A 56,710-nucleotide genomic window follows, 5' to 3' on the forward strand; every position below is an offset into this window, starting at 1 on the left:
CCGAGGACGTCAAAATCCTGAAAGGGGTGGTGAGCAAAGAGCATATCCATATGCATCTGGAATATCCGCCCAAGGTGTCGGTGAGCGAGCTGGTCAAACAGATGAAGGGGAGAACGTCACGAATGCTGCAACAGGAATTCCCGCATCTGAAGCAGCGATATTGGGGACGGCATTTCTGGGCGGTGGGCTATGGAGCGTGGAGTACGGGGAATGTGACCGAGGAGATGGTGCAGAAATATCTGGAACATCACCAGCACGGGTCAAATCAGGACTCGGAGACATTTATCCTCGAAGAATGACAGCGACTTTAGTCGCTTCCCAAACCCCTGCACTGAAAGTGCAGGGTCGTTGAGTTTGTGAAATTAGCTTATCTAATTCAATCATGGTACGCTCTAATTCATTAACTTTTATAATATATTTACCAGACATAAGCGTAAGAGCTAATGGCCTAACGTAAACTATGATGCCTTCTATTGACTCATTATTAAGGCCGAGCGCTTGCAGGCGAGACTGATTCATAATTTTATATATTTTTTGCTTATTTTTCGATAATTTCTGATCACTATATTGTTTTATTATACTTAGCAACAATGCATACGCTCTAAAGAAATCACCCAAATTACGTGCCACCTCTTCATAGGACATAACTAGGGAATTTTCACCCGGCATAGCATTTATCATCACTTCAGCTCGAGTTGGGTTTTCCGCTAACCAGTATTCTATAATTTGTTCGCCTACTAGATTAGACCGTCCCGTAAAACCTACTGTTCTAAGTAGTTTTCCCAAAGACTCGGGAGTATTCATTTCATCGATAGTCAGAATTTCAAATAAAAAATCCAGGTTCGAAATAACTGGAACTGCAAACTTATCTATTGCCCGATGGCGAACATGCTCTAAAACAAAGGAGGCTAGCTCATAAGAATTTGAAAATGGCCTTCTTTTCTGATTTAGTCTTTGATCTATTGTAAATTTCAAGTTATCTAGAGCCATTTCGCATGCAATTACCATGCCATTAATCTGATCTAAAATTCTTGCTTCCTGCTCAGTTACTTTTGCGTCTTGAGGCTTGTAAATAATATCATGCTCCACTTCAGACCAACCATGCATTAGGACAGAGGCTATTTGTATTTCGATTAACGTCTCGCAATATCGGGCAGCAGCACTACCGGTACTCTCAGGTAAGAGTTTTATTCTATAATGCTCCGCAACATAGCCTGGAAATCTACGGCTAGATTCGCTGCTACTTTGTTCAGAGGGAAAAGATTTTTTGTCAACAATCTGATAATCATTCTCTAAATAAGCGGTTACAAGATTTTCATCTTGAGGAAAATATATTGCTATTCTGATACCTGATAAATCAACTATATCAGAATAAACATCTTCCCTACTCTGATAATCTAATCTTTGATCACGATTAACCAGTTTTTTGGTCAGGCTGTCTATCGACTTAGCCCTATAGGTTACGATGGCGCGGACTCCTATACCTTTTAAATCAGCCTCTATTCTTTCTGCACAGTATTTAGCAGCAGCGTAATAGTAATCGTATTCGCGCTTATAACTCAAAACGAATGCGTTGACTATTTCAATCACAGGATTTTATCTCCAGTCTATTAGGCAGAGTAGCGAGTGGTTTGAATTTTAGGCTCACTCCAGTACATACCGCACCGCTTCTTCAAACCCAACCTTCCCAGCCTCGCCCCGTTTCAACACCTTGTTCAGCTTCCAGGGCATCCAGTCGGTCTGGCCCATCGTGCTTCTCAGGAAGCCCCGCACGCCGACTTCCACGTAGCGGGCGTCCTTGCCCAGCAGGGCGCTGAGGCCCGCGCGCACCGCCTCTGCGTCCCGCAGCGGCCCGGTCAGGCGGGCGGAGGGGATGTCAGGGGTAATTTGCGGCTCCTCGATGGGTTCACCAGCCGGGCGGGTGGGCGCGGGGTGCGGGCGGTACAGCTCCACGCGGAAGCCGTCCAGCACCAGCAGCGCGGCCAGGGCCTGCGCCTCGGGCAGCGGATGGGCAAAAGTGACGTGGATATCCAGCTCGTGCCCGCGCGTGCCCTTGTCGGTCTTGACGGGTTGGCCGTGACTCTGGCTATCGGTCATGCCGCCGCGCTCTCCTCAAGCAGCTTGCGGTGGGCGCGCAGATGCACGGTGACCATCCGCAGCCAGTCCAGCGCGTCGATCTCGCCAAAAAACTGGTGCCAGAAGGTGCGCCCCGGCGTCGCCTCCACCTGGGCGGCCATCTCCTCTAAGTTCTGGCGGTGTTCGGCCCAGATGGTGTCCAGCGCCTCGAAGGGCATGCCCGCGTCACTGGGCAGCAGGGCCTCGGGCGACTGCCGCTTGCCGCCCACGATCTCGCCAGGAACCTGGGGCATGGGCCGCAGCTCCTTGTCGGATAGCAGCAGCCGCATGATCGGCACGATGCTGGTGTCGATCTTCAGGACGTGTTCGGCCTCCTGCGCGGGGGACCAGGCGCGGTTCGGCTGGGTGGTATTCCAGTCGCCCTGACGGCCCCGCAACTGCGCTTCAAAGCGGTCCAGCTCCACGCTCAGGCGCGTGCGGACTTCTTCTGGCGTCTGGCCGACGAACTTCAGGACGGCGGGATCGTTCATGGGTTGTGTCATGCGGGCAGTCTAGCGGGTGGTCATTGCCTGATGGCCCTCCTCCCAACCGCCTGACCAGGCGACAAGACCTTGAACCCCCTGACGCTTTGATACTCAGAGCGCACTTCACCGCCCCAGCCCCTCCCCGAGGTCCACCGTCGCCGCCCACTCCGGGTGATCGACCAGCGGGTTGCGGTTGCCCTGACGGACGAAGATCAGGGCGTTGCGGTGCCGTTCCCAGTCGCCGGGCGGGCTGGCGCTGTGCCACGCCAGCAGCGTGTCCAGGTGCCGGGCGCTGTACTGGCGCACCACGCCGGGGTAGCGCAGCAGGAAGTAGAGGGTGGCCCGCGCCGCTGCGCCCTTGCCGTGGGCGGGTTCAAATTCGCCGGGATCGCGGCGGCCACAGCCGCTCCGCAACGCCTCGCCGTAATCGGGGAAGTCGGAATACGGCGTGTTGCCCCGGAAGGAGTTGCAATCGGGTTCGCAGGCAAACAGATGGTGCAGGTCCCCGCGCATCGGCTCGCGCTTGCTAAACCAGCTCTGCGGGACGACGTGCTCGCAGTTGTAGGGAAAGGCGTCTTCCAGCGTGTCCAGATTCAGCCCCTCGCGGGCGGCCAGTTCGCTGCGGCGGCTCTGCGCGGCCAGATCGGCGGCGATCAATTCTTCGGGCGTGTGTTCGCGGGCGCTGTACAGGCTGCGGAGTTTGCCGTCGGGCCACAGATCGACGGCTGGATACAGTTCGGTGGCGGGCGAGTAGCGCGGCGTTTGCACGTGCGTGCGCGTGACCAGTTGCGACAGGGCCAGAAAGCGGTCCTGGGGCGTGCCAGCAGTGTCCAGACCCGCGTAATAGGCTGCCGCGTCCGCCTCATCCTGGGGGTTGAGGTAGCCGCCCGGCTGCTCCGGTATGGGCTGTGGCGCGGGTTCAGCAGGTTCTGCCTCTCCCCCCTTGACCCTGATACGTAGCGTGACTGGCCAGCTTGCCACGCCATCTGGCCCCGCCGTGACCTGACCCAGATCCAGGGTGCTGACCGCTTCCAACACGCTCCCGCCAGGAACAACGGGCGCGGAACCAATCACGGGCGGACGGTTGGCGCTCAGCACCTCGGCCACCAGCCCGTTGCCCGCTGCATCGGCGCGGCTTCGCAGATCGCTCAGGATGCGGCTGACACGCACGCCCTCGTTGGCGATCCAGTCGATGGCGCTGTCGGGGTCGCCGGGCTGGAGGGGCTGGCCGTCGCGCCGGAGGGTGCGGCCCTGGTCATCGGTACGCGGGACGCCGCTGTGGTGCAGGGCCACCACCTCCCAGGCGTCGTTGAAGACCGGGCTGCCGCTGCTGCCGGGGGCGGTGTCGGTCTCATAGTGCAGGTAGTCGGGCAGCAGGTCCACCAGGCGGTTCTCGCGCAGGGCAACCTGCTTGGTCTCACCGCCGGGGTGCTGCACGATGCTCAGGGCCTCGCCCAGCACAGTCTTGTCGGCACTCGCGATCAGCGGCAGCCAGCCGAAGCGGGCCGTGTCGCCCCGCACCGCCACCAGCGAGTAATCCAGCGCCTCAGAGGTGAGAAACAGGGTGTCCGGGTCCAGCGCCAGTGTGACGGGCGTGGCAAGCGCGCCTTCGGGCAGCAACTCGTAATTGAACTCGATCACGGCCACCCGGGCGGCCTTGGCGTCCTCCAGCACATGATGGTTGGTCAGGATGGCGTGCGGACTGCACAGCCAGCCGGTGCCGAAGCCCACGGTGCGGCCCCGGGCGTCTTTCAGGACCACCCGGCCCACCGCCCGCGAGGCGCTGCGGGCCAGGTCCAGGTACGCCACGCCCACCAGATCGTTTGCGCCCAGAATGCGTTCGGCCTGGATGCGGGTCTTGCTGGGCCAGCGTTCGGCCACCGCCGCCACCTTCTCCCGCCCCTCGGCCAGCGCGCAGGCGTCGGCATACGGCACGCCCAGCCGGGTCAGGCGGGCCTCCAGGCGCTCGTGCGTGTTGGCCGCCAGCGGGCCGTCCACGTTCAGCCGCTCCAGCGTGCGCGAACGCTCGGCGTCGCGGCTGACATAGCGGGCATGCGTTTGTCGGAGCACCTCGGGCGGAATGTCCATACGGGTAGCGTACCGGACGGGGGCGAGGCGGACACGCCACCTTCACCGCGCATTCACCCAGGGCCAGGCATTGAACCCTCACCACCTGCGCTCCGTATTCCAAACGAGAGCTGCGACACAAAAACGTGTCGTTCCCACCTCAAGGAGACCTCCATGAAGATCCACAACGCGCTGGCCCTGACCCTGCTGACCACCCTGACCCTGGCATCCGCCCAGACCATGGACAACATGAACAAAGACAGCATGTCAAAGGGCGGCATGTCGATGTCCATGTCCGGGGTGCCAATGCTGCGCTTCACCGAGGAAAAGGGCATGAACATGATGATGGGTCATGGCAATGATCTGATGATCATGGCCGCCCCTGGCATGGGCCGGTACACCTACGACATGATGAAGGGCAACAGCGCCACGCTGACCTATGCCAGCAAAAACGCCAAGGCGCTGTTCAACTTCTATTCCAGGGCCATCAAGTCCGAGGGCTGGAAGGAAGACATGAGCATGGCGATGGGCATGATGAAGGACGGCAGCTACAGCGAGGCGTACACGATGGGCAAGTACAAACTGGACCTGATGACGGTGACCAGGGGCAACATGACCGTGGTGACCTTCAAGACCCACTAGATGTGACGTGGCGGAGATGAAGCCGGAAGCTGCGTGGTCAGTTTCTGGCTTTTTACTTTTCTGTGGCCAGCCATTCAGCGAATGTCCGTTTCCCGCGCGCCGCACCAGGATCGGTCAGCACGCCCCGGTGGAGCGCGCGCAGCATCGGCACGGGCAGCTTGAGCGAGACGACGCGTTTGTGCTGGCCCGCCGCAGCCAGCGTTTGTCCGGCCAGTTCGGCGATGCTCAGGACCTGCGGCCCGGCGAACGATTCAGTGTCGTGCTGGCCCCGCAGGACGTGTTCTGCCAGCGCGGCGGCCACCTCGTCCACGTCCACGGGTTGCAAAAGACCCTGTGGAACGGGAAGCAGCGGCAGGCGTCCCAGGTCGGAGAGCAGCGAATGCACGAACGGATGGAACTGCGTGGCCCGGAAGACAGAGGCGGGCAGTCCACTGCGGCGCAGCAGCTCCTCGGCCCGTGCCTTGGCAGCGTAGTACGCGAGGCCAGGCATCCGTTCCACGCCCACGATGCCGACCTGCGTGAAATGCCGGATGCCCGCCGCCAGACTGAAGCTGTGGAGCCGCGCCACCCCGGCCAGATCGCGCCCCGGCTGCTGCGGATCATGGGCGGTGTGCAGCACGGCGTCCACATCCTCGAAAGCTTGAGCCAGTCCTGCGCCGCGAACGTAATCGCCCTCGGCCCACTCGTAATGCGGGTCCGGCTGGGCTGGAAGGCTGCGGGTCAGCACCCGGACGGTGACGCCAGCCTGCGCCAGCTCCCGCGTTACCCGGCGGCCCAGCGTACCGGTGCCGCCTGTCACCAGAATTCGCCGCGCCATACTACTCACCGAACAGGCTTGCCGAGGCTGATCTTCCCAGCCAGATAAGGTTGCAACGCCTCCGGCACGCGAATGGTGCCGTCCGCCTGCTGGTGGTTTTCCAGAAACGGCACCAGGATGCGCGGCGTGGCAATGCCGGTGTTGTTCAGAGTGTGGGCGTAGGTCAGCTTGCCATCCTCGTCGCGGTAGCGCAGATTGGTGCGGCGGGCTTGCCAGTCGCCCAGATAGCTGCAACTGTGCGTCTCGCGGTACAGCCCCTCGCTGGGGACCCAGCTTTCCAGGTCGTACATCAGCACCTTGCCCGCGCCCATGTCGCCGGTGCAGTTCTGCACGACGCGGTAGGGGAGTTCCAGGGCGGTCAGCAAATCCTCGGCGTTCTGCAAAATCTTGCCGAACCACACCAAAGCCTCGGTCTCGTCGGCACGGCACAGCACATACTGCTCAACTTTACGGAATTCGTGGACGCGAATCAGCCCGCGCACGTCGCGCCCCGCCGAACCCGCCTCACTGCGAAAGGCGGCGCTGATGGCAGCAAAGGTCATGGGCAGGGCGGTCAGGGGCAACTGCTCCCCGGCGTACAGGCTGTTGACCGGCACCTCGGACGTTCCAGCCAGCATCAGCTCGTCTCCCTCGATCTTGTAGACTTGATCCTCACCGCCGGGGAAATGGCCGCTGCCCACAAAGGTTTCGGGGCGGACCAGGGCGCTGGTACTGAGGGGCGTGAAGCCGCGCACTGACAGAAAATCCAGCGCGAACATCTGCACCGCCAGCTCCAGCAGCACCGCCTCGCCCTTCAGCAGATAGCTGCGGCTGCCCGACACCTGCGCCACGCGTTCGGGATCGCTCCAGCCCTGGAGTTCCAGCAATTCCACATGATCCAGCGGCTTGAAGGCAAATTCCGGCAGCACACCCTCGCGGCGCAGTTCCACGTTCTCAGAGTCGTCCTTGCCCACCGGCACGCTGACGTGCGGGATGTTCGGCACGCGCAGCAGCAGTTGCCTGAGCTGCTCCTCGTGGGCGCGCAGGGCGGGTTCCAGCGCCCTCAACTCCTCGCCCAGCTCCTTGCCCTTCACAATCAGGGTGGGGCGCTCATCAGCGGTGGCCTTCGGAACCAGCTTGGCGTTGGCGTTGCGCTCGGCCTGCATGGCCTCCACGCGCTGCCTGAGGCCCAGCAGCTCGTGGTCCAGCGCCAGCAGCTCGTCCAGATCGAGGTCCATGCCCTTGACCTGGATGGCGTGCCTGACGGCCCCGGCGTTCTCACGAATGAATTTCAGGTCCAGCATTCAGTCGGCCTCGACGGTGCGCGGCACGCGGAGAAAGCCGCCCTGGGTCTCCGGGGCCAGCGCCTCGATGACCGATGGGGGGAACGCCTCGCCGGGCACGTCCTCCCGCAGCACGTTCACCAGATTCACCGGGCGCTGCATTTCTTCCACGCCGCTCGTGTCTACCTCCCGAAGTTGCTCGAAGTAGCCCAGCACCCGGCTGAGGTCCTGGGTCATGGCTGCCCGTTCGTCGGGGGTCAGTTCCAGCCGCGCGAGGCTGGCAAGGTGGTCCATCTGGGCCGCGTCAATCATGGGGCGCAGTATAGATTCCCCGCTTCCTGTTTGGCTCCTGCATGCTGGCGGACGGGCCGCCAGGCCAGTTGGCCTGCACCACCCCTGCAATCAAGTCGCCCCGCCGCCAGCGCCGCCCCGCCCATCAGCAGCAACATCAGCGGGGCCAGCCACAGCACACTGAACACGGTGCAGATGATCAACCTCGCCAGCTCACACGCGCAGGGGGAGCGACGCCGACAATCTTGCCTTCTGCTGAGAACATTCAGAGGGCAGCGGTGATGAGATTACCGACGGCCAATCGGACCGCGCAGGCCGTGAAGTCACCGAAGCAGCGCATTTGCCGCGCCCGCCCACCAGACTGACCAGGCTGCCGAAGACCGGGATATTCGCGTGCTGGACGTCTTCTGAACAAGCAGCATGCCGCGCCTGAAAGCCTGGATGCTTGCGGCCATAGCCCTGGAATTGAGAAAATTCACATTGACACCCCGGCATAGGCGGTGTAGCCTTTCACCATCACAACTACGTCATCGTGGAACCGCTTCCGAAGTCGGAAGGCGCAGTCGGGGTCCGCCCGGTCTGTCCACACAGGAGAAGATATGAAGAAAGCTATTGCACTTGTCAGCCTGACCGCCGCCATCGCCGCCTCCACTCAGGCCGGGGCCGTTCAGGTGACGCTGGCCTGCGGCACGGTGGGCCAGGAACTTCAGATGTGCAAGGACGGCACGGCGCGCTGGGCCAAGAAGACCGGCAACACCGTCAAAATCTTTGAAAGCCCCAACCTGACCAACGACCGCCTGGGCCTGTACCAGCAGCAACTAGCCGCCAAGAGCGACGCCATCGACGTGTATCAGCTCGACGTGATCTGGCCCGGCCTGCTGGCCCAGCACTTCGTGGACCTGAAGGGCAAGATTCCTGCGGCTGAAGTCAATGAACACTTCAAGGGCATCGTCGCCGCCAACACGGTGGACGGCAAACTGGTTTCCCTGCCGTGGTTCACCGACGCCGGACTGCTGTACTACCGCACGGACCTGATGAAGAAGTACGGCTACAGCGCCGCCCCCAAGACCTGGGCCGAGATGGCCACCATGGCCAAGAAGATCCAGGACGGCGAGAAGAAGGCCAACAGCACCTTCACCGGTTTTGTTTTCCAGGGCAAGAATTACGAGGGCCTGACCTGCGACGCACTGGAATGGCTGGTGTCCTTTGGCGGCGGCACCATCGTGGACGACAGCGGCAAGATCACCGTCAACAACGCCAACGCCGCCAAGGCGATGGACACCGCCGCGAGCTGGGTCAAGACCATCAGCCCCGCAGGCGTGACCACCTACGGCGAGGAAGAGGCGCGCGGCATCTTCCAGTCGGGCAACGCGGCGTTCATGCGCAACTGGCCCTACGCCTGGGCACTGGGTCAGAGCGACGACAGCAAGGTCAAGGGCAAGATCGGCGTGGCCCCGCTGCCCAGCGGCGGCAACGGTAACGCGGCAACCCTGGGTGGCTGGAACCTGGGCGTCAGCACGTACTCCAAGAACCAGGCCGCCGCCATTGACCTGGTGCGCTACCTGACCGGCGCGGAAGAGCAGAAGATTCGCGCGGTGGAAGCGGCCTACAACCCCACCCGCCCCGCGCTGTACAAGGATCAGGCCGTCCTGAAGGCCAACCCCTTCTTCGGCAGCCTGCTCGACGTGTTCACCAGTGCGGTGGCCCGGCCCTCCGGCCCCACCAAGTTGAAGTACAACCAGGTGTCCACGGCGTTTGCTGGCGCAGTCAGCGACGTGATGGCAGGCAAGACTAAGGGCGCTGCCGCCGTCAAGAAGCTGGAAGCGGACCTGGCGCGCATCAAGGGACGCGGCTGGTAAGCGCGGCCCACCCACCCCTCACCATTCGGTGAACTGGGGGGACGCCTGCAAGACGGGGCGTCCCCCTCTTCATTCCAGAAATCAGGGTTTCAGCAAAATCAGACCGGACCCACCCCCAAACAAAGACATCCATTAACCTTTAAGCTAGAAGCCCCACATCAGATCACTCCAGCCGCCGCCCACCGTCGAGCATTCTTATCAGGCACTGTTTCGGGCACCACCGGGCAGCGAACAACCCGTGGGACAAACACATTTCAGGGACCAGGAGGCCACACACCATGACCGCAAACGCTCCAACCCAGCCTCCAGCCGCCCCGCCCACGCCCCTGGGCCGCAAGAAGGTGCGCGGCATCGAGGGCGCTCGCGCGTGGCAGGCGTTCTGGCTGCTGCTGCCCACCCTGATCGCCATCATCCTGGTGGCCGGATTTCCGCTGTACCGCACCATCTTCTTCTCGGCGCAGGAAGCCAACCTGACCTCACCGGGGCAGGCCACCTTTATCGGCCTCCAGAACTTCTGGTTCACCACCGCCGAGGGCATTGGCCTGGGCTTCCTGCAAGACCCGCAGTGGTGGACCGCCGTGCGCAACACGCTGATCTTCACGGTGTTCTCGGTGGCGCTGGAAACGGTGTTCGGCATGATCATCGCGTTGGTGGTCAACAGCGCCTTTGCCGGGCGCTCGTTTTTGCGGACTGCCATGCTGGTGCCGTGGGCGATTCCCACGGTGGTCTCGGCGCAGATGTGGGCCTACATGTACAACGATTCCTTTGGGCTGATCGGTCAGGGCGTGCTGGGCGGACAGGCGCTGCTGGCCGATTCCAGCACGGCCATCTGGGCGATGATCGCGGTGGACGTATGGAAGACCACCTCCTTTATGGCGCTGCTGATCCTGGCCGGGCTGCAAAGCCTGCCAGGGGACATGTACGAGGCCGCTGACATGGACGGCGCAAGCAAGTGGACGCAGTTCTGGCGCATGACCCTGCCCCTGCTGCGGCCCGCGCTGCTGGTGGCCCTGGTCTTCCGCAGCCTGGACGCCCTGCGGGTGTTCGACATCATGTACGTGATGCTGGGCGCGAACGTGGCCGCCAGCACCAGCATGACCGGCTACGCCCGCCAGCAACTGATCGACAACCAGTTGTTGGGCGTGGGCAGCGCCGTGTCGGTGGCGATTTTTATCATCATCATGGCGATTGTGGTCATTTACGTGACCGCCTTCCGCGTGAAGTTCGACTAAAGGAGGACTGGACATGTACCTGAAACGCACCAATCCCGGCCTGTTCTACCTTCAGCGGACGCTGTTCTACCTGCTGGTGATCGTGATTACCCTGTACCTGCTGCTGCCCTTCGGCTGGGCCGTGTTGACCAGCTTCCGGCGGGCCACCGATCTATTCCTGCCGCCGCTGCAATTCGCCTTCGCACCCACCACCCTGGACAATTACACCCAGGTCTTTGCCAACGCCAGCTTCCGGCGCGGCCTCTTTTTCAGCACCATCGTCGCCATCGGCGCAGTGGCCGTAAGCCTGCTGTTCGGGTCTTTTGCGGCCTACGCACTGGGGCGCTTCCGCTTCCGGGGCAAGCAGTTCATCATGTACATCATTCTGGCCGTCAGCGTGTTTCCGCAGATCGCCGTGCTGGGCGGGTTATTCACGCTGATCACGCGCTTCAACCTGTTCGACAACCCGATTGGCCTGATGGTCTCATACCTGATCTTCACCATTCCCTTTACCGTGTGGGTGCTGACCTCGTTTGTGCGCGACATTCCCGGCGAGCTGGAGGAAGCCGCGCTGGTGGACGGCGCAAGCCCGCTGCAAACGCTGTTCAAGGTGCTGTTTCCGGTGATGATGCCCGCGCTGGTGACCACTGGCCTGCTGGCCTTTATCAACGCCTGGAACGAGTACCTGTTCGCGCTGACCTTCATGAGCACCAACCGCACCGTGCCGGTGGTGATCGCCAACTACTCCGGCGCGTCGCAGTTTGATCAGCCGTGGGGGCCGATCATGGCCGCCAGCATCGTGGTCACCATTCCGCTAATCACCCTGGTGCTGATCTTCCAGCGCAACATCGTGTCCGGCCTGACGGCGGGAGCGGTCAAGGGCTGAGCTTTACTCTGATAAGGCTGCCTCTCCGGTGATTGGGGAGGCGGTTTTTTTGCTGCGGGGTCATGGGTCGCTCCAGCGTGATCTGACGCGATGTGACAGGTGGCCTCCCCGGTGGCCCCCTTGTACGGAACCCGTTTTTCTCCTGCTCGCTGTCTTGTCCAGAGCAGCGCCCATGAGGACGCCTGGACGCCCGCTCGGATGTACAGGTGTTTCCAACACCTTTCACTCGGAGTCCGTATTACCCCAGCCGCCTTCGCGGCCCCCTCTCTCATTCGGATAGAGGGGTGCTTTTGCGTGCCACCCCATCAGTTCAGCGGCCTGACCGGCTCCCGCACCGTTCCCGTATACATGTCGGCCACGTCGCGGAGCATTCGGCGGGCCAGGCTGATCAGTTCGTCCTCGCCCACGTTGTCCAGGCGGAAGCTGCCGTCCTCGCCGTATTCGCCCTGAAAAGCACCGCCCATACGGCGCACGCGCACCAGTACCTCGCACAGGCCCAGCCGCAGCCAGGCGGAGTGGAAGCCGCCTGGGGGCACGGGGCGCACGCGGCTGGCGGGATCGACCGTGAAGTCCAGCGTCACGTTGTTCAGCGGCATGCCCGGCCCGCTGGCGGCGCGCAGGGCATGGTACAGCGCGTTGAGAAAGGCCTCGCAGGCGCGTTCCTCGGCCTGACGCTCGTGGGCGTGGCGGCGGATGGTGGCCTGAAGTTCATCGAACTCGCTCATTGGATGTGGCTCGCGGCAGGCATCTCGGCCCTGTTCATACCATGCCAGCGCGGCCAGACGATGTTGGGACCTGGGCACGGGGCTAGGGCACGGACGCTATGCTTCGGCGCGTGACCTCCGCGCCCGTCCTGTTCATCTCCAACGGCACGGCGGAAGATTTGATCGGAGCGCGGCTGGCCGGGCTGCTGAGCGGAGAGATTCGCTCTGCCCCGCTGGTGGGCGAGGGCCGGGCTTACGCGAGCGCCGGCACCTCCAGACGCGTGGGCCGGGTGCTGAGGCTGCCCAGCGGCGGCTTTCCCTTCGGCAGCCTGGACAACCTGCGGGCAGACCTGCGGGCCGGGCTGATCGGCGATTCGGTGGGCCAGTGGACCGACGCCGTGCGCGGGGCGCGGGGGGCCGGGGCCATCGTCGTCGTGGGCGATGCCTACGCGCTGATGGTGGGCAGCGTGGCGGCGAAAATGGGCCGCCTGCCGCTGATCCACGTCCAACCCCTCCTGAGCGCTCAGTATCTGGACGGCCTGGGGATGCGCGGGGCGCTGCGGGAGTTGAATGCGCTGGGGGCCAATCTGCCGATGCCCTATGAACTGCGGCTGGCACGCGGGGCAAGCGCCGTGTTCGTGCGCGACGCCGCCACCGAGCGGTATTACCGGCGGCGCGGCGTCCCGGCCCACTTTGCCGGAAGTTTTGCGATGGACGTGCTGCCCGCGCCAGAACATGAATTGCAGCTCCCGGCGGGCCGCCCGGTGCTGGCCCTGCTGCCCGGATCGCGCGAGGACCACCGTGAGAGTCTGCCGCTCATGCTGAGGGCCGCCGCCCTGCTGCCGGAGGTCACGTCGCTGGTGGCCTGGCCACACGGCTGGAAAGCGGTCACGCTGCCCGGCGGCTGGCGGCTCCACATTAAGAACGAAGCGGAGGCCCTGGCGGAGGGGAAGGGAGCACAGATCCACCTGCTGCGCGGGGCATTCGGCGCGGTGGCGCGGGCGGCAGATGTCGCCCTCGGCACCTCCGGCACGGCGAACGAGCAACTCGCGGGGCTGGGCGTGCCCACCGTCGCCTTCGCCACGCGCGGACCGCAGTACACCGAGGGGTTTGCGCGGCGGCAGGGGCGTTTGCTGGGCGCGGCGCTGCGGGTGGTGGACGCGGACCCGGTGAAGTTGGCGGCAGAGGTCCGGGCCATCCTCGGTGACGGCTCACGGCGGGCGCGGGCGGCACTGGCGGGCCTGACGCGCATCGGCCCGGCGGGAGCCTTACCCGTGATCGCGGCTGAGATTGAAGTGCTGGCCCAAGACAAAAAAAACACCCGGCGCTGAAGCCAGGTGTTTTCTCGGAAAGGTCAGGGCGTGCTGTCCTCGTCGGCGTCGCCCATGTTGGTGCTGGGCGGATCGCTGCCGTCCATCGTCTGGGCCAGGGCGACGTCCTGCTTGTCCATGCCGCGCTCCTTGTAGGCCCCGGCCTCACGGCTCTCGGCCTTGACCTTGGCGTCCAGTTCTTCCAATTCTTCGTGTTTGTCCATGTGGCCCATGAACTGCAACTCCACGTTGGTGGGTTCGCGTTTCTGGTCAGCGGCAGTCTCCCCGTCGCGGCGGTCATCATTCTGGGTCATGGGTCTACGCTACCAAGTGGGTCTGAGAACGGGCCTGAGCGGTTCCTTCATCTTGCTGGGCGCGCCCTCAACCTCCCAGCCGCAACACGCTCTGGTTGCCGCGCAGCACGAAAACCAGGATGCCCGCTCCGGCCAGCACCCCGGCCTGCCGCTCCAAGTTCTTCACCGAGTCGGGGGCGGCCACCCACTGGCGGCGCGGCTTCTCGCCGGGTTCCAGGTAAAAGCCCTCGGGGACGGCGACAATGGCCACGCGGCTGGCGGTGGCCCGCGCCCGCATGGCCCCGGCGATCAGCGCGGGCGCGGGGCTGGCGCTCAGGATAATCAGGTTGCCGCCCGAACGGATGGGCGGAATGACCGGCGGGGCGGGGTCCGGCTGAAGCTGCGCCAGCCGCAGCAGGGCAGCGTGGTGGGCCTCGGCATGGCGGCCCGTGGGCGTCGCGCCCGCGTTTGTCGCCACCGAGACCGGCAGCTCCAGGGTCAACGCCTCCTGCACCAGACTGGCGGCCAGGCGCACGGCACTCTCGGCAAAGACTGAGCCGCCGCTGCTGACGTCCAGATACACGGTCACGCTGCTGGCCGCCGTGCGCTCGGGTTCGCGGACGCTCAGGGTGCCGGTGCAGGCGCTGGAGCGCCAGTGGATGCGGCCCGGCGGATCGCCCGACACGTATTCGCGCACGCTCCGCAGGCTGATCGGATCGTCCAGTCCCAGCCGCCTGGACAGGCCGCCCTCGCTGAGCAGCGGGCGCAGCAGGTCCGGCAGGCGCAGGCCGTGGGGGCCAGGAAACACTTCCAGACGTTGCGGCGCTGCCAGCGGCACGCTGCGCCAGAACAGTCCCAGCGGATCGGCCCAGTGCAATGTCGCGCCCGGCCAGTCGTACACGCCCCGGCTGTTGAGGGTGAGGGAGGTACGGACCTGCTGCGTCAGTGGGCCAAGCAGCTCGCCGGCCAGGCGCACGGGCGTATCGGGAACCACTGTGCGCGGCGTGGGGTCCTCGATCAGATACCGGATGGGCAGGCGACTGTGCAACTCCAGCCGGACCGTTAGCGGCAGACGGGTTCCCTGAAAGCCGCCCTGCGGCACCTCGCGCGCCAGGGAGACGCGGGGCGGTTGGCGGTAGGCCCACCACAGCAGCGCGGCCAGCAAGCCCAGGACGGCCAGCCAGATCAGCGCCGTGAGCAGCAGGTTCACCGGAGGGTAACGGCCCCGGCCTGGGCATGCCCTGACTCTACCGGCACCGGCTCGGAGCGCAGCATCTCGCGCACGACGTCCTCGGCGGGAACGCCCTGTAACCTCGCCTCGATCCTGAGGCTCAGGCGGTGGGCCAGCACTCCTGGCGCGGCGCGTTGCACGTCGTCGGGGGTCACGAAGCCGCGCCCCTCCATCCATGCCAGCGCCTGCGCCACCCCCTGCAAGGCCAGGCTGGCGCGCGGGCCGCCGCCCAGCGCCACGGCGGAATGCGTGCGCGTGCGGGCCGCCAGGGACGCCATGTAGCGCCGCAAGTCTTCAGAGACATGCACCGCCTGAACCGCGCGGCGGGCGGCCAGCAGCTCCCCGGGCGCGGCCACCGCCGTCAACGCGTAGATCGGATGCTGGCCCTGGAGGCGCGCGAGCATCCGCACCTCTTCCTCCAGCGTGGGGTAGCCCACCGACAGGCGCAGCAGGAAGCGGTCCAGTTGCGCCTCGGGCAGGCGGTAGGTGCCCTCGTTCTCGATCGGGTTCTGGGTGGCAATGACCACGAAAGGTTGCTCCAGGGTGTGCGTGACGCCGGATTCGGTGACCTGGCCCTCGCCCATCGCCTCCAGCAGCGCCGACTGGGTTTTGGGGGTGGCGCGGTTGATCTCATCGGCCAGCAGGACACCCGTAAAAATCGGCCCCGGCACGAACTGGAATTCTCCGCTGGTGGGGCGGTACACGCTCACGCCGGTCACGTCGCCGGGCAGCAGGTCCGGGGTGAACTGCACGCGGGTAAAGGTCAGGCCCAGGCTGACCGCCAGCGCGCGGGCCAGCATGGTCTTGCCGGTGCCAGGGGCGTCTTCCAGCAGCACATGTCCCCCGGCCAGTACCCCGGCCAGGGCCAGCCCGGAGACCTCGGCCTTGCCCACCAGCACACGGGCAATATTGTGCAGAATGCTGCGGGCGAACGGCTGGGTGATGGGTGAATCGGTCATGGGACGTCCTTGTGGTCAGAAGTGGAATCGTCTGCGGGACCCTGCGGCGGCGGAAGGTCCGGCAGCACCGCAGCCAGTTCGCGCGCCGCCGCCTCGGCCTGTTCGGCGTCTTCATCGGTGACGCGCCCGCCATACCGTACGGGGGCATAGGCGCGGGTCAGGGTGTCCAGCGGCCCGGCCAGCACGGCGTCGAAGCTGGAGAGCCTGGCCGCGTAGCCTGCCGGAGTTTCAGCGGCCATCCTGCCGCGCCCGTGCTGCCGCAGCGCCTCCTCGGCCTGACGGTAGGCGAGTCGGACGCGGTGCAGGGGCGGTGGGGCGGGTGCGGTGGGGTCATCCATCAGATTTGGTACGACTTTACCCTCCATCACTTTCTCCCTGGAGTGCACCCAGTTCAACCAGAACAGCAGGGCGGCCAGCGCGAAGAGCATGACCAGACTCAGCCACAGGAGGACCTGCCCGACGGCGCTGATGTCGATCTGCCGCCGCCCGGTGATATTGCCCAGCAGTTGGGCCAGGGCATTACCCGTGCCCGGAGGCGCTGCTTGCGCCGCCGCCGAGCCGCCCCCACCGCCGCCGGACAGCAGCACGCCTGCCGCCAGCCACAGCGCCCCGGTCAGCACCAGCCCCGCCACCATCAGCAGCTCGGTGGGCCGGAGCCTGCCACCCTCCTGCTTGCGCAACCTGAGCATCAGGCCGCCGCCCGCCAGCAACAGCAGCAGGCCACCCAGCAAAATGGCGTCGATGGGCAAAAAGACGTTGCCGATGGTGAATTGGAAGGGCAGTTCTATGCCGGGCATGGAAGGAGCGGGTAGGGTCTGGGCCAAGTATGGCGGTGGAGGCTGATTTGGAGGCGGCACCGTCTGAAGGGCAGGCGGAGGTGTCGGCCCGCCCAGCGCCGCCCAGTTCACGGCCTGACGCGGCAGCAGCGCGCTGAAGATCAGCAGGGCCACCAGCGCCGCGCCCGCCGCCCACCACACGCGGGAAGTCGGCTGTTGTGGGCGGCTCCCCATCCGCTCATCACGGCCCGGAATCGCCAGCAGCCCCCCGGCCAGCGCCAGCAACAGCCCCGGCTGCGGGGCCAGCAGCCCGATCAGCAGCGGCGGCAGCAGCGCTGAGCGACTGCGCCGCACCCCATCGCTGATGCGACCGGCGGACCAGTTCAGGGCCAGGACCACGAAGAACAGGGCCAGATAATGCAGGGCCAGGCCCACCAGCGCCGCCCGGCCCTGCGCCAGCGCCGCCGGAGCCAGGGCCACCGCCGCCCCGCCCACCACCAGCAGGCTCAGCAGCAGGCGGCCCTCCTCCCAGCGGGGCCAGCGCACGGCCAGGCCGTACAGCACGCACAGCAGCGCCGCGCTCCACCACGGCAGCCAGCCCGCCGCCGCCAGTGGCAGCAGGGCCAGACCGTAAGCCCGCCACGACACCCGCGCCGGGGTGTCCAGCCAGGATTCCTCGCGCGGCGCAGTGGTCAAGAGTGTTCCCCGGACGTCATCTTGCCTGAAGAATACGCGCTGGCCGCAAGAAAAGTTTCTCCAGTCACGAAAGCCGGCGGCGGGCGGACTCCAGAAAGAATGCCCCGTGGACCCACAACACTACATGGTGCCGCCAGTCGAATCTGGGTAAAGTCTGAGCAGGAAAGAGGTCCGCACGTTCAGCCCTGTCTTCCGAGGAGAGGTCCACTGTGCAGCACAAAAGCTGGTTCCTGACCGTGTCGGTTGCCCTCGGCCTCGCGCTCGGCTCAGCGGCCCTGGCGGGGGGCGGCGCGCCCGTCCGCATCTTCGGCACCTGGGAGGTCACCGCCTACCGCTTTGGCGACGGTATTTCGGTGGGCGAGAATGGGGCCAGACCCAACGTGGGAAGAATACTGACCTACAGCGCCAACCGGGCCGTGTCCAACGAGACCTGCGCCGCGCCCACCTACTCGCTGGGGCGCGCCACCGCGCAGGCGTTTCTGGAGGACTACCGGACCTCGCTGACCTCGGTGGGGATCAGGGGCAACGCCGTGGACACCGTAACCGTCAGGTGCGCGGGCAATGACTGGACCGAGTTCGGCGCAACCGTGTTCAGGGTCTCGGTCCGCGAGGCGCTGACCGTCTGGGACGGCGTGTATTACGTGCTGGAACGCCGGGGGAACTGACCTCCAGCTCAAGAAAAGCGTCCTGACCAGGAAAAACCAGAACGCTTTTTCGGGACCTCCGATCAACGCAGTTACAACGATTCCACGAATTGATCGAGGCGCGTGACCTCGGGGGCCGCACTGTTCTGGTCCATGCCCCTGAAGTGGATATTCATACAGAACCCGTTCTTCTCCTTCTCGGAGCGGCGCGAAGAAGTCGGGAGCCGCTTGCCGCGCCACCCTCTGAACCACACGGAGCAGTCCGGCTTGCCGAAACAATACGGGGTTCCAATTCACCGTGGGCAGTTGCGCGCCGGGCAGCGGTCCACCGCCTCCACCCGCGAGACTGAACGCACCCAGCAGGGCGAAGGCGACGGCAAGCATCGGGCGGGATGGTGGTGTCATCCCAGCATTGTTCGGGTATGCGAGGCGGAACTCAATCGAAACCACCCTCAAATCGAGAATGCCCCAGTGACGGGGCATCGGTTAAAGGCAACAGGTGAAGCTCAATCCAGGAAGTCGCGCAGCTTGCGGGTGCGGCTCTCGTGGTACTTCAGCTTGCGCAGCGCCTTATTCTCGATCTGGCGGATGCGTTCGCGGGTGACGCTGAAGCGCTGGCCGACTTCTTCCAGCGTGTGTTCGCGGCCATCCACGAGGCCCTTGCGGAACTTGAGGACCATCGCCTCGCGCTCGGTCAGCTTGGACAGGGCCTTTTCCAGTTCCTCGGAGAGTAGGGTCTTGGCGGCGTTGTCCACCGGGGAATCCAGGTTGTCGTCAGGGATAAAGTCGCCGTAAAAGCTGTCCTTCTCGTCGCCAATCGGGGTTTCCAGACTAACCGGCTCCTGGCTGACCTTCTGAACTTCCTCCACCTTGTTGGCGTCCCAGCCCGGACCCATCGCCTCGGCGATCTCCTCGTGCGTGGCCTCGCGCGAGAGTTCCTGCTGGAGCTGCCGGGCGGTACGGGTCAGCTTGTTGATGGTTTCCACCATGTGCACCGGGATGCGGATGGTGCGCGCCTGATCGGCGATGGCGCGGTTGATGGCCTGCCGGATCCACCACGTCGCATAGGTGGAGAACTTGTAGCGGCGGCGGTACTCGAACTTCTCCACCGCGCGGATCAACCCCTGGTTGCCCTCCTGAATCAGGTCCAAGAAGCCCAGGCCGCGCCCGGTGTACTTCTTGGCAATAGAGACCACCAGACGCAGGTTGGCCTCGATCAAACCCTGGCGGGCCGCCGCGCCGTCCTCCACCTGACGCATCTGGCGGCGGCGGGCGCGGTCCTCAAGGTCCAGTTCCTCTTCCAAGATCTTGCGGGCTTCCTCGCCTTCCTCGATGCGGCGGGCCAGCGCGATTTCCTCTTCCAGCGTCAGCAGCGGCACCCGCCCGATCTCGTGCAGGTACTGGCGCACCGGATCATTGCTGACGGCGCGCGGCATGTCGTCGAAGTACTTTTCCTCATCGTCAGGCTGGTTGGTGGCGCGGGCGGCAGCGGGGCCGTCCTCGGCTTCCTCGTCCTCGGAATCGTCCTCGTCGTCATCGGCGTCCTGAACCTCGATGTTCTGGGCGGCAATGTAAAGCTGAAGGTCCTCGAAGGCGTCGGCGTTCTCCGGGTTTTCCGGGTCCAGGCCATTGGCTTCCAGCGCGCTGGCCAGCGCCGTGGCAATGTCCTCGGAGGCCAGCACGCCCGCCGCCTTGCCGGTCTTGAGCAGGTCCTGAATGCCAGGGTGGGCGTAGTACGGCTTGTCGGCCACGGCGGCTTTGGGCGCGGCGGTCGGCTTGCCAGCAGCCTTGCCGGAAGGGGCCTTGGTTGCCGCCGTCTTCTTATTGTCCTTGGCAGGCGTCTCCGCGACGGTTTCAGTGGCGGCAGTCTTGGCGCTGGCCGCCTTCTTGGCCGCCGTCTTCCTGGCCGGGGCCTTGGCTTTCGGCTCAGCCGCATCCGTTTCGGCAGTATCTTTCTGGGCAGTGTCTTTCTGGGCAGTGTCTTTCTGGGCGGCGTCTTTCTGGGCAGTGTCTTTCCTGGCAGCAGGTTTTTTGGCCGCCGCCTTCACGGGCGCGTCGCCCTCGGCCTTGGCGGGGGGGGCTTTCTTGGCGGCTGGCTTCTTGGCCGGAGCCGCCCTGGCCGCCGCTTCCTTTGCCGGAGCGGCTTTGGCTGCGGTTGATTTGGTTGCGCCCACGCGGGCGCGCTGCTTCTTATCGGCGGCCCTGGGAGCGGCTGGGGTGTCGGTTGCTGGATCGGGTGATGCTTTGGTGGACTCTGCCATGCGGCCTCCTGCGGCAAGAGAAGTGGGTTGATCGGGGGCGGGCGGAATGCGGGTCCCCACGCGGGAGACCGGACGCCGGAACGCGCCAGTCTAGCAAACGCATCTGCGGGCCACGGCCCGCCTGAAGGCAGTCGTAAAGTTTACCACGCCTCTGGTAAATCTAGCAACAGTGGAAGGGCGTGTTCAGATGACGTGTGCAGCGGCCATCACGTTGCTCTGGCACTCAGCCGCGCGTGGCCGCCAGCACCTTGAAGCCGCCTGCCCGCGCCAGCTCCCGCGCCGGGCCGACTTCACGCAGCGGCGTCTCGTAGGGCAGAGGTTCATTCGCCACCAGATACAGCGTGCCGCCGGGCCTGAGGCGGCGTGAGGCGGCAGCCAGAAACTCCCGCGCCACGTCCAGCACCACGCCGCGCCCGACATGAAACGGTGGATTGGTCACGATGGTATCGAAGGTCCGCTCACCCAGCGAGGCGTCCACGTCCGAATGGATCACCTCGCCCGGCAGCCCGCTGGCCTCCAGCGTCATGCGCGCGCTGCGGACGCTTTGCAGATCACCGTCCACAAGGGTCACCTGCGCCCCACGCCGGGCCGCCCAAGCACCGATCAGGCCCGCGCCGCACCCCAGATCGAGGACCCGCTGGCCGGACAGGTCCAGGTCACCCAGCGTTTCGAGCAGCAGCGACGTGGCCTTATCCGCCTTGCCCGCGCTGAAGACACCCGGCAGGCCGACAATCTGGACGCCGAATGCCCCGTACTTGTCGGCTTCTGCAATGGCGGGGGTGGGGCCGGGGCGACGGACCAGACGGGCCACGCGCATTCCGCCGTCGCGGGCTATGGTTTCGCCCGTTCCATAGGCCGCGCCCGCCGCGCGCACGTAGCGGTCAAAGCCCTTATCACGGTCCCCGGCCAGGTACAGCGTGCCGCCGGGCGGCGTTTGCGCGTGCGCCCACGCAAGCTGCGCCAAGACGTAGGCGCTGCCCTGGTCCCCGGCCAGCGTCAGGGCCACCGTCCGCGCCCGTTCGGGCCAGCGTTCGGCCAGGGCGTCGCCGGGAGCGGCGGCCAGCGGGTCAAATCCGGCAGATTGCAGGACGGCCAGCGCCGCCGCCGAACCCTCCACCGCCCACAACTCCACTCCTGGCACACTGCCGAGCAGGCCGCCCGCCGCCGAGAGGTCCAGCACCTCGCCGCAGACGCGCCTCTTCCGCAGGGTCTGGGCCAGCAACTCCTGCGCCGCGTCCACACCGGGAAAGCCGCGCACGCCGGGTTTGGTGTGCGCGCTCAGGCCTTCCAGGCGCTGGCCCAGTCTGGCCGGGCGAACCTCGAAGTAATCGCCACCGGCCCCGCTGTCCTCACGTACGGGCGGGCGGGCGATTCGAATTTTCTGCTTTTTGCGGCCAGTCACGTCCCTCCATGTATCACATGCCGCGCCCGGGCGCCCCGCTCAAGGGCCGCTCAATGCTCCCCACACGCGCCCGACAGGCGCAGGCCCCAGCCTGAAGGGGCCAAACAATTGAACCTGACCGGGTGAAGTCAGGCGAAGCCGCCCCGCGATAGGTGGGGCTTTTTCCTGGCTAACCGCGCTCGTCCACAACGCCTGCACCCTCGTAACCGACGGTAACGGCCAGCTCGTCCAGCCGGATGGCGAAACGGCGCTGGAAATCGGCCTGCAAGGCGTCCTGATCTTCCGGCCACTCACCGCGAACGCTCAGGCCCAGGCGATCCGCACCGCCCTGTGACCACAGCCGCAGCGTGTGCTGGGTCTGGTCCAGGCCGTGTCCCGCCAGCCAGAAGGCCACTTCACGCGGAAAGAGTTTGACGCCCTTGACCTTGAGCATGCCGCCCACATTGCCGAACACGCCGCTGGGCAGATAGACACCTTCCTCGCGGCGTTCAATGCGAGTCAGGTCGCCCGTGCGGAAGCGCAGCAGAGGCATGGCCTGCTTGCTCAGATGGGTCACGACGAGTTCTCCGCGTTCGCCGTCCGGCAGGGGTTCCCCGCTTTCAGGATCAATCACCTCCAAATAAACCCAGTCCTCCAGCGCGCGCAGGCCGTTTTTTTCGGGGGTTTCTAGCGCCATCATTCCGGCCTCGCTGCTGGCGTAGCAATCCAGGGCCACGCAGCCCAGCGCCGCCTCTACCCGTTCCCGGCGGCCCGCAACGGCGGTGAGCGGCTCGCCGGAGGAAATCAGCAGTTCTGGCCGCGCGCCTGCCTCGCCCAATTTCTGCGCGAAACTGGGAGCCGAAACCAGAACGCGCACGCCCAGCTTCTGGATGGCCTCCAGTTGCGCCTCGGACTCGCCGGGGCCAAAGGGGATGGTCTTTGCGCCCAGCGCCTCCAGACCGCCTTGCATGATCCAGCCGCCCGCGAAACGGTGGTAGCCGAACGCGATCTGAACATGGTCTTCAGGACGGATGCCTGCCCGCACGAAGGCCGCCGCCACCGCCTGGCCCTGCGCGTCGATGTCCACCCGCGTGGCGTATTCCGGCAGCCAGCTCCCGCCCGGATGCGGCGTGAGGTGAACGCGTACGGCGTCGGGGTGGGCCAGCTCGCCCGCCTCGAAAGCCTCGGTCAGCCGTTCACGGGTCAGGAAGGGGACGCTGGCCCAGTCGGGACTCTCGGAGAGATTCTGGAGGGCGGCGCGGTATAGGGAGTGGCGTTTGAGTCGGCCCAGCAGCTCGGCCTGCCTGGGGGGCGAGGCAGAGCTTGGGTGGAGTGTGTTGGTCATTGAGGGTCCTCAAAGGGAGAGGCTGAAAGCTCGGGCCTGTGTGTTGTTTTGTAATGCCAGCGCACCGCTTTCACATCCAGCGCTTGCGCCGCTTGTAACTTTTCACGTCTTTAAAGCTCTTGCGTACGCCGCCCTCGGTGACGCCCAGATAGAACTCCTTGACGTCGGGATTGCTGGCGAGGTGGGCGCTGAGGCCCTCCATCACGATGCGCCCGCTTTCCATGACGTAGCCGTAATCGCTGTTTCGCAGGGCGATGTTGGCGTTTTGCTCCACCACCAGCACGCTCAGGCCCTCCTCGCGGTTGATGCGGCGCACGTTGTCGAAGATCTCGGCCACCAGCAGCGGCGCGAGGCCCAGGCTGGGTTCGTCCAGCAGCAGCACGCGCGGGTGGGCCATCAGCGCGCGGCCAATGGCGATCATCTGCTGCTCGCCGCCAGAGGTGTATCCGGCCTGCTTGTGCCGCAGCGCGGGCAGCTTGGGAAAGTAGGTGTAGATGCGCTCCAGATCGTCTTTCCAGTTGCCCCGGCCCAGAATCGCCCCGGCCCGCAGGTTTTCCTCCACCGACAGGTGCTTGAAGACGCGGCGGCCCTCCGGCACCTGCACCACGCCGGCCTTGACGACATCGGTGCCGTTCAGAGCGCTCAGAGCTGTTCCGGCAAACGAGATGGTGCCTTCCCTGATCTTACCGTTCTCAGGTTTCAGCAGGCCCGAGATGGCCCGCAGCGTCGTTGTTTTCCCTGCGCCGTTGGTGCCGAGCAGGCTGGTGACCTGTCCGGCCCGCACGCTCAGGCTGACGCCGCGCAGGACCTGAATGATGTCGTGGTAGACCACTTCTACATTGTTGACGGTCAGATCGTCCTTGCTGGCGGCAACCTGGGGCGGCGGAGCTTTGGCGGGCTGAGAGGTGGCGGGCTGAGGGTTGGCGGGCTGAGGGTTGGAGAGGGTCATCAAAATCAGTCTCCCGATTGCGGAGGCGCGGGGCGGGCGGCGCAAAACACAGACGAAGCTCCATCGCTTGACCCCTCTCCCCTTACAGGAAAGCGGCGCTGCGTCGGCAGCGGGGTAAGGAGACCACCGGGCAGACCGTCCACTTGGCAAGTTGCCCAGGTCATCCCTTCCGCCCACTTACTTCATCGGGTGAACGAGCTGGAACATGGCACTCCGCTGCGCTCCCGTAATCGCCTTGAAGTTCCCCGTGGCGTCGGCTTGCAGCAGGCGCAGGCTTTCCGCGCCGATGTGGTCCCTGGCGCTGAAGGTCACGGGGCCGACGGCAAAACCGGGATTGAAGGCGCGGCTGCCGTTCATGCTGATCAGCCCCTTGTAGACCCCGGCGGCGTCCGGGTTGGCCCCGGCACGTTTCATGGCCTCAATGGCGATGGCCGACGCCATCATGCCGCTGGTGTAATGCACGCTGCGGATGGTATCTGCGGCGCGCTTAAACTGCGCGCCGATCTTCTTGGCCAGGATGATGCCGGGCTGGGTTGCCTCGTCGTACAGGTAATAACTGGTGGCCCAGATGAAGTCCTTGGCGGCGTCTCCGGCCAGCTTGGTCAGGTCCTCGCCGCCGGTGTAATGCGCGCCCATGAACTGCATCTTGCCCAGCAGGCCCAGCCGCTTGGCGTCCTTGAGGATGTTGGCCACCGGCCCGGCGGTGTTCTGGTTGATGATGTATTTCGCGCCCTGCGCTTCCAGCCGCTTGAGCAGGGCAGTGTTGTCCAGGTTATTGCCGCCGACTTCCTGCACATCGGTGATCTTGAGGCCCAATCTCTCGGCAGCCTTGCGCGCGTCCACCACCGGGTCACGCCCGAAAGGGCTGGGATTGACCACCAGCGCCACCTTTGCGCCGCGCTCCTTCTTGGCGACGTATTCCAGCAGCGCCACGATGTTCTCGGAGTAGCTGCTGACCGGCAAAAAGGTGTAGGTGTTGTCCGGCGCGTCGATGATGCCGATGTGGTAGCTGGCCGTCAGCGTGGGAATCTTGGTCTCCTGAATCACGCTCTTGAGTTGCAGCGCGCCGCCCGTCGCGTAACCCAGGAACACCGGGGCGTTCAGATTGGCCACAAAATCCTCGAAATTGCGCTGCGTGTTGGCGTTGTTGTACTGGTCATCACGGATCACGCAGTTCAGGGTGATGCCCGGCAGCATCTTCTGCGAATTGGCGTATTTGCAATAATCCTCCACACCCGCCGCGTAGCTGGCCCCGGCGTCGCTCGTCGGCCCGGTGATAGCCCCGGACCACGGCAACGTCACTGTTTTCTGTGCGGCGGCGAAGGAGAGGGAGACAAGGGCGGACAGGATCAGGGTCTTCTTCATGGGTGGAACCTCCAAAAGGTGAGAGGGCGGATAGGGGTGGGCAGTGGCGTTGAAGTTGGAAGGCGAGGGCGTTCATTCCGTTGCACTCACGGGACCGCTAGAACTTGTACGGCCACTTCTTGAAATAAAGCCGCGATAATCGCCACCAGTTCGCCAGACCGCGCGGCTCGAACATCAGGAACAGCACGATGGCGAGGCCGAAGGACAGCGGGCGCAGCGCGGTGGCGGCGTCCACGCCCGCCGGGAAGATGTTGAGAGAGCCGAGCCACTGGCTGCCGCTGCCCACGATCCGGTCCAACGCCACGATGAACAGCGGCCCCAGGAACGATCCCGGCAGGCTGCCCAGGCCGCCGACAATGGCCATTGCCAGCAGTTGGATGGAGATGTGCAGGCCGTAATCCTCGATCACCACGGCCTTCTGGAAGTAGGCGAACAGACCGCCCGCGATTCCGGCGTAGAACGAGCCGATCATAAAGGCCATGATCTTGGCGGTGCCGGGGTTGATGCCCATCGCGGCGGCGGCCCGGTCATTGTCCCGCACGGCGATCAGCGATCTCCCATGCTTGGTTCGCAGCACATTGCGCCACAGCAGTCCCATGACCACCAGCACGGGAAGAATCAGGTAATACCAGACAAAGTTGTGGTTGAAGAAGGTGGCCTTGACCCCGAGCACCTGCACCTGCGGCAGACTGATCGCGCCGCCCTGCGCCAGCAGCGGCGTATGCCCCACGCCCCACTCGAAAATAATCTGGAAGGCCAGGGTGGCCACCGCCAGATACAGGTACTTGAGGCGCAGGCTGGGCAGCCCCACGAACGTACCGACGAGCGCCCCCGCCAGCCCACCAATCGGAATGGCGAGGAAGAACGGCAGGTTGAGCCGGGTGGCCGCCAGCGCCGTGGCATACGCCCCCACACCCATAAACGCCGCCTGTCCGATGTTGATCAGTCCGGTATACCCGGTGGTGATGTTCAGTCCGATCACCGCCACCGCGTAGATCATGATCATATTCACGTCGCGCAGCATGGTCTTGGGCAGGATCAGCGGCAGCAGCAACAGCAGACCGATTAAAACGATCAGGCTCAGTTGCTCCGCATAGGTGGCAAAGATGGTCTGGTCCTGCTGATACTTGGTGCGGTAGTTGCCCGTCTGGGTGAAGCGGGAGGCGGGCATCAGCGCACGCTCCGTGCGGGTCCAACCGTCAAACTGTCAAACCGTCTAAAGGCAAAAACCAGATCTTGAGATTGCGTGACCGTCAGCCCACGTCCAGCGGTTAGACGGTTAGACCGTAAGCCTTTAGCCGGCGCGCAGCGCCTACACACGCTCGATCTCCTTCGTCCCGAACAATCCATAAGGCCGGATCAGCAACACGATGATCAGGATGATGAAGGGGAAGACCTCGCGGGTGCCGCCCCCCGGCACGATGCCGTCCAGATAGCCCGCCGAGAGGTTTTCCAGAATGCCGATCAGCATGCCGCCCACGATTGCGCCCACCACGCTGTCCAGGCCTCCCAGGATCACCACCGGAAAGACCTTGAGGCCAATGCCAGCCAGACCGCCCAGTGTCAGGCCGCTCATCAGACCCAGGATCACGCCCGCCGCCGCCGCCGTCAGGCCTGCCGCCGCCCAGGCCAGAGCGAACACGCGTTCTACGCTGGTGCCGACGCTCATGGCCGCCATCTGGTCATCGGCCACGGCGCGCATGGTGATGCCCAGGGTGCTCTTGTTAAAAAAGTAGGTGAAGCCGCCCAGCAGGCCCAGCGCCATCAGCACGCCCGCGATCTGGGTTTTGGAGAGGGGCAGGCCGAACAGCTCGATGCCCTGACCGGTCAGCAGCGCGGGGCGCTCGAAGCCGAAGGTTCCCGCGCCGTAGGGCGTCAGGTGAATCAGACCGTCAATCACGCTGCTCAGGCCAATCGTGACCATGATGACGGCGATAATCGGCTCGCCCACCATCCGCCGCAGAAACACCCGCTCGATCAGCATGCCCAGCAGGAAGGTAGCGAGCATGGCGATCAGCCCGGCCAGCCAGAAGTTGACGCCCTTCTGCGTCAGCGCAAACGCGATAAACGCCCCGGTGGCGATGATCTGCCCGTGAGCGAAGTTGATCACCCGGCTGGATTTGTAGATCAGCACGAAACCCAGCGCGGCCAGGGCATAGACGCTGCCGATCACAACGCCCGCGATCAGCAGTTGCGGCAATAGGTCCACTCAGACCTCCTTTGGGGGGTGAATGTTGGGGTGGAGGGCGAGGATGTTTCAACCGGGATGCAGGGGTGGCTCCCACGGTTTGACCCCTCCCCCCCTGCGGGGAACCTCCCTTTAAAAAGGAGGCAAGGGGAAGCGGAATTGCCCGGCCAGTCGCGCTTCCCGGCTCCCTTTAAGGGGAGCTGGCTGCGAAGCAGACTGAGGGGTTTTCGTGGGAGCCACCCCTGAACACTGTCCAAAACCCTCATGCCCCCACCCGCACCGCCGCCACTCCACCGCGCGGCAGTTCCACTTCCATTCCCGGAACCCGGTGAACCACCACATCGGTCTCCACGCGCTGCGTCTGCCCATCCTGGTATTTGAACGTGGCCTCCACCCGCACCTGTTCGGAACCGTCGTAGAGGGCCGCGACAATGGGGGCGTACTTCTCGCGGATCAGTTTGCGCCTCACTTTGCCGGTGCGGGTCAATTCGTCGTCGTCGGCGTCCAGCAGCTTGTACAGCAGCACGAAACGGGCGATTCGTTCGTGGGGTTCCAGGCGGGTGTTGGCCTCCTGAACCTCCTTCAGGATCAGTTCGGCCAGCTCCGGCCTGCTGCTCAAGTCCATGTAGGTGCTGTAGGCAATCTGGCGTTTCTCGGCCCACTGCCCGGCGGTCATTGGATCGACATTTAGAAAGGCCGTGACCTGCGTTTCTCCGTCGCCAAAGGCCACCGCCTCCTTGATGTACGGGCTGAATTTCAGGCGGTTCTCGATGAACTGCGGACTGAAGGTCTCGCCGCCCGCCGTGTTCATCACGTCGCTCAGGCGGTCAATGACCTGAAGGTGGCCGTCGGGGGTCAGGCGTCCAGCGTCGCCGCTGTGCAGCCAGCCGTCACGAATGGTCTCGGCGCTGGCGTCGTCGCGCTTGTAATAGCCCACGACGACGGCGGGACTGCGGCTGATGATCTCGCCCTCGTCGGTGATGCGGACCTCGCCGCCAGGAAGAATCTTGCCCACGGTGTCGAAACGCACGTCGCCGTCGCGGTGGACATACGCGATGCCGATGTTTTCGGTCTGGCCGTAGATCTGCTTCAGGTTCACGCCCAGGCCGTGGTAGAAGCGGAACACGTCCGGTCCCAGCGCCGCACCGCCGGTGTACGCGCGTTTCAGGCGCAGAAAGCCCAGTCCGTCCAGCAGCGGACGGGTCAGGCCCCAGTACGCCAGCCAGCGCTTGAAGGCCGTCGCGCCGCCCGCCTTTTTCCCGCTCAGGCTGGCGTCAGCAGCGTCGGTACTCCAGGCCAGCAGCTTGCGGTACAGCGCCCGGTTGGGGCCGTAACTCTCCTGCATCCGAATGAACATGCTGCTCTGAATGCCCTCCCAGACGCGCGGCGGGGCGAACATGAAATGCGGGCCGATCTCCACCAGATCATGCATGGCCGTCTCATTACTTTCGGGGAAGTTGACCGTCACCGCGTTCGCCAACGCCACGGCCACCGTCATCATCTGCTCGCCGATCCAGGCCATCGGCAGGAAGGACAGGTAATCGTCGCCGGGACTGAGCGGGTCCACCTCGCCCAGCGCCTGGCCCATGTACAGCAGATTGCGGTGCGACAGCATGGCCGCCTTCGGATTCCCCGTGGTGCCGGAAGTGAGGCTGAAGTGGCACACGTCATCGGGCTTCCCCAGCGCAGCCTCGCGGTCAAAGACGGTGGCCGCCTCCGCCTGTCCGAGTTTCAGCAGCTCATCGAAGGACATGAACCAGTCGTCGCCCGCGTGCTTGCTCATACCGCGCGGGTCCTCGTAAATCACCTTACGGATGTGGGGGAGGCTGGCGCGGTGGTCCAGCAGCTTGTCCACCTGCTCCTCGTCCTCGGCCAGCACCAGCACGGCGTCGGTGTAGTCCAGCACGTAGCGGGCTTCCTCGGACGAACTGCTCTGATACATGCCCACGCTGACGGCCCCCAGCGCCTGCACGCCGATTTCCATGAACACCCAGGCCGGAATATTGTCGGCCAGCACGGCGACTTTCTCGCCGCGCACGATGCCCAGCGCGTGCAGCCCGGCGGCCACCTCGCGCGCCCGTGCCAGGTATTCCGCGTATGTCGTCTCGTTCCAGATGCCGTATTCCTTGTGGCGCAGAGCGACGGCCTTCGGCGTCTGGGCCGCGCGTTTTGCGAGGAGTTGGGGGATGGTCAGGGTGGTCACGTCGCCCACGTCGTAGGGGGTCATGCGCCCACCGCCTGCTGTTCTTCCGCCACACCCGTGTAGGCCTCGATCACGCGCGGATCGGCGCTGACCTCTGCGGGCCGCCCCCCGGCGATCAACTGGCCAAAATCCAGCACGTACACGCGGTCACTGATGTCCATGACCACGCCCATATCGTGTTCGATCAGGACGATGGTGATGCCCTGCTCGCGCTGGATGTCGAGGATAAAGCGCACCATGTCCTCTTTTTCCTCCACGTTCATGCCCGCCATTGGCTCGTCCAGCAGCAGCAATTTGGGCGCGAGGGTCAGGGCGCGGGCCACCTCCACCCGCTTCTGGATGCCGTAGGCCAGCGTGCCGACGGGGTGCGCGCGGTGCTGCTCCAGCTCCATGAAGTCGATGACGCGCTCGACATAGGCGCGGTTCTCGGCTTCCTGACGGCTGGCACGTCCGTAAAAGGCGAGGCTGTCGAGCAGGCTGTAGCGCAGATGCGTGTGCCGGGCCAGCAGCAGGTTTTCCACCACGCTCAGGCCCCGGAACAGCTCTAGATTCTGAAAGGCGCGGGCGATGCCGTAACCGGTGACCACGTTGGGCGCGGCGCGGCTCAGGTCATGGCCGCCGAAAGTGATGCGCCCGCGTGTGGAGTGGTAAAACCCGCTGATGCAATTGAGCAGGCTGGTCTTCCCCGCCCCGTTTGGACCGATGATGCTCACGATCTCGCCCTGCGGCACGCTCAGGCTCACGTCGGTCAACGCATTCAGGCCACCGAACGTCAGCGTAACGCCCTGAACTTCAAGCTGGGGAGACTGAACTTGAGACATGACACCTCACGCAGGGGAATCGAGAACGGCGTCTGACAGAACGGTCAGGGTGGATCGAGACAGGAGTTGTTGGTGCAGTGATTATGGCGGCTCAGAGCGGCCTGGTTGTTGGCATCTGTCTAGACATTCAACCATTAAATGAGAGTTGAGAGACGATCTGTCTAGACCAATAGTGAAATGTGGGGACAGGTCATCTTCAAACTGAGCTGACCTGCACCGCCCTTTCCTGCTGCCAGAGGCCCCACCGTGAAAACGCCACTGACCCCGCTCGAACCCGTCCTGCGCGCACTGAAGATCTTTGGAGCACGTCCAGTCATTCAGGCTGGCGACATGACGCTAAGCTATGCGAACCTGGCGGACCGGACCGCCCGCCTGATCTCGTTGCTGCATGAAACAGGGCTGCATGCAACAGGGCTGCGTGAAACGGGTTCGACGCCGGGCGCTCATGCGCTGCTGATCTCGCCCAACACGCCCGACGCGCTGCTGGCCTTTTGCGCCGTGCCGCTGGCCGGAGGCGTGATCGTGCCGCTGAATCCAGCCTTCGGTGACGAGGAACTGCGCTTTCTGGCAGGCCACGCCGACCCGGTGGTGGCACTGGTGGACACGGGCTGCCTGGCACGTGTCGGCAAAAAGCTGGCCGAACTCAAAATCCCCGTTATCGAAATCGGCGACGCCTCCGATCTGAACATGAGGCTGAGCGCCGTCTCCCCCGCCCCGCTCGAACTTCCCGCCGCACTGGACGAGGATTCGCCCATCAGTATCAATTACACCAGCGGCACGACGAGCGATCCGAAAGGCGTGATGGTCACGCACCGCAACGCTTATATCAACCTGTCGAACCTGCTGTACCACCTGAATCTGCGGCCCGGCAGCGTGTACCTGCACGCCCTGCCGCTGGCGCACGGCAACGGCTGGGGCAGCGCGTGGGCGGTCACGGCGGCGGGCGGAACGCATGTGATGACCCGCAGCGATGAACCGCGCGAGCTTCGTGAGGCGCTGCTGACAGGCGGGATCACACACCTGTTCGCCTCGCCCGCGATCCTGACGCCGCTGGCAGATTCCGCAGCCCCGCTGACCCTGCCGCGCCCGGTGCGGCTGCTGGTGGCCGGAACGCGCCCGCCGCCGCAGTTGCTGGAGCGGTTGCGCGCGCAGGGCTTCGAGCTGCTGCACGGCTACGGCCTGACCGAGACGAACGCCGTGATGACTGTGAACGAGGCCCAAGACGCCGCCGATGCTCTGTCCTCGCCGCAGGGACACCCGATGGTGTTCGGCGGTCAGGTGCGCGTGGTGGCAGAGGATGGCCAGCCCGTGCCGCCTGACGGCTTCACGCCCGGCGAGATCGTTATTCGCGGCAATCAGGTGATGAAGGGCTATTACAAGAATCGCGCCGCCACCCGCCGCGCGCTGGAGGGCGGCTGGCTGCATACCGGAGACCTGGCGGTGGTTCATCCTGACGGACGGGTGGATATCCTGGACCGTGCGGGCGACCTGCTGACCATTGGCGGTCAGAGCGTGTCCAGCGCTCAGGTGGAGGCTGTGCTGTACCGCCATCCCAGCGTCCGCGATGCGGTGGTGGTGGCCGGACATGACCGGGCGGATGAGGTCTGTGCCGTCGCCTTCGTCACGCTTCATGCGGGCGCGGGCGTGCGCGGTGAGGAACTGCGGAGCTTCTGTGCCCCGCATCTGCCCCACTACGCCCTGCCCAGCCGCGTTGTAGTGGTGCCCGAACTGCCCAAAACTGCCAGCGGCAAAGTGCTGAAGCATGTGCTGCGGGGGCAGGTGCGGGACAAGCACGAAGCGGGAGCAAACCCGGGTTAATGGCCCCTCTAGCCTTGTGGGAGAGGGAGCTACCGCACAGTTAGGAGAAAAAACGAGTTGATTACCCGCCCTTCTAAACCCTCTCCCCCACCGGATGCGCCAGCTCCAGCAGCCGCTCGCCCAGTTCCGCCGTGACGTTCTTGATGCCGCCCTGCGCCTCGATGGGCGGCCCGAAGCGCACGATCCAGCGACGTCCCTCACGGCATATCCCGGCGGGCAGGATCGGGGCGCGGGCCTTGGCGGCGATTAATGCCACGCCGCCCTGTAGGGCTGGGCCACCGCGCGTTCCTTGCGGGAAAATGCCCACCGTGCCGTTGTTCTTGAGAATTCGCACCGCCATGCGCACGGCCCCCAGATCGTTGCCGGAGCGGTCAATGGGAAAGCTGCCGCCCGTGCTGATGATCCAGCCGATCACCGAAACGAACAGCTCCTTTTTGGCCATGAATTGCACGAAGCGTCCAGGCGGCAGGGCGCGGGCCACCATGAAGGGATCGAGGTTTTCCCGGTGGTTGGCCGCGATCACCAGCGGCGTGCCGGGCGGCGGCACATGTTCGCGTCCGTGGACCTCCAGATGCATGCCGCTGCACACAACCGGCAGGTAGGTCAGCGCGATCACGGCGCGGTATACCCGTTGATCGACCTGGGGCGGCGCAGGTTCCGGCGCGGCAGGCCCTGTCGTGGCAGATTTCGGCGTGGCAGGTCTCAGCGTGGAGTCGCGGAGCGGTACGGAGCCGGAAGATTCGGGGCGGGCAGCGTCGCTCATGAGGGCAGGATACGCCCAGGTTAAGGAGGCTGGCCCTTTACTTTTCCCGCACCCGCTTTAGCCTTGGGCCATGAAGATCGCAGTGATCGGTGCGGCGGGCGGTTTGGGCCGCCGGGTGGTAGCGCAGGCTGTCAAGGCAGGACATCAGGTGGCGGCCCTGGTGCGCCGTGACGAGCAGGCCGACATGATGTCCCTCTACGGCGCAAAACCGGTGATGGGCGATCTGGAAGGCGACTGGCAGGGCGTGCTGGACGGCGCAGACGCGGTGGTCTGGGCGGCGGGAGGCGGAGCGGACGGCGACTACCAGGCCATCGACGGCGAGGCCCTGAGACGCGTGGCGGACACATTGGCCGAGCGCGGGCCGAAGCGCTTCGTGGTGGTCAGCAGCATGGGCGTGGACCGCCCGGAGCAGATGCCGTCCTTCTTGCAACAGGTCCTGCGCGTCAAGGCGGATTCAGACGGCCATGTGCAGAACAGTGGCCTGGACTGGACCATCGTGCGCCCGGGCGGCCTGACCGATGAACTCGGCGGCGGCAAGGTCACGGTGGGCGCGCAGGTGGGCGGCGGCAGCATTCCGCGCGACGATGTGGCGAGCATTGTCCTCGCGTGCCTGGGCGATCCGTCCACGGCGGGCAAGACCTTCGAGGTGGTGGCGGGCGATCAGGGCCTCACGGACGCGGTGGACAGCCTGTAGCATTTGTCAGGTCAGGGGCGATAACCCTCTTAGCCACCAGCGCAGAAAGGCTGGAAAACGCGCGGCCCACGCGGCCTCATCATGCCAGTGGTCCGCACCGATGGTGACGTGAACCTCACGCATCTTTAGTTGGAGTTGCCGGGCCAGGGCGTGGGTCAGTTCAACCACTTCTGCCGCGCCCTGGAGGGAATCAGCCTCGTGATCGCCCATATCCAACCAGACACGGGTCTGCGGGGCGGGGCGGTCCTTCATCCAGCGCAGCAGCTCGAAGTCGGCGGGGAAGATGGCCGGACTGAACACGCCCAGCGTGCCGAACTCGGTGGGAGCGCGCAGGCCGCCGTACAGCGTTACGAGGCCGCCGAAGGACGATCCGGCCAACGCCGTCTGCGCCGCCTCCACCGGGCCGAAGCGTTCACGGAGGGCGGGCTTGAGCGTCCCCAAAATCCAGTCCAGATACTCGTCTGCGCCCGGATTGAAGCTGTTCAGCTCGAATGGGAAGGGGACGTAACGGCGGCTGCGCTCGTCGTTCACGCTCAGGGCGGCGATCAGGCAGGGCTGACCCTCATTGGCCAGGGCCTGAGCAGCCTGAACGACATTCCAACTCTGTCCGGCGAAGGTGGCGGCCTCGTCGAACACGTTCTGGCCGTCGTGCATGATCAGCAGCGGCAAGGGCCGCTTGGGCGAGTCGGGCCACCACAACCGCACGGGTTGCTCACCCCAGGGAGCCGCCAGCGTTAGCTCCTCGCGCGGCGGGGCCGAAGTGGAGGGCCGCCCGCTCCCCTTTCTGGCGTCCTGCCAGCCGTCGAAATTGAGCTGAAGATCCATCTCATCCTGGACAATGACCTTGTGGGCAGGGGCGCGGCCTCCCCACACATCGCCCTCCTCGCTGGTCTGCCCGTCATGCAAGACCCGGACCTTGACACCCAGCAATGAGCCTGCCGGCAACTCGGCTGCCAGTTCGCGCCCGGTAAAGGTCCAGCCCGCCGGATCGTTGCTCCAGCCCCGGTGGTCGCCCGTCAGGAAGAGGACGCCTTGTGGCGTGCCGGGCGGCAACCCAGGAATGATGAAACGGACTTTAGGCATACCCCAGCTTAGGCGCAAGACGGCATCAACTGCGACGGAAACACAGCCCACCGAGCAGGTACAACAGCAAGGTGCCACCTGCGCCAGACCCCCAGCCGCGTTAAGCTCCGGTCAGCCTGCATAAGGCACGGGTCACCCCTCCGGGGGTAGGCTCTGGGAGCAACACACGCGCGGCAGGCCAGATGGCTCAGATTCAGAAAGCACTTGCCTTGACTTCTTAAACTTGATATACTTGCACTCAAGTTTCCTGGCAGCACCAGCAGTATATGCCATCGGAAACCTCCTCTTTCCACCGACCTGCAAGGGCCAAAGGAGTTCCGCATGCCCACCGACACCAGCACCCCTCCCACCAGCACCGCACTGACCCTTCCCAAAATTGTCCCCGTCTGCCCGGTGCGCGGCAGCGTGATCTACCCGACGATGGTGCAACATATCGACGCCAGCCGCTCCATCTCCATCAATGCCATCGAGGCCGCCATGAACGCCGAGAAGGTCATCCTGATCGTGTCCCAGAAGGACAAGGACGTGGACGATCCCAAGGGCGCGGACCTGTACGACGTCGGCACCGCCTGCAACGTGCTGCGCGTCCGCAAGAATCCCGACGGCACCGTGCAGATGCTGGTCAGCGCCGTGGCCCGTGTCAAGGTGGGCAAGTACACCGAGGGCGATTATCTGCGCGCTAGCATCACCGAGCTGCCCGTGCCGGACGACGAGGCAGTGGAATTGCAGGCGCTGAGCCGCGAGCTGCGCGAACGCTTTGAGGTGATCGCAGGCAACGGCAAGATCAGCAGCGAGAGCGTGCAGACCATCAACGGCAAGGACGACGTGGGCGAGATGGCCGATCACATCGCCTTTAATCTGGATTTCCGCCTGGAAGACAAGCAGCGCCTGCTGGAAGCCGTGCGCCTGACCGCCCGGATTCGCACGCTGCTGACGCTGCTGGACACCGAGCAGGAAGTGCAGGCGGTGCAGGCCAAGATTCGCGCGCAGGTCAAGGACGAGATCGACAAGAACCAGCGCGAGTACTACCTGCGCGAGCAGATGAAGGTGATCCAGAAGGAACTCCAGGGTGGTGAGGACGGCGAGGAGGGCGACGAGGCCGAGGTCTTCCGCACCAAGATCGACGCGCTGGAACTGAAGCCCGACGTGAAAAAGGAAATCGACCGCGAGGTCAACCGTCTGGCCCGCATGCATCCCGACGCCGCCGAAGCGTCCGTGATCCGCACCTACCTGACCTGGGTCACCGAGCTGCCGTGGAACATCCGCAGCGAGGACCGCCTGGAAGTCGAGGAAGCCGCGCAGGTGCTGGACGAGGACCACTACGGTCTGGAAAAGGTCAAGGACCGCGTGCTGGAATTCCTGGCCGTGCGCCGTCTGCGTAAGGAACGCGCCGAACGCGGCGAGCTGAGCGCCGAGGACGTCAACAAGGGACCGATCCTGGTCTTCACTGGCCCTCCCGGCGTCGGGAAAACCAGCATCGCGCAGAGCATCGCCAAGGCGCTGGGACGCAAGTACGTGCGGATTGCGCTGGGCGGCGCACGCGACGAGTCCGACATTCGCGGCCACCGCCGCACTTACATCGGCGCGATGCCGGGCCGCCTGATCCAGGGCCTGCGGACCGCCGGAACCAAGAACCCGGTGATTCTGCTGGACGAGGTGGACAAGCTGGGCAGCTCGTACCAAGGCGATCCGAGTGCGGCGCTGCTGGAGGTGCTGGACCCCGCGCAGAACCAGAACTTCACCGATCACTACATGGGCGTGGCCTTTGACCTGAGCGAGGTGATGTTCATTGCCACCGCCAACTACCCCGAGCAGATTCCCGCCGCGCTGATGGACCGCATGGAAGTGATCGACTTTTCCAGCTACATCGAGCAGGAGAAGTTGGAAATTGCCAAGCGCTACCTGATGCCGCGCCAACTGACGCAGAACGGCCTGAAGCCCAACCAGATCAGCTTTACAGATGCGGCGCTGGAACGGCTGATCAGCCACTACACCCGTGAGGCCGGGGTCCGCAATCTGGAACGCGAGATCGGCACGGTGGCCCGCAAGGTGGCCCGCCGGATTGCCACCGGCGACGTCAAGCGCGTCAAGGTGACCGATAAGGAGCTGGAGCGCTACCTGGGCCAGGCCCGCCACACCCCCGAAACCGAGAACCGCGAGGACATGGTGGGTGTGTCCACCGGGATGTTCTACACGCCCGTCGGCGGCGACATCCTATTCGTGGAAACCTCGATCATGCCCGGCAAGGGGCTGGTCCTGACCGGACAGCTCGGCGACGTGATGAAGGAGTCGGCCCGCGCCGCCCTGACCTATATCAAGAGCAACGCCGAACGCTTCCACATCGACCGCGCCCGGATTGAGGACAGCGAGATCCACGTTCACGTTCCCGCCGGAGCGATTCCCAAGGAAGGCCCCAGCGCGGGCGGCGCGATGGTCACCAGCCTGATCAGCGCCCTGACCGGCATCCCCGCCCGCCACGACGTCGCCATGACCGGCGAGATGACCCTGACCGGGCGCTATCTGCCCATCGGCGGCCTGAAGGAAAAGGTGCTGGGCGCGCGGCGTGCGGGCATCAAGCACATCATCATGCCCAAGGCCAACGAACCGGACCTGCGCGACATTCCCACCCACCTGCGCTCCAGCATGCGCTTCCACCCCGCCGAAACGGTGGATCAGGTGCTGGACGTGGCTCTGGTGGGCGGTCTGAAAGCTCTGGAAACCCCGCGCGGAGACGAGGCGGCCACCCCGGCTGGCAAACGCCGTCCGGCGCGGCGCGGCGCGGGTGCCAGCGCGTAATTCTCCCCAATCAACACGGACCCCTGCTGCGGTGGGGGTCTTTCCATGTCTCCGCATGCCCGCTATGCTGTGCGGCGCGATGAGCGGGCCACTGACATTCCTGGTTGCTAGTCCCCACCTGCACGGCGAGGTCTTCGGCGGCACGGTGATCCTGCTCCTGGAACACGATTCGAAGGGCGCAATGGGTCTGATCGTCAATGCCCCAACGCCTCAGCCCGTCTCCGAGTTACTGGCCGGTGCAGAGGGCCAGGCCGCCCCCGCGTGGCTGGGAGGCCCGGTAGACCCCACGCTGGGCTGGTGCCTGTACCCGGACGCGCTGGAACTGGACGGCGAGATCAGTCTGGTTCCCGGCCTGAATGTCTCCAGCAGCCTGGACGTGCTGCGCGCCGTGATGGAAAGCGGGCAAACATACATGCTGGTCCTGGGCTACGCGGGCTGGGGCGCCGGGCAACTCGCGGGGGAGGCGCGGGCAGGCGCGTGGGTGTGGGTGGAGCAGGACACCCCAGAGTTGCTGTGGAACATTCCGGCGCCGGACCGCTGGAACGAGGCGTTACGGCGGCTGGGCGTGGTTCCTGGGACCATCATGCCGGGCGGGGCGCAGGCTTGAGGTGGGATTGGCGGTGAATCCATGCTGTTTTGGTTGACGGCTAGGATAGTGCGCCCCCGCCGCAAAGGGAAAACAGTGATCGCTGGACATCGTATGGCCATCAAGGACGCGTCCGCCTCGCAACCGGAGGCAGGCGCGTTTTTGATCTATCTCCTCAATCCATCGCTAAAGCGAGATCGTGCTGCTGCACGCTCGCCCCAATGCCGCGCAGACGCTCGGCCAGGCGCTCATAGCCCCGGTTCAGATACTGCACGCCCTCGATGACCGTTTCGCCCTCGGTGGTCAGGGCCGCGATGAACAAAGAGGCCCCGGCGCGCAGATCAGCGGCCTTGACCGGCGCGGCGTGTAGCTTTGCGCCCTGGATGACCTGGGTATAGCCGCTGACGGTAATGTTCGCGCCCATACGGTGCAACTCAGCCACATGGGTCAGGCGGTCCGGGTACACCGGGTCCTGCACCACGCTGGTGCCGGGTACGGTGGCCAACAGGGCGCTCATCTGCGGTTGCAGATCGGTGGGAAAACCGGGAAAGCTCTGGGTGGTCACGTTGACCGGCTTCAACTCCGCTCCGGTGGCGTCCACGAGCAGGGTGTTGCCGTCCTCGGTGATCACCACGCCCATTTCCTGCAATTTGGCGGTCACGGCGCGCAGGTGATCGGGGCGCACGTTCCGCACCCGCAGCTTGCAGCGGTTGGCGGCGGCCAGCATCATGAAGGTTCCGGCCTCGATGCGGTCCGGGATGACCGTGTATGAACCGCCGCGCAGGGCGGGCACGCCGCGCACCGTGATGGTGTTGGTCCCCGCACCCGTAATGTTCGCGCCCAGCGAGTTCAGGAACTCGATCATGTCCACCACGTCGGTGTCGATGCTGGCGTTGTCCAGCACCACCACGCCGTCCCCCAGCACGGCGGCCAGGATGGCGTTGTGGGTGCCGCCCACAGTCAGCAACTCGAAGGTAAACTGGCCGCTGAGGCTGCCCCCGCACCGCGCATCAAAGTTGCCGCCGTCCTCGGTCAGGGTCACGCCCAGCGCGCGGAACGCCTTGACGTGCTGATCGACCGGACGCGGTCCCCAGGCGCAGCCGCCCGGCATGCTGACGGTGGCCTGCCCGGTGCGGGCCAGAATTGCGCCCATCACGATAAAGCTGGCGCGCATCTTGCTGACCAGCGCGTAGGGCGCGTCGGTATTCAGAATCTCAGGGGTGTACAGTTCCAGGCTGTTGTCGCCCATCCACTTGTGCTGCGTCCCCAGGTGCGCCATCAGGTCCAGGATGGTAAAGACGTCGCTCAGGCGCGGAATGCCGTGCAGCGTCACCGGTTCACGGCTCAGCAGCGTGGCGACGATCACCGGCAGGGCAGCGTTCTTGCTGTGTTGAACGTTAATTTCGCCGCCGAGCGCGCGGCCACCCTTGATGTGCAGCGGGGTTAATTGCATGGCATTCAGTCCTCTTGGAAACGGTTGGGAAGGTCAGGTGGAAACAAACCAGAACAGTCTAGACGCTCACAAGAACGTTCACCAAATCGGCGTCCACAGGTGCATGTTACACATGATGCTCACTGTACGTCTACTCTCAAAGGTTAGGTATCCTCAAATTGCGACATGGCTTTCTTCATCTCGTGAGCATGATGTTGAGGTGAGTGTCCCCCCGTGCTACGCTCGGCTCACGCTCTGCCGTAGCCCGGCCTCATCAGCCCAGAGGGCACACCCGCGCGGCCCGCACCAGGAGAGGCATGCCCAAAAAGGAACGTAAACGCTTGCAGGTGGTCATCAGCGACGAGCAGGACGCCCTGCTGACGCGCACCGCCTACGAGCTGTCCAGTCCCGAACGCCTGATCAGCAAGAGCGAGGTCGTGCGGCTGGCCATCGAGAAAATTGCCCGTGAACTTGGCGAGGGTCCGCAAACTGGACAGATCGAGGAATACCGCGCCATCCTGGGCAGCGGGGGGGCCGAGGAAGAGGCTTGAACGAGAAGACTCTCCGTAAAAACATGCCCAGGCGCGGAAGATTGTATTCGTCCGCGCCTCTTCGTATCCTTTTGTTTGCGAGGAACACGCCCTGACTGACCCGCCCCATTCCCGCGCGTGGTACGCCCGCCTGGCCCGTGAGCTGGGCGGCTACCGTCACCCATGGACCCGCGTGCTGGACGGCCCGGACCCGGAACTGACATTCGACGCGCTGGTGCTGGAACACCTGCGCCCGGAAACCCGCGTGCTGGAGGCGGGCTGCGGCCACGGCCCCGATGCGGCGCGCTTCGGCAGTGGGTGCGCGCAGTGGGCGGCCTATGACCGACAGCCAGAGCTGCTGGCCCTGGCCCAAGACAATGCCCCAGCCGCCGAGTTTCACCTGTGGGACGGCAAGGGTGAGGTGCCGCAGGAACTGCGCGGCCCCTTCGATCTGATCGTGTCGCGCCGGGGGCCGACTTCGGTCATCAATCATCTGAACGCCGTGGCCGCGCCGGATGCCCGCTTCGTGTATGTGGGGCCACGTCTGGATGTGCCTGGCGTGCCAGAGCGACTGGGAGGAGTGGGCTGGGCCTTATTGGGCGAGTGGCGCGTGTCCGTCCGGGCGTGGGTGCCGACCTGGACCGACTGGCAGACCCGCTGCGAATGTATGGGCGAGACGGCCAGCCGCGAAACCTGGAACGCGCACGCTGGCACGCGGGGGATGCCCTACCACGAGGAACGGTACGTGGTGCTGGCGGGGCTAGAGTCGGCGTTGGGCTGAGTTGAGGTCACACCGTTCCGTGTCTCTCAGCCCAGACCCTCACTGCCGTAACTGGCCCCGCTGAAATACAGGCCGTGGGCCGGAACATTCGCCCCCGCCTGCGCCCGCTGGCGGGAGGCGAGGATTCCGGCTACCTCCCCTACCTCCATGCGGCCCGCGCCGACCAGCAGCAGCGTGCCCACCAGACCGCGCACCATATGGCGCAGAAAGCTCTCGCCCGCGACGTGGATCTCCCAGACCGTGTTGCCCGGCTGGACCGTCAGGCCGCGCAGCTCCCGCACGGTCTGGCGGTCCTCCTGGGTGGCAAAGGCGGCGAAGTCGTGGGTGCCGGTCAGCCGGGCGGCGGCGGCATTCATGGCCCCGGCGTCGAGTGTGCCCGGTACATGCAGGGCGCGGCCTGTCCACAGCGGATGCCGCTGCGGCGCGCACAGCAGCCGGTACACGTACCGCCGCTCGGTGCAGGAGAAGCGCGCGTGGAAACCCGGCGGGGCCGCCTCCACGTCCTGCACCGCCAGCGGGGAGGGCAGATGGGCATTCAGCGCGCGCGCCAGCCGGGGCAGAGGCACCTGAAAGTCGGCGGGAACGTCCACATGCACCGGCATGGCCTCGGCGTGAACGCCCGCGTCGGTGCGCCCGGCGGCAACGGGCCGGAAGACCTCCGGCATCAGGCGCAGGAAAGCTGCCTGCAAGGTGTCCTGGACGCTGGGGGCTGTGGGCTGCGACTGCCACCCGGCGTAGGCCGCACCGTCCCAGGCCACGGTCAGCCGGAGCCGAGAATATCCGTCCGGGGGGGCGTAGGCAGGGCGCGGACCACTCATAGCGCACAGGGTAACGCCAGGCCACCGGACCCAATCCGGTCTCATGGAAACTGAATACCAGCGGGTATGCTCTGGAACGTGAAGAATCTGCTCTACGCCGCGCTGTGTCCGTTGATGCTGTGCGGCCTGATATTCAGTGGCTGGGCGGGGGCCGCCACCTCGTACCGGGTCAGACCCGGCGACACCCTGGGCCAGATCGCGGCCCGGGCGGGCCTGAGCGTGCAACAGGTGCAGGCGGCCAATCCGAAACTGCGGGGCAAAACCGCCGTGCAGGCAGGCTGGCTGCTGACCCTTCCGGCACGGCCCGGCGCGGCCACCCAGTACCGGGTGCGCCCGGGCGACAACCTGAGCCTGATTGCCAAGCGGTACAGCGTCTCGCTGGCGCAACTCCTCCGGGCCAATCCAGGGTACGCGGGCGGCAAACCGGTTCAGGTGGGCGCAGTGGTCAAGGTCCCATCCCGCAGGGTGTCGGGCACCTCAACCCGCACTCCCGCCGCCACCGTCCGCACCGCCAGCACGTCCAACCGCGCGGGCGGGTGGCTGTGGCCGCTCAACGGGTATCAGACCATCAGCAGCGGCTACGGCGAGCGCACGCTGGAAGGCACGGAAGAGATGCATTACGGCGTGGACATCGTGGCCCCGCTGGGAACACCGGTGCGGGCGGCCAGGAGCGGGCGGGTGCTGGAATCGCGGCCTGACTTCGACCGCGGCTGGGGCTGGACCGTGGTGATCGAACATCCGGACGGCTGGATCACCCGCTACGCCCACCTGAGCGCCAACCTGATCAGCAAGGGAGAACTGGTGAACCGGGGCCAGGCGATAGGCCGCGTGGGCAATACGGGCCGCAGCACCGGGCCGCACCTGCATTTCGGCACTTACCTGCGCTGGAACCCGCGCGATCCGCTGGGCCTGTACTAGAAAGGGAGGGACGAGTTGAGCAAGAAAGTCCATTACGCCGAGGCGCGGGGAGACTGGGCCGAGACCCTGCTGCGCGGCTTCCTGGCTAGTCTGCCCGCCCACTCCGGTTTCCTGAGCGCGGAGTTGCTGGGCAGTCCGGGGCAACCGGGGCTGTACTTGGTGGCGAGCCGCTGGGCCACGGAGGTGCCAGAACTCGGGGTGCCAGACGGCGTGAAGGCGTGGAGCTTCGAGGTTCTGGCCGAAGTTTAAGCTGGCCAATTCGCGGACCTTGCATTCCGATGTCGCTGACGCTAAGCTCATCTTACATCGGAAAACTATGTCGTCTCCCCTACCCGATGTGCCAGGAGGTTGAATGAACACCCCCACGATGAACCCCCAGCAACTCAAAGGGCACCTCGATCTGCTGCTGCTCGCCACATTGGAGGACAGCCCACGGTACGGCGGCCAGATTATCGCCGACGTGCAGGCCGCCACCGACGGCTTTTTTAACCTGCGCGAGGGCACGCTGTACCCGGCCCTGCACCGATTGGAAAAGGCCGGATGGATCGCGGGCGAGTTTCAGCAGCTTCCACGCGGCGGCAGTCCGGTCAAGGTCTATACCCTGACCCCCACAGGGCGAACCGAACTGCGCGAGCAGCGCGAGAAGTACGAACGCTTCGCCCATGCTGTGCGCGGCGTGATTGGTGGCAGCATATGAAGGGGGTTGACCGCTACCTGATGCGCGCCACCCGTGGACTGTGGGGCCAGAAGAAGCGCGACGCCCAGGCAGAGCTACGCGGCGCAGTTGAAGACAAGATCTACCGCTACCGCCTGAGCGGGCTTGGTGAAGCTGAAGCCGAACGCACGGCGCTACGTGACCTGGGCAGTCCTGCCACGATTGCCCGTGACCTCAACCGCATCCACACCGGGCCGCAGATCGCGCGGATAACGTTGCTGCTGGGCCTCACTGGTCTGCTGAGCTTGCAGGCGGTGGCGCAGGTCCAGCCCATCCAGACCGCCTACACACCCAGCTACATCAACACAGTCTGCCGTGTCGCCACGCCTGCCGAACTGCTCACCGTCACGCCCGCCATTCAGGAGCAGTACCGCCAGCAGCTCGCCCGTTACGGCGGCGCGCAGGCTTTCCTTCGGCGGTGCCGGGGTGGGGAACTGCCTACCGTGGGTAGTCCACTGCTGAAGGTGAGTGACGTCCTGGCCGCGTTGAAAATCGGGGGCATTGATCTGGGGATCCAGGCGGACTCCACCTCAGCCACTTCAACGACGCCCCTGATCCTTTATACAGGAACAAACCACGATGCCCCTGGCCCGCTGTACCAGACCACGGACATTGGCGGCGAGCGCTACATCAGCACGGGCGACCTGATCGGGTTCCTGACCTTTGCGACCACGCAGCCCCTGCGGCTCAGCGGTGCCCGCAATCCAGTGTTACAGGTGGGCCAGGCGAAGCTGCAACTGGGGACAGCGCGCGCTCCACTGCTCAGAACCAACGTGGTGGCGGGTGTGATCTTGCGCGGCCTCGGGGAACTGAATCTGCCCCGCCCAGCAGAAATGGCGTATGGGATAGATGGCGGCTTGCCCCAGCCCTCAGCGCCGCACCTGTCGGTCCCCGGTCAGGACGGGGAACTCTTCGCGGTCATCCAGAACTTCGAGCGCCTCAAGGACAACAGCGCAGAGTGGCTGATGGTGCGCGAACGCATGGACGGCACCATTCCCATCGCTTTCCAGACCGTCACACCCGCACCCCGGCTGGTAACCACCCTCAAGGAACTGGATGCGGCTACCGCCCGCAAGGAGAATGCGGTGATGGTCTACCGTCTCAACGCTGCTGATCTGCGTCAAGTCTCCCTCGCACAGATTCCAGCCTCGCAGCTTCACCTCACGCCCAGACCAGGGGGGAACTGATGACGGCCATCCAACGCTTCCTGAACCAGGCCACCCGAGGGTTATGGGGCCAGAAGAAACGCGACTCCCAGGCTGAGTTAATCGGCGCGATTGAGGACAAGATGTGCCGCTACCGCCTGCTGGGCTTGAACGAAGTGGACGCCATCACCGCCGCCCTGCGCGACTTGGGCAGCCCGGCGGCCATCGCCCGCGAACTGGGTGAGGTGCGTACCCTGCCGCAAGTGATGAAGACCCTGCTGTTCATAGGGATTGGGGCCACACTCAGTTTTCAGGCGCTGGCGCAGGTGCCGGCGGTGCAGTTCCGTGTACCTGCCCTCGGACGTTCAGCCGCTCTGTGACCTAACCACCGCCCAGGAACTGGCCGCCGTGCCCGCGGCGCAACGGGACAAAACCGAGCGGGTGCTGAAGGCATAGGGCGGCCCTGAAAAATATCTGGAACACTGCCGCAACGCTCCCCTGAATACGCTTGATGCGCAATGAGAGTGACGGAACAACGGACGGTCTTCGCAAGTGCAAGAACAGTTTGTGACCCCAATTCTTGATGCTGAAACTCAGGAGTTGCACCTTGTAGAGCGGAGTGAACAGCCGTGCTGGTGCAGGAATTCAGCGTTTTTCGAGAACAGGTGCAGCAGTCGGTTGAGATGCAGGTGAGGCAGCACCGTGACCAGCGCCAGGAACGCACATTCCTCCAGAGTCAGCCCGTCCTGCCGATGGAGGATTCAGGGCGTCCAGGCCAGGAAGACCAGCAGGATCCAGCGGTCCAGCCCTACAGCAGTTCGCAGTGCGAACTGCGCCAAGCCGAACTGATGCTTGCCTTCCTTGAAAAAGGATTCTTCATTCCACCGCGCCTTGCCCTCGGCGATCACCTCGTCTCCCTCCCGGGTTGTTTGCCGTCAATCGGCCCCGTAGTAAGGACATGTTGGGGTGGTGGGTACGGCTGAGCGCCAAAGTGGCGGCCTACCACCTGCTGCTTCGTCTGAATGCCGCTTGGGGGCGGCCTTTAGAAAGCCATTTGGACTTGCTCGCCCTGCCTTAAACCTATTGCGCATCGAGCGTTTCTAAGGGGAGGTGCCCCGAAGGGGCGGAGGGGTTAAACCGTGGGACCCACCCCTGAAAACCACTCAAAAGCATCCTCCCTTTCACCGCGACTTTGTGACTCCCCTCGCCGCCCAAACCGGCGCATCGGCTATACTCCTCTTGAAATTCCTCGAAATAGAGGGGTGGGTGCGGTACGCCCACCTTTTTTCGTGGAGGGGGTGGTCCGGTGGGTTTCTCGTGTGAGAGGCCCCGACAATATGAATAACAACGCGAATAACAACGAAACCGACAACTCAGAGGGCCAGACGGCCAACAACGCAAACGGGCAGATCGCCCGGCTTCAGGCCATCGCGCAGCAGAGCGTTCAGCCGCTGGGCTTCGAGGTGCTGGAAGTGCAGCTTCAGCATGCGGGCGGGGAATTGATCGTGCTGGTGCGGATCGACCGCCTGGACGAGCAGCCCGTGACAATGGCGGACATCACCGGGGCCAGCCGCGCCGCCGAGGCCGAGTTTGACCGCGTGGACCCGATTACAGGTGAGTACCGCCTAGAATTCGAGTCGCCGGGGGCCAAGCGTCCGCTGCTGCGCGCCCGGCATTTCGAGCGCATGGTGGGCCTCAAAACCCGCGTGCGCGGCGACGGCCAGGCGTTCATCGCCCCGATCAAGGCCGTGGACGGCGAGGACGTGACCTTCGACGTGAACGGCGACGACGTGACCCTGCGCGCCGGAAGCTTCACCGCCAATCTGGCCGAGTTCCCGGACCGTCACCGTTGAAGCTTGACCGCCTCCACAATCCAAAAAAAGGAAGAGTGAGATGACCCAACCAGAATTCAATTTCGCCGACGCGCTGCGTGAAGTCGCGCAGGCCCGCAACATCAACGAACTGGCGCTGATCCAGGCTTTCGAGGAGTCTCTAGCGCAGGCCTACACCCGCAACGTGGAACCCGATAAGCGCATCGAGGTCCACCTGGACCCGGCCAGCGGCGAGCTGGAAGTGCTGGTGGTGCGCGAGGTGGTGGAGGTGATCGAGGACGAGCACATGCAGATCTCGCTGGCCGACGCGCTGGAGCTGGATTCCGGCGTGGAATTGGGCATGGAGATGGAGTTCCCGGTGGACCGCGAGAAGTTTTCCCGCATTGCCCTCCAGGCCGCCAAGCAGACGCTGACGCAGAAAATGCGCGAGACCGAGCGCAACGTGGTCTTCAATGAGTACAAGGACCGCGAGGGCCAGGTGCTGACCGCGCAGGTGGTCCGCAGCGACAACAAGGGCAACTGGTTCGTGGAACTGGGCGCGGGCGAGGCGATCCTGCCCCCCCGTGAGCAGATTCCCGGCGAGAAGCTGACCCCCGGCAACCGCGTCAAGATCTACCTCAAGGAAGTCCGCAAGACGCCCAAGGGGCCAACCATTCTGGCAAGCCGCGCCGACGAACGCCTGCTGGACTACCTGCTGCGCCAGGAAATTCCCGAAGTCGCCAACGGCATCGTGGAGGTCAAGGCGATCTCGCGCGAGGCCGGGCAGCGTTCCAAGGTGGCGGTGTTTTCCCACAACTCCAACGTGGACCCCATCGGCGCGTGCATCGGTCACCGGGGCAACCGCATCCAGGCCGTGACCGGCGAACTGGGCCGCGAGCGTGTGGACGTGATCCTGTGGGACGCCAACCTGCGCGACTTCATCCGCAACGCGCTGTCTCCGGCCAAGGTGGGATTGATCGAGGTGCTGCCGGACCGTCAGGAAGCCACCGTCACCGTTACCCCCGATCAGCTCTCGCTCGCTATCGGCAAGGGCGGACAGAACGTGCGGCTGGCGGCCAAGCTGACCGGCTTCAAGATCGACCTGCGCGAGACTGCCGCCATCAATGATCTGGACGCCGCCATGCAGCAGGCCTTGCAGGACGAGCAGGAAGGCCGCGAAGGCGACGGCGCGCAGTCCGCCTTCGACGCGCTGTTCAAGGACAGCAAGTCGGTGGCCGTCGCCACGCCCGAGGACATCGGGGAGCAGTAAGCCTTGACTGCCGCCCTGCCAACCCCCGTTAAGCATGTGCCAGAACGCACCTGCGTGGCTTGCCGCCGCAAACGCCCTCAAAGCGAGTTTTTGAGAGTAACGCGGCTGGACGGCAAGTGGGACATGCGGGCCGGAAGCAGAGTCGGACGGGGCGCGTATGTCTGCGCGGATTCCCCCGAATGCTGGCAGGAAAAGCGGCTGCGGCGGGCCTTTCGCGCCCAGGCCGCCGGGATCGCGGCGCAACTTCAGGACCGCCAAGAAGCACCACAGCAGCACCATTCCGCGCCAGATGCGCGGGTCTCACCGGAGGTGAGTCATGTCTAAAGTCCGAATTTACACGCTGGCCAAAGAGCTTAATCTGGAAAACGCCAGGATGCTGGAAATCCTCGACGGGCTGGGCGTCTCGTACAAGAGCGTCAGCAGCACCATCGAGGAAGACACGGTTGAATTGATCAAGCAGATCGTGGCCGAGGAAGGCAGCGGGGCCGGGGAAGCTCAGGCCGCCGCGTCCGCTGAAGCTCAGGATACTCCGAAGCAGGCGGCGGCTCCCCAAGCGTCTCAGCCTGCCGCTGCTGGCGGAGCCGCCCAACCTGCGGCCCAAACCTCAGCCTCCGCAACGGCCACCCAGACCCGCGATGATGTCGCTCCCGAAACTTCCAAGGCCGATGCGCCCAACCGCGCCCCGGTCGTGACCATTATGGGCCACGTCGATCACGGCAAAACCTCTTTGCTGGACTACATCCGCAAGACCAAGGTGGCGGCCAAGGAAGCGGGCGGGATCACGCAGCATGTCGGGGCCTTCGAGGCGCAGACCTCCAAGGGCAAGATCGTGTTTATCGACACGCCCGGCCACGAGGCGTTCACCACCATCCGGGCGCGCGGAGCCAACGTCGCCGACATCGCCATCATCGTGATCGCCGCCGATGACTCACTGATGCCCCAGACCCGTGAGGCCATCGCGCACGCGCAGGCCGCCAAGGTGCCGATGATCATCGCCATCAACAAGATGGATCTGCCGCAGGCCAACCCGGATAAGGTCAAGACCGACTTGACGCAGCTCAACCTGGTGCCGGAAGAGTACGGCGGCGACCTGATCGTGGTGCCGGTGAGTGCCAAGACCGGCGAGGGCGTCGAGGACCTGCTGGAATACATCAGCCTGAACGCCGAGCTGGAAGACCTGCGCGCCGATCCCAAGGGTGAATTCTCGGGCGTGGTCATCGAGGGCAAGGTGGACAAGCAGTCTGGCGTCCTGGCCACCGTGATGGTTCAGGAAGGCACGTTGCACGTCGGCGATTTCCTGGTGGTGGGCGAGAACTACGGCAAGATCAAGGCCATGATGGACAGCGCGGGCGGGCGCATCAAGGAAGCGGGTCCCAGCACCCCGGTGCAGATTCTGGGCTTCAGTGAAGTGCCCACCAGCGGCGAGAAGGTCAGCAGCGCCAGGAACGAACACGCCGCGCGTGACCTGATCGCCTCGCGCGCCAGTGACCGCCGCGACGCCGAGGGCGCGCAGGTGCTGCGCAAGCTGACCCTGGAAGAGATGATGGGGCCACTGAGCACCGTGCGCACCGTCAACCTGATCCTGCGCGCCGACACCCAGGGCAGCGTGGAGGCCATCCAGGGCATCCTGGCCCGCAAGGAGTCCGAGGACGTCAAGCTCAATGTGATGCTCGCGGGCATCGGCTCACCCACCGAGGGGGATGTGCTGCTGGCCGGCACCGCCGAGGCCACCATCCTGTGCTTCAGCGTCACGGCCCCCAGCGGCGTCACCAAGATCGCCGAGAACAAGGGCGTGGACATCAAGTCCTTCCGCATCATCTACGAACTGATCGACGAGGTGGACCGTCTGATTAAGGGCAACGTGGAACCCGTGTTCGAGGAACAGTACCTGGGCCGCGCGGAAGTCCGCATGGTGATCAAGCACCCGCGCTTCGGCAACATCGCCGGATCGTATGTCACCGACGGCAGCCTCAAGCGCAACGCCAGGGCCAAGGTCACGCGCGGCAAGGAAACCGTCTATGAGGGCACGCTGGTGGGCCTCAAGCGCCTCAAGGACGACGTGCGCGAGGTCCAGACCGGCTACGAATGCGGCATCAACCTGGACTGGGACGGCGCGGAGGTCGGCGACATCATCGAGGCCAGCGAGATGGTGGAAGTGGCGCAGGCGTAAGCCAGGGCATCAACATAAGCCAGGGCATCAACAATTGAGGGGGGCCGCTCCGGTTTGGAGTGGCCCCCCTCTCTTTTTAGCTCTGGTTCAGGGTTTGACCACAAACCAGACCTTGCCCACGTTCTGCCCGGTGGTGTCGCCGGGTTTGCGGTCCTTGGCCCAGAAATACAGCGGTTGCCCATCATAGGTAACCTGAAGCGCACCGTCCTTACGGGCCGTGGTCCCCAGCTTGCTGCCCTTCTCGGCACTCAGGTAGGCGCTCAGCAGCGGCGGCCAGGCGGCGGCGCACCCGTCGTAACAGGTGCTGACCCCCTTCTCGTCCTTGGTGAACAGATACAGGGTCATGCCATTTGGCGCAACCAGGTAGTCCCCCAGCTCGCCCCCCTTGGAAGTGCTGACGGTGGGGGCGGGATTGACCGCGTACCAGACCTTGCCCACGTCCTGCCCGGTGGTATCGCCCGCCTTCTGGTCCCGCACCCAGTAATACAGCGGCCAGCCGTTGTAGGCCACCTGTTGCGCGCCGTCCTTACGCTTGACCAGCGTGACTTTACCGGGCATTCCGGCGGGCAGTTTGGGCAGCGCGTCGGCCAGCAGCGGGGGCCAGGCGACGGCACACTGCTCGTAGCAGTTGGTCACTCCCGGCTCGTCTTTGGTGTACAGGTACAGGGTCATGCCCTTGTCGCCGGTCAGGATGCTGCCCAGCCTGGCGTCCTGGCGCAGGTCCAGTTGCGGGGTGGCGGCGTTGGCAAGGGCCGAGCAGACAAACAGGGCAAGGGCGGCGGTGCGGACAGTCTTGGTCTGGGTCATGGGGAGCCTCCACTCCCAGAAACGCGGCGGATGCCTGTTTGGATTCAACCTCAGCCCACTTTTCAACTTATTCAACTCAGAGGCTGGCCCAGCCCAGAATCAACGTCGGTTTGGTCTGCCCGGTCATGTCGCGTCCCGCGTCCTCCAGGCTGACGCAGACATAATCGCCGCCGCCCACGCTGGCGGCCAGGACGCCGTGGGCGCTGCGGGTGCTGGGCGTCAGGGGATCGCCACGCGTCCAGTTGGAGGCCACCCAGACCTGATAGACCTTGCCGGGCGCGGGCGGGGGCAACACGAACAGCACCTCGCGGCTGGGCAACAGCAGCAGGTGTCCGGCAGCGGGGCGGTCCTTGGCGCGCAGGCCCAGCACCGCAACCCCCGGCTGCGCCAGCCAGCCTGCCACCTGACGCTGCTCGGCGCGCAGGGCATTGGCCTGGGCCTGCTGCCAGCCGCCCCAGCCGATGGCCCCCGCCCCCAGCAGCGCGAGAATGGCAGGCAGGGCAAAGGCGGACGGGCGCAAGGAACGTGGCCTCTTTCCAGGGGCATGCCCCGGGGCGGACTGCGGAGGCAGCCGGAGCGTGCGGCGCAGCGGCGGCAACTTGCCCGCCGGTGGCAGCGCCTCGACCTGGGCCGCGAGTTCGTCCCGCCACACCACCACCTGCGCCCGGCACGCCGCACAGCCCAGCAGATGGGCCTCGGCCTGGGCCTGCGCCGGGCTACCCAGATCGCCCACCGCGTAGGCCCGCAGCACATTCACGTCGGGGTGCGGGGTAGTCACGATCCCTCCAGGGTACGGCGCATTCTCGCCAGGGCGCGGCGCACCCGCGTCTTGACCGTGCCCAGTGGCAGGGCGTGGGCCGCAGCAATCTCGCCGTGGCTGAGGCCCAGAAAGAACGAATCGTGGATCAGGGCCTGATCGTGGGCCGACAGCCGAACCAGCGCGCCCTGAACCACCATGCGGGTGTCCAGCTCCGGTCCCGAGCTGGCAGATGGCACCTCGCCCAGCAGGGCCTCGCTCCCCTCCAGCACGGGCCGCGCCCCCCGCGCCCGCAGGCGGCTGAGGGCCTCGTTGCGGGCCACCGTGTACACAAAGGCGCGCGGTGATCCCAGTTCGGGCCGGTACTGGTGGGCGCGCCGGAAAAGGCGCTCAAACGTGTCCTGTAGCACCTCCTGTGCCTCCTCGCGGTCTCCCAGCAGCCGCCAGGCCAGGGCGTGGACATGCCCTCCCAGCCGGGCATACAGCTCGGCCAGCGCGCCCTCGTCGCCGTGGCGCAGCCGCAGCATCAGCGTCAGTTCATCCGTCATGGGCTTCCACCCAAGGATACGCGCCGCCGGGCCGGTTGGATTCATGGGGACGCCGCGAGATCAGGGGAGCCGGTGACAGATCAAAGGCAACAGGCCCGCAAGGACGCACCTTGCAGGCCTGACCGATTCGGACTCCGACTGAGAGGTGTCGTGAACACCTGGACACCCGAGCGGGCGTCCAAACGTCCTCATGGGCGCTGCCCTGGACAAGACAGCACGCAGGAGAACAACGGGTTCCGGGCAGGGAGTGGACGGGGAATGCGCTGTCCCGGTTTGAGCGCGTTACAAACAAAGTCCGGATGGCCTGTTCAGCGGCCAGGTGTCAGCTCCCGCCTTCCACCGCGTTCGGGTCCACCGTGCCGTCACTGCCCTGTCCCTGGGGTCCATCCGGACGGTCCACACCTCCACGCGGTCCACCGTCGCGCCCGCCGGGGCCGCGCATGCCGCGCCCGCCGGGGCCGCCGTCTGGCCCTCCCATGCCCCGGCCACCCATCAAGGCGAAGGGGTTGTCCCTCAGGCGGGTTTTCATGTCGGCGGCGCGGTTGGCGGCAAGATCACCGCTCTTGACGCCCTGATCGATGGTGGCGTTCCCGGCAGCCAGCGCGGCGGCCTTGAGCTTGTCCAGGCTGATGCCCAGGCCAGCAGCCAGCTTCTGCAAGTAGATGTCTGCGTAATTGGTGCCGCTTTGAGCGCGGGGGGCGGTCTGCGTTCCCGTCCCACCCTGTTTCTGATTCCGCTGCCCCGGTGGCGTGGGCTGAACACGTTGAGCCTGGGTCTGCTGGGCTTGCGCGGTGGCGTCGACGGTGACCGAGCTGCTCTGCTGGGCCAGCACCGCGCCCACGCTCAGCGGCAGGGCGGCCAGGACGATTAAAGGCGTCTTACGGAAGATGGTCTTGAATTGACTCATGCTGGGTTCTCCTTGAAGGTTGCGGGCCAGAAACGCTTTCTGACCCTGCGCGTAGCCTCTCAGCAGGCCATCAAGAAACCGCCCACAGCGCGTGAAGACATCGCGAAGACGGGCGGGACAGTATGGCTGGAAGGTGTGGGCCGTCATCCCCCCGTCAGTCCGGGCTTGGTATGCTGCGGCGCTTTGCGTCCCTCCCCCGCCCCCCTCCCCTCCTGGGTCTCCCGCCTGAGCGCGTGGCCCGGCGTGCTGACCCTGCTGTCGGTGCTGGCGGTGGTGCTGGGCGCACCGGTCCATCCGCCGGAGACAGGAACGCGCCTCAGCGCCAGCAACGTGGCCCCGCCGCTGCCCGAACTCCGGGCCATGCCGCAGCCGGGGCCGGGCGCGCCGGTGCTGACCCCGCCGCCCGCCGAACCGTTCCGGGTCTTGCGGGCAAGACAGGTAGGCCGGGATGCCCACTGGAGCTGGACGCAACCCGCGCCGCTGAGCGACCTGAATGTGCTGGGGCGGCGACAGACAGACGGCGGCTGAGGCATAGCTGACAGAGAACCACTCGCCTCTGATTTTTCTCCCCCTCTCCCGCATGCGAGGGCCAGGGCAGTGGGGCGTCACCCGCGCCCCTCTCCCGCAATTCCACAGGAGTTCCACCGTGACCTACGGCAACAACCGAAACAAGAACCCGGGAGGCAATGACCGCCGCCCACCGCCCCGGCGCAAGTCTGCGCCCAGTTCCAGCCGCTCCAGTCCCTGGATTCCGCTGCTGCTGCTCATCACCCTGCTGGGCAGTCTGGCCTACATCTGGCGGCCCTGGGAACACCCCAACAGCCTGGGCAGCATCTGGGACGATAAATTCCAGTTCGTTACGCTGGGGCTGGACCTCAAGGGCGGCCTGCGCATCGAGCTGGCCCCCGAATCCGGCACGGCCACCAAGGACGAGCTGGACCGCGTAAAAACCGTGATCGAGAACCGCGTCAATGCTCTGGGTGTGGCCGAACCCACCGTGACGGTGGCCGGGGGCAAGCGCGTGGTGGTGGAAATTCCAGGTGCCACGCCCGCCGTCCAGCAGCGCGCCCGCGCCATCATCCAGCAGACCGCCAAGCTGGAATTCCGCGTGGTGAAGGACGGCGCACAGCCTGACCCGACAGTTCGCACCAGCAAACCCGGTTCGGGTGGTTACGCGCTAACGCAGCTCGGCCCGGTTCTCGCCACCGGGGAAACGGTGGAAAATGCCACCTCCGGCACCAATCCTCAGACCGGGCAGTGGGTGGTCAACTTCCAGACCACCGACAAGGGCGCACAGACCTTTGGCGACTTCACCGGCAAGAACGTGGGCAAGCTGATGGCCGTGGTGCTCGATGACCAGATTCAGAGCGTAGCGACCATCAACCAGCGCCTGTTCCGCGACATCCAGATCAGCGGCTCATTCACGCCGGAGGAAGCCAATCAGCTCGCGCTGGTCCTCAAGTCTGGCGCGCTGCCCATCAAGATCAAGACCGAGGCCGAACGCGCCATCGGGCCAACCCTGGGAGCGGACGCCATCCGCAGCGGCGCGATTGCCGCGCTGGTGGGCATCGGACTGGTGTTCGTGATGCTGTTCCTGTACTACGGGCTGTGGTTCGGGCTGGTGGGCGCGCTGGGCCTGCTGTTCTCCAGCGTTCTGATTCTGGGGATGCTGGCGGGCTTCGGGGCCACGCTGACGCTGCCGGGGATCGCCGGTCTGGTGCTGACCATTGGAGCCGCCGTGGACGGCAACGTGATCTCGTTCGAGCGCATCAAGGAGGAGCTGTACCGGGGCAAGGGCATCAGGAATGCCATCGAGACCGGCTACAGGCACTCCACCGCCGCCATTCTGGACGTGAACGCCTCGCACCTGCTGGCCGCCATCGCGCTGTACAACTACTCCACCGGGCCGGTCAAGGGCTTCGCGGTGACGCTGATGATCGGCGTGATTGCCGCGACCTTCTCCAACCTGGTCTTCGCCAGGTGGCTCATCAGTTGGCTGGGCCAGCGCCGCCCCAACCTGAGTGCGCCGCACTGGATCAAGAACACCCGCATCGACTTTATGAAAGCCGCGCCGTATATCACCAGCGCCAGCGTGCTGCTGGCCATCATCGGCGGCGGCGTGCTGGCCACCAAGGGCCTGAATTACGGCGTGGACTTCACCAGCGGCACCACGCTGACGCTGCGAACCGGCGCTGGCACCACCACCGAGCAGGTGCGGGCGGCGGCGGCGGCGGCGGGTGTGGCGAAGGTCAACGCCCAGAGCGCGGCCATCCAGCGCGACGTGAACCCCACGCAGGCGGGCGCGCAGTACAACGTCAAGGTGCCGGAACTAACCTCTGCCGAGGCGCAAACCCTGGGCGCGGCCCTGACCAGACTGCCCGGCGGCGAGGTCCAGGCCACCGAGACCGTCGGCCCCACCGTGGGCCAGGAGCTGACCCAGAAGACCATCTACGCCGTGCTGCTGGGCCTGGGATTGATCTTGGTGTACGTGGGTTTCCGCTTCGACTTCATCATGGGCCTGGGCAGCATCATCGCCGTGCTGCACGACGTGGCGATTGTGATGGGCATCTACTCGCTGCTGGGGCTGGAATTCGGCATCGCCAGCGTGGCGGCGCTGCTGACCTTGATCGGGTATTCGCTGAACGACTCGATCATCGTCTCGGACCGGATTCGCGAGAACATCCGCGAGATGCGCGGCAAAAGCTTCCGCGAGATCGTCAACGTCAGCATCAACCAGACGCTGTCGCGCACCATCATGACCTCGGTGAGTACCATGCTGCCGCTGGCCAGCCTGCTGGTCTTTGGCGGCCCGGTGCTGCGCGACTTCAGCCTGGCGCTGCTGGTGGGCATCATCATCGGCACCTACAGCAGCGTCTACATCGTCGCCCCGCTGGTGGTGTACGTCGAGGAATGGAACAGGAAACGCCAGAGTGGAGCCAGACCCGTCAAGGCGTAAGCCTCACTGCTGCCTGCCCCGCCTCCTCCATACCGGACGAGGCGGGGCTTCTCCAGCAAAGATCATGGGATCGCAGTCAACTTCTTTTGCCCAGAGGATCAGCGTGATCCGGCACGTTAGGGTCCGGTCCAGTGTCACACTCGGCCCATGCTCCTTGTCATTCACGCCGCACTGACCTGGGTTCTGGGTGGTCTGATCCTCACCATCCAGTTCGTCCACTATCCCCTGTTCTCCCGCGTGGGTGCGGGTGGGTACGCGGCGTACCAGCGAGAACACATCACACGTATCACCTGGCTCGTCGCGCCCCTGATGCTGGCCGAGCTGGCCACGGGAGCCGCCCTGGTCCTGCGCCCCCCAATCTCTGTGTCGGCGGCCTCCGCCGGACTGGGGCTGGGGCTGATCGCCCTGATCTGGGTCTCGACTGCCGTAGTCCAATCGCCCATGCATGGCCGCCTGACCGCAGGCTTCGATGCAGTGTGGCACGCGCGTCTGGTCGCGACGAACTGGGTGAGAACCGTGGTCTGGCTGCTGCGCGGCGTCCTGGTGTGCGGGTGGCTGCTGCTGGCACTGGCGTGAGCGCTGGATAGAGTGCCTCAGCCCGTTCCTCAGCCCAGTGCCTCAGCCCAGCCGCCTCCCCTAGCCAC

55 protein-coding genes and 1 pseudogene are annotated in these 56,710 nt (G+C 65.1%); 25 read left to right on the forward strand and 31 right to left on the reverse strand.

Translation table 11 applies throughout. The features are described 5' to 3' along the window. A partial coding sequence (gene tnpA / locus Q322_RS0102840) for an IS200/IS605 family transposase (RefSeq protein WP_029475742.1) occupies positions 1-299 on the forward strand: 299 nt, incomplete at its 5' end. Here tnpA and Q322_RS22140 read toward each other — a convergent pair. The 4 genes from Q322_RS22140 to Q322_RS0102855 all read right to left on the reverse strand — a co-directional run bounded on the left by Q322_RS22140 (position 283) and on the right by Q322_RS0102855 (position 4,688). Beyond that, positions 283-1,590, reverse strand: a complete 1,308-nt coding sequence (locus Q322_RS22140; RefSeq protein ID WP_084147749.1) for a RelA/SpoT domain-containing protein — start codon at positions 1,588-1,590, stop codon at positions 283-285. The two genes, tnpA and Q322_RS22140, sit on opposite strands and share 17 nt — an antisense overlap. A gap of 54 nt (positions 1,591-1,644) precedes the next feature. After that, the gene (locus Q322_RS0102845) at positions 1,645-2,097 is read right to left on the reverse strand and encodes a hypothetical protein (RefSeq protein WP_029475744.1); all 453 of its coding nucleotides are present in this window, start codon (positions 2,095-2,097) and stop codon (positions 1,645-1,647) included. Then, a complete protein-coding gene (locus Q322_RS0102850) occupies positions 2,094-2,618 on the reverse strand; it encodes a DinB family protein (RefSeq protein ID WP_029475746.1) in 525 nt (174 codons plus the stop codon). The genes Q322_RS0102845 and Q322_RS0102850 overlap by 4 nt, the downstream gene beginning before the upstream one ends. Before the next feature lie 105 nt (positions 2,619-2,723). Further along, the gene (locus tag Q322_RS0102855) at positions 2,724-4,688 is read right to left on the reverse strand and encodes an endonuclease (protein ID WP_029475748.1); all 1,965 of its coding nucleotides are present in this window, start codon (positions 4,686-4,688) and stop codon (positions 2,724-2,726) included. A 153-nt stretch (positions 4,689-4,841) separates the two neighbouring features. Between Q322_RS0102855 and Q322_RS0102860 the strand changes: the two genes are divergently transcribed. Beyond that, positions 4,842-5,309: a hypothetical protein gene (locus Q322_RS0102860; protein ID WP_029475750.1), complete on the forward strand. Its 468-nt coding sequence runs from the start codon at positions 4,842-4,844 to the stop codon at positions 5,307-5,309. Positions 5,310-5,361: 52 nt separating this feature from the next. Here the strand turns inward: Q322_RS0102860 and Q322_RS0102865 are convergent, their stop codons facing one another. The 4 genes from Q322_RS0102865 to Q322_RS23015 are packed head-to-tail and all read right to left on the reverse strand — an operon-like array spanning position 5,362 to position 7,867. After that, positions 5,362-6,126: an SDR family oxidoreductase gene (locus Q322_RS0102865; protein WP_029475752.1), complete on the reverse strand. Its 765-nt coding sequence runs from the start codon at positions 6,124-6,126 to the stop codon at positions 5,362-5,364. A 5-nt stretch (positions 6,127-6,131) separates the two neighbouring features. Next, positions 6,132-7,409 (reverse strand): serine--tRNA ligase, encoded by a 1,278-nt coding sequence (gene serS, locus Q322_RS0102870; RefSeq protein ID WP_029475754.1) that lies wholly within the window; start codon positions 7,407-7,409, stop codon positions 6,132-6,134. Next, positions 7,410-7,700 (reverse strand): Asp-tRNA(Asn)/Glu-tRNA(Gln) amidotransferase subunit GatC, encoded by a 291-nt coding sequence (gatC, locus tag Q322_RS0102875; protein WP_029475757.1) that lies wholly within the window; start codon positions 7,698-7,700, stop codon positions 7,410-7,412. Beyond that, positions 7,697-7,867 carry a hypothetical protein gene (locus Q322_RS23015; protein WP_211248863.1) on the reverse strand — a complete coding sequence of 57 codons (171 nt, stop codon included), beginning with the start codon at positions 7,865-7,867 and terminating at the stop codon, positions 7,697-7,699. Before Q322_RS23015 ends, gatC begins: the two co-directional genes overlap by 4 nt. 411 nt (positions 7,868-8,278) lie before the next feature. Here Q322_RS23015 and Q322_RS0102880 point away from each other — a divergent pair, with 411 nt between their 5' ends. From Q322_RS0102880 to Q322_RS0102890, 3 genes are all read left to right on the forward strand, one after another. Beyond that, positions 8,279-9,538, forward strand: a complete 1,260-nt coding sequence (locus tag Q322_RS0102880) for an ABC transporter substrate-binding protein (RefSeq protein ID WP_029475759.1) — start codon at positions 8,279-8,281, stop codon at positions 9,536-9,538. Positions 9,539-9,816: 278 nt separating this feature from the next. Beyond that, positions 9,817-10,770 (forward strand): carbohydrate ABC transporter permease, encoded by a 954-nt coding sequence (locus tag Q322_RS0102885; protein ID WP_029475761.1) that lies wholly within the window; start codon positions 9,817-9,819, stop codon positions 10,768-10,770. Positions 10,771-10,783: 13 nt separating this feature from the next. After that, positions 10,784-11,635, forward strand: coding sequence for a carbohydrate ABC transporter permease (locus tag Q322_RS0102890; protein WP_029475762.1), 852 nt, complete (start codon positions 10,784-10,786; stop codon positions 11,633-11,635). Between the two features lie 305 nt (positions 11,636-11,940). On the opposite strand, the gene Q322_RS0102895 is transcribed toward Q322_RS0102890, so the two are convergent. After that, entirely contained in the window at positions 11,941-12,360 is a 420-nt protein-coding gene (locus tag Q322_RS0102895; protein ID WP_029475764.1) for a hypothetical protein, read from the reverse strand. A 110-nt stretch (positions 12,361-12,470) separates the two neighbouring features. Between Q322_RS0102895 and Q322_RS0102900 the strand changes: the two genes are divergently transcribed. Beyond that, a complete protein-coding gene (locus tag Q322_RS0102900; RefSeq protein WP_245593114.1) occupies positions 12,471-13,670 on the forward strand; it encodes a lipid-A-disaccharide synthase-related protein in 1,200 nt (399 codons plus the stop codon). A 23-nt stretch (positions 13,671-13,693) separates the two neighbouring features. Here the strand turns inward: Q322_RS0102900 and Q322_RS0102905 are convergent, their stop codons facing one another. The 4 genes from Q322_RS0102905 to Q322_RS0102920 form a co-directional block, all read right to left on the reverse strand. Beyond that, positions 13,694-13,963 carry a hypothetical protein gene (locus Q322_RS0102905; RefSeq protein WP_029475768.1) on the reverse strand — a complete coding sequence of 90 codons (270 nt, stop codon included), beginning with the start codon at positions 13,961-13,963 and terminating at the stop codon, positions 13,694-13,696. 67 nt (positions 13,964-14,030) lie between these two features. Further along, positions 14,031-15,152 (reverse strand): DUF58 domain-containing protein, encoded by a 1,122-nt coding sequence (locus tag Q322_RS0102910; RefSeq protein ID WP_029475770.1) that lies wholly within the window; start codon positions 15,150-15,152, stop codon positions 14,031-14,033. Beyond that, entirely contained in the window at positions 15,149-16,132 is a 984-nt protein-coding gene (locus Q322_RS0102915) for an AAA family ATPase (RefSeq protein WP_029475772.1), read from the reverse strand. The genes Q322_RS0102910 and Q322_RS0102915 overlap by 4 nt, the downstream gene beginning before the upstream one ends. Further along, positions 16,129-17,604, reverse strand: a complete 1,476-nt coding sequence (locus Q322_RS0102920) for a DUF4129 domain-containing protein (RefSeq protein ID WP_029475774.1) — start codon at positions 17,602-17,604, stop codon at positions 16,129-16,131. The genes Q322_RS0102915 and Q322_RS0102920 overlap by 4 nt, the downstream gene beginning before the upstream one ends. 209 nt (positions 17,605-17,813) lie before the next feature. Between Q322_RS0102920 and Q322_RS0102925 the strand changes: the two genes are divergently transcribed. Further along, positions 17,814-18,269: a hypothetical protein gene (locus tag Q322_RS0102925; protein WP_029475776.1), complete on the forward strand. Its 456-nt coding sequence runs from the start codon at positions 17,814-17,816 to the stop codon at positions 18,267-18,269. Between the two features lie 485 nt (positions 18,270-18,754). Here the strand turns inward: Q322_RS0102925 and rpoD are convergent, their stop codons facing one another. The 9 genes from rpoD to Q322_RS0102975 all read right to left on the reverse strand — a co-directional run bounded on the left by rpoD (position 18,755) and on the right by Q322_RS0102975 (position 30,761). Beyond that, positions 18,755-20,509 (reverse strand): RNA polymerase sigma factor RpoD, encoded by a 1,755-nt coding sequence (rpoD, locus tag Q322_RS0102935; protein ID WP_281173608.1) that lies wholly within the window; start codon positions 20,507-20,509, stop codon positions 18,755-18,757. A gap of 223 nt (positions 20,510-20,732) precedes the next feature. Then, complete coding sequence (locus tag Q322_RS0102940) at positions 20,733-21,911, reverse strand: class I SAM-dependent methyltransferase (RefSeq protein WP_029475780.1); 1,179 nt, start codon at positions 21,909-21,911, stop codon at positions 20,733-20,735. A 169-nt stretch (positions 21,912-22,080) separates the two neighbouring features. Continuing rightward, positions 22,081-23,235 (reverse strand): phenylacetate--CoA ligase family protein, encoded by a 1,155-nt coding sequence (locus tag Q322_RS0102945; RefSeq protein WP_051668062.1) that lies wholly within the window; start codon positions 23,233-23,235, stop codon positions 22,081-22,083. Positions 23,236-23,305: 70 nt separating this feature from the next. Next, on the reverse strand, positions 23,306-24,184 hold the full coding sequence (locus Q322_RS0102950) for an ABC transporter ATP-binding protein (protein ID WP_084147752.1): 879 nt from the start codon (positions 24,182-24,184) through the stop codon (positions 23,306-23,308). A 177-nt stretch (positions 24,185-24,361) separates the two neighbouring features. Then, entirely contained in the window at positions 24,362-25,549 is a 1,188-nt protein-coding gene (locus tag Q322_RS0102955; protein WP_029475785.1) for an ABC transporter substrate-binding protein, read from the reverse strand. A gap of 97 nt (positions 25,550-25,646) precedes the next feature. Continuing rightward, positions 25,647-26,720, reverse strand: coding sequence for a branched-chain amino acid ABC transporter permease (locus Q322_RS0102960; protein WP_029475786.1), 1,074 nt, complete (start codon positions 26,718-26,720; stop codon positions 25,647-25,649). Between the two features lie 141 nt (positions 26,721-26,861). Continuing rightward, entirely contained in the window at positions 26,862-27,758 is an 897-nt protein-coding gene (locus Q322_RS0102965) for a branched-chain amino acid ABC transporter permease (protein ID WP_029475788.1), read from the reverse strand. A 241-nt stretch (positions 27,759-27,999) separates the two neighbouring features. Further along, positions 28,000-29,964 carry an AMP-binding protein gene (locus Q322_RS0102970; RefSeq protein WP_029475790.1) on the reverse strand — a complete coding sequence of 655 codons (1,965 nt, stop codon included), beginning with the start codon at positions 29,962-29,964 and terminating at the stop codon, positions 28,000-28,002. Further along, the gene (locus Q322_RS0102975; protein WP_029475792.1) at positions 29,961-30,761 is read right to left on the reverse strand and encodes an ABC transporter ATP-binding protein; all 801 of its coding nucleotides are present in this window, start codon (positions 30,759-30,761) and stop codon (positions 29,961-29,963) included. Before Q322_RS0102975 ends, Q322_RS0102970 begins: the two co-directional genes overlap by 4 nt. 246 nt (positions 30,762-31,007) lie before the next feature. Here Q322_RS0102975 and Q322_RS0102980 point away from each other — a divergent pair, with 246 nt between their 5' ends. Continuing rightward, positions 31,008-32,579 (forward strand): AMP-binding protein, encoded by a 1,572-nt coding sequence (locus Q322_RS0102980; RefSeq protein ID WP_029475794.1) that lies wholly within the window; start codon positions 31,008-31,010, stop codon positions 32,577-32,579. Between the two features lie 73 nt (positions 32,580-32,652). Here Q322_RS0102980 and Q322_RS0102985 read toward each other — a convergent pair whose 3' ends face one another. Further along, on the reverse strand, positions 32,653-33,342 hold the full coding sequence (locus tag Q322_RS0102985; protein WP_084147753.1) for a lysophospholipid acyltransferase family protein: 690 nt from the start codon (positions 33,340-33,342) through the stop codon (positions 32,653-32,655). A 70-nt stretch (positions 33,343-33,412) separates the two neighbouring features. On the opposite strand from Q322_RS0102985, the gene Q322_RS0102990 reads away from it, so the two are divergent. Further along, positions 33,413-34,036, forward strand: coding sequence for an SDR family oxidoreductase (locus tag Q322_RS0102990; RefSeq protein ID WP_029475797.1), 624 nt, complete (start codon positions 33,413-33,415; stop codon positions 34,034-34,036). Positions 34,037-34,042: 6 nt separating this feature from the next. Here the strand turns inward: Q322_RS0102990 and Q322_RS0102995 are convergent, their stop codons facing one another. Continuing rightward, positions 34,043-35,119, reverse strand: a complete 1,077-nt coding sequence (locus tag Q322_RS0102995) for an alpha/beta hydrolase (protein ID WP_029475799.1) — start codon at positions 35,117-35,119, stop codon at positions 34,043-34,045. 321 nt (positions 35,120-35,440) lie between these two features. Between Q322_RS0102995 and lon the strand changes: the two genes are divergently transcribed. Further along, positions 35,441-37,915 (forward strand): endopeptidase La, encoded by a 2,475-nt coding sequence (lon, locus tag Q322_RS0103000; protein WP_029475801.1) that lies wholly within the window; start codon positions 35,441-35,443, stop codon positions 37,913-37,915. 79 nt (positions 37,916-37,994) lie between these two features. Then, positions 37,995-38,522 (forward strand): YqgE/AlgH family protein, encoded by a 528-nt coding sequence (locus Q322_RS0103005; protein ID WP_029475803.1) that lies wholly within the window; start codon positions 37,995-37,997, stop codon positions 38,520-38,522. Between the two features lie 154 nt (positions 38,523-38,676). Here Q322_RS0103005 and murA read toward each other — a convergent pair whose 3' ends face one another. Then, positions 38,677-39,954: a UDP-N-acetylglucosamine 1-carboxyvinyltransferase gene (murA, locus tag Q322_RS0103010; RefSeq protein ID WP_029475805.1), complete on the reverse strand. Its 1,278-nt coding sequence runs from the start codon at positions 39,952-39,954 to the stop codon at positions 38,677-38,679. A gap of 296 nt (positions 39,955-40,250) precedes the next feature. Here murA and Q322_RS0103015 point away from each other — a divergent pair, with 296 nt between their 5' ends. After that, positions 40,251-40,484, forward strand: a complete 234-nt coding sequence (locus Q322_RS0103015) for a hypothetical protein (protein ID WP_029475807.1) — start codon at positions 40,251-40,253, stop codon at positions 40,482-40,484. Positions 40,485-40,656: 172 nt separating this feature from the next. Beyond that, on the forward strand, positions 40,657-41,244 hold the full coding sequence (locus Q322_RS0103020) for a class I SAM-dependent methyltransferase (protein ID WP_245593115.1): 588 nt from the start codon (positions 40,657-40,659) through the stop codon (positions 41,242-41,244). A 26-nt stretch (positions 41,245-41,270) separates the two neighbouring features. Here the strand turns inward: Q322_RS0103020 and truA are convergent, their stop codons facing one another. Beyond that, on the reverse strand, positions 41,271-42,062 hold the full coding sequence (gene truA / locus Q322_RS0103025) for a tRNA pseudouridine(38-40) synthase TruA (RefSeq protein ID WP_029475811.1): 792 nt from the start codon (positions 42,060-42,062) through the stop codon (positions 41,271-41,273). A gap of 78 nt (positions 42,063-42,140) precedes the next feature. On the opposite strand from truA, the gene Q322_RS0103030 reads away from it, so the two are divergent. The 5 genes from Q322_RS0103030 to Q322_RS0103050 all read left to right on the forward strand — a co-directional run bounded on the left by Q322_RS0103030 (position 42,141) and on the right by Q322_RS0103050 (position 45,220). Beyond that, positions 42,141-42,980 carry a M23 family metallopeptidase gene (locus Q322_RS0103030; protein WP_245593116.1) on the forward strand — a complete coding sequence of 280 codons (840 nt, stop codon included), beginning with the start codon at positions 42,141-42,143 and terminating at the stop codon, positions 42,978-42,980. Positions 42,981-42,995: 15 nt separating this feature from the next. Then, entirely contained in the window at positions 42,996-43,229 is a 234-nt protein-coding gene (locus tag Q322_RS0103035) for an antibiotic biosynthesis monooxygenase family protein (RefSeq protein WP_029475815.1), read from the forward strand. 103 nt (positions 43,230-43,332) lie between these two features. Further along, a complete protein-coding gene (locus Q322_RS0103040; RefSeq protein WP_415831100.1) occupies positions 43,333-43,677 on the forward strand; it encodes a PadR family transcriptional regulator in 345 nt (114 codons plus the stop codon). Next, positions 43,674-44,882, forward strand: a complete 1,209-nt coding sequence (locus Q322_RS0103045) for a permease prefix domain 1-containing protein (protein ID WP_029475819.1) — start codon at positions 43,674-43,676, stop codon at positions 44,880-44,882. The genes Q322_RS0103040 and Q322_RS0103045 overlap by 4 nt, the downstream gene beginning before the upstream one ends. After that, positions 44,882-45,220, forward strand: coding sequence for a permease prefix domain 1-containing protein (locus tag Q322_RS0103050; protein ID WP_029475821.1), 339 nt, complete (start codon positions 44,882-44,884; stop codon positions 45,218-45,220). Before Q322_RS0103045 ends, Q322_RS0103050 begins: the two co-directional genes overlap by 1 nt. A 213-nt stretch (positions 45,221-45,433) precedes the next feature. Here Q322_RS0103050 and Q322_RS24375 read toward each other — a convergent pair. Continuing rightward, positions 45,434-45,757, reverse strand: a pseudogene (locus Q322_RS24375) (IS701 family transposase); the annotation flags it as partial. A 420-nt stretch (positions 45,758-46,177) separates the two neighbouring features. On the opposite strand from Q322_RS24375, the gene rimP reads away from it, so the two are divergent. The 4 genes from rimP to infB are packed head-to-tail and all read left to right on the forward strand — an operon-like array spanning position 46,178 to position 50,091. Next, entirely contained in the window at positions 46,178-46,693 is a 516-nt protein-coding gene (gene rimP, locus Q322_RS0103060; RefSeq protein ID WP_084147754.1) for a ribosome maturation factor RimP, read from the forward strand. A gap of 40 nt (positions 46,694-46,733) precedes the next feature. Continuing rightward, positions 46,734-47,921: a transcription termination factor NusA gene (nusA, locus tag Q322_RS0103065; protein ID WP_029475825.1), complete on the forward strand. Its 1,188-nt coding sequence runs from the start codon at positions 46,734-46,736 to the stop codon at positions 47,919-47,921. Between the two features lie 54 nt (positions 47,922-47,975). After that, on the forward strand, positions 47,976-48,245 hold the full coding sequence (locus Q322_RS22160; RefSeq protein WP_245593120.1) for a DUF448 domain-containing protein: 270 nt from the start codon (positions 47,976-47,978) through the stop codon (positions 48,243-48,245). Further along, the gene (infB, locus tag Q322_RS0103070; protein WP_029475827.1) at positions 48,238-50,091 is read left to right on the forward strand and encodes a translation initiation factor IF-2; all 1,854 of its coding nucleotides are present in this window, start codon (positions 48,238-48,240) and stop codon (positions 50,089-50,091) included. Before Q322_RS22160 ends, infB begins: the two co-directional genes overlap by 8 nt. Before the next feature lie 87 nt (positions 50,092-50,178). Here infB and Q322_RS0103075 read toward each other — a convergent pair whose 3' ends face one another. From Q322_RS0103075 to Q322_RS0103095, 4 genes are all read right to left on the reverse strand, one after another. Further along, positions 50,179-50,898 (reverse strand): hypothetical protein, encoded by a 720-nt coding sequence (locus Q322_RS0103075; protein WP_051668066.1) that lies wholly within the window; start codon positions 50,896-50,898, stop codon positions 50,179-50,181. A gap of 76 nt (positions 50,899-50,974) precedes the next feature. Further along, on the reverse strand, positions 50,975-51,676 hold the full coding sequence (locus Q322_RS0103085; protein ID WP_051668068.1) for a hypothetical protein: 702 nt from the start codon (positions 51,674-51,676) through the stop codon (positions 50,975-50,977). Continuing rightward, a complete protein-coding gene (locus Q322_RS0103090) occupies positions 51,673-52,203 on the reverse strand; it encodes an RNA polymerase sigma factor (protein WP_029475831.1) in 531 nt (176 codons plus the stop codon). Before Q322_RS0103090 ends, Q322_RS0103085 begins: the two co-directional genes overlap by 4 nt. A 322-nt stretch (positions 52,204-52,525) precedes the next feature. Continuing rightward, on the reverse strand, positions 52,526-53,110 hold the full coding sequence (locus Q322_RS0103095) for a hypothetical protein (RefSeq protein ID WP_156952854.1): 585 nt from the start codon (positions 53,108-53,110) through the stop codon (positions 52,526-52,528). Between the two features lie 183 nt (positions 53,111-53,293). Between Q322_RS0103095 and Q322_RS20550 the strand changes: the two genes are divergently transcribed. The 3 genes from Q322_RS20550 to Q322_RS0103110 all read left to right on the forward strand — a co-directional run bounded on the left by Q322_RS20550 (position 53,294) and on the right by Q322_RS0103110 (position 56,642). Further along, positions 53,294-53,638 (forward strand): hypothetical protein, encoded by a 345-nt coding sequence (locus tag Q322_RS20550; protein WP_245593117.1) that lies wholly within the window; start codon positions 53,294-53,296, stop codon positions 53,636-53,638. A gap of 118 nt (positions 53,639-53,756) precedes the next feature. Continuing rightward, positions 53,757-56,066, forward strand: a complete 2,310-nt coding sequence (gene secD, locus Q322_RS0103105; RefSeq protein ID WP_029475838.1) for a protein translocase subunit SecD — start codon at positions 53,757-53,759, stop codon at positions 56,064-56,066. A 147-nt stretch (positions 56,067-56,213) separates the two neighbouring features. Beyond that, positions 56,214-56,642, forward strand: a complete 429-nt coding sequence (locus Q322_RS0103110) for a hypothetical protein (RefSeq protein ID WP_029475840.1) — start codon at positions 56,214-56,216, stop codon at positions 56,640-56,642. The last annotated feature ends 68 nt before the right edge of the window (positions 56,643-56,710 follow it).

The organism is Deinococcus frigens DSM 12807 (genome assembly GCF_000701425.1).
GTDB lineage: Bacteria > Deinococcota > Deinococci > Deinococcales > Deinococcaceae > Deinococcus > Deinococcus frigens.

Coding starts and splice junctions, on each gene's coding strand:
- Q322_RS0102845 (WP_029475744.1), bottom strand. CDS start 2,097: ATGACCGATAGCCAGAGTCACGGCCAACCCGTCAAGACCGACAAGGGC.
- Q322_RS0102850 (WP_029475746.1), bottom strand. CDS start 2,618: ATGACACAACCCATGAACGATCCCGCCGTCCTGAAGTTCGTCGGCCAG.
- Q322_RS0102855 (WP_029475748.1), bottom strand. CDS start 4,688: ATGGACATTCCGCCCGAGGTGCTCCGACAAACGCATGCCCGCTATGTC.
- Q322_RS0102860 (WP_029475750.1), top strand. CDS start 4,842: ATGAAGATCCACAACGCGCTGGCCCTGACCCTGCTGACCACCCTGACC.
- Q322_RS0102865 (WP_029475752.1), bottom strand. CDS start 6,126: ATGGCGCGGCGAATTCTGGTGACAGGCGGCACCGGTACGCTGGGCCGC.
- serS (WP_029475754.1), bottom strand. CDS start 7,409: ATGCTGGACCTGAAATTCATTCGTGAGAACGCCGGGGCCGTCAGGCAC.
- gatC (WP_029475757.1), bottom strand. CDS start 7,700: ATGATTGACGCGGCCCAGATGGACCACCTTGCCAGCCTCGCGCGGCTG.
- Q322_RS0102880 (WP_029475759.1), top strand. CDS start 8,279: ATGAAGAAAGCTATTGCACTTGTCAGCCTGACCGCCGCCATCGCCGCC.
- Q322_RS0102885 (WP_029475761.1), top strand. CDS start 9,817: ATGACCGCAAACGCTCCAACCCAGCCTCCAGCCGCCCCGCCCACGCCC.
- Q322_RS0102890 (WP_029475762.1), top strand. CDS start 10,784: ATGTACCTGAAACGCACCAATCCCGGCCTGTTCTACCTTCAGCGGACG.
- Q322_RS0102895 (WP_029475764.1), bottom strand. CDS start 12,360: ATGAGCGAGTTCGATGAACTTCAGGCCACCATCCGCCGCCACGCCCAC.
- Q322_RS0102905 (WP_029475768.1), bottom strand. CDS start 13,963: ATGACCCAGAATGATGACCGCCGCGACGGGGAGACTGCCGCTGACCAG.
- Q322_RS0102915 (WP_029475772.1), bottom strand. CDS start 16,132: ATGACCGATTCACCCATCACCCAGCCGTTCGCCCGCAGCATTCTGCAC.
- rpoD (WP_281173608.1), bottom strand. CDS start 20,509: ATGGCAGAGTCCACCAAAGCATCACCCGATCCAGCAACCGACACCCCA.
- Q322_RS0102945 (WP_051668062.1), bottom strand. CDS start 23,235: ATGACCAACACACTCCACCCAAGCTCTGCCTCGCCCCCCAGGCAGGCC.
- Q322_RS0102950 (WP_084147752.1), bottom strand. CDS start 24,184: ATGACCCTCTCCAACCCTCAGCCCGCCAACCCTCAGCCCGCCACCTCT.
- Q322_RS0102955 (WP_029475785.1), bottom strand. CDS start 25,549: ATGAAGAAGACCCTGATCCTGTCCGCCCTTGTCTCCCTCTCCTTCGCC.
- Q322_RS0102960 (WP_029475786.1), bottom strand. CDS start 26,720: ATGCCCGCCTCCCGCTTCACCCAGACGGGCAACTACCGCACCAAGTAT.
- Q322_RS0102970 (WP_029475790.1), bottom strand. CDS start 29,964: ATGACCCCCTACGACGTGGGCGACGTGACCACCCTGACCATCCCCCAA.
- Q322_RS0102975 (WP_029475792.1), bottom strand. CDS start 30,761: ATGTCTCAAGTTCAGTCTCCCCAGCTTGAAGTTCAGGGCGTTACGCTG.
- Q322_RS0102985 (WP_084147753.1), bottom strand. CDS start 33,342: ATGAGCGACGCTGCCCGCCCCGAATCTTCCGGCTCCGTACCGCTCCGC.
- Q322_RS0102990 (WP_029475797.1), top strand. CDS start 33,413: ATGAAGATCGCAGTGATCGGTGCGGCGGGCGGTTTGGGCCGCCGGGTG.
- Q322_RS0102995 (WP_029475799.1), bottom strand. CDS start 35,119: ATGCCTAAAGTCCGTTTCATCATTCCTGGGTTGCCGCCCGGCACGCCA.
- lon (WP_029475801.1), top strand. CDS start 35,441: ATGCCCACCGACACCAGCACCCCTCCCACCAGCACCGCACTGACCCTT.
- Q322_RS0103005 (WP_029475803.1), top strand. CDS start 37,995: ATGAGCGGGCCACTGACATTCCTGGTTGCTAGTCCCCACCTGCACGGC.
- murA (WP_029475805.1), bottom strand. CDS start 39,954: ATGCAATTAACCCCGCTGCACATCAAGGGTGGCCGCGCGCTCGGCGGC.
- Q322_RS0103015 (WP_029475807.1), top strand. CDS start 40,251: ATGCCCAAAAAGGAACGTAAACGCTTGCAGGTGGTCATCAGCGACGAG.
- truA (WP_029475811.1), bottom strand. CDS start 42,062: ATGAGTGGTCCGCGCCCTGCCTACGCCCCCCCGGACGGATATTCTCGG.
- Q322_RS0103040 (WP_415831100.1), top strand. CDS start 43,333: ATGAACACCCCCACGATGAACCCCCAGCAACTCAAAGGGCACCTCGAT.
- Q322_RS0103045 (WP_029475819.1), top strand. CDS start 43,674: ATGAAGGGGGTTGACCGCTACCTGATGCGCGCCACCCGTGGACTGTGG.
- Q322_RS0103050 (WP_029475821.1), top strand. CDS start 44,882: ATGACGGCCATCCAACGCTTCCTGAACCAGGCCACCCGAGGGTTATGG.
- rimP (WP_084147754.1), top strand. CDS start 46,178: ATGAATAACAACGCGAATAACAACGAAACCGACAACTCAGAGGGCCAG.
- nusA (WP_029475825.1), top strand. CDS start 46,734: ATGACCCAACCAGAATTCAATTTCGCCGACGCGCTGCGTGAAGTCGCG.
- infB (WP_029475827.1), top strand. CDS start 48,238: ATGTCTAAAGTCCGAATTTACACGCTGGCCAAAGAGCTTAATCTGGAA.
- Q322_RS0103075 (WP_051668066.1), bottom strand. CDS start 50,898: ATGACCCAGACCAAGACTGTCCGCACCGCCGCCCTTGCCCTGTTTGTC.
- Q322_RS0103090 (WP_029475831.1), bottom strand. CDS start 52,203: ATGACGGATGAACTGACGCTGATGCTGCGGCTGCGCCACGGCGACGAG.
- Q322_RS0103095 (WP_156952854.1), bottom strand. CDS start 53,110: ATGAGTCAATTCAAGACCATCTTCCGTAAGACGCCTTTAATCGTCCTG.
- Q322_RS0103110 (WP_029475840.1), top strand. CDS start 56,214: ATGCTCCTTGTCATTCACGCCGCACTGACCTGGGTTCTGGGTGGTCTG.